At 37.5% G+C, this 57,671-nt stretch carries 48 protein-coding genes and 1 pseudogene (2 of these 49 cut by a window edge); 7 read left to right on the forward strand and 42 right to left on the reverse strand.

Features of this window, described 5'->3' with window-relative positions:
* A protein-coding gene (locus C1724_RS21615) for an acyl-CoA dehydrogenase family protein (RefSeq protein ID WP_180994405.1) crosses the window boundary here: on the forward strand, window positions 1-948 show its 3' portion. 195 nt of this gene lie to the left of the window's left edge; only the last 948 of its 1,143 coding nucleotides appear in the window; its start codon lies beyond the left edge, outside the window; the stop codon is at window positions 946-948.
* Window positions 949-960: 12 nt separating this feature from the next.
* Window positions 961-1,809 (forward strand): phosphate/phosphite/phosphonate ABC transporter substrate-binding protein, encoded by an 849-nt coding sequence (locus C1724_RS21620; protein ID WP_102348865.1) that lies wholly within the window; start codon window positions 961-963, stop codon window positions 1,807-1,809.
* 646 nt (window positions 1,810-2,455) lie between these two features.
* Here the strand turns inward: C1724_RS21620 and C1724_RS21625 are convergent.
* Complete coding sequence (locus tag C1724_RS21625; RefSeq protein ID WP_102348866.1) at window positions 2,456-4,120, reverse strand: PAS domain-containing sensor histidine kinase; 1,665 nt, start codon at window positions 4,118-4,120, stop codon at window positions 2,456-2,458.
* Window positions 4,121-4,373: 253 nt separating this feature from the next.
* Window positions 4,374-5,588 (reverse strand): DUF6920 family protein, encoded by a 1,215-nt coding sequence (locus C1724_RS21630; protein WP_102348867.1) that lies wholly within the window; start codon window positions 5,586-5,588, stop codon window positions 4,374-4,376.
* 190 nt (window positions 5,589-5,778) lie between these two features.
* Here C1724_RS21630 and C1724_RS21635 point away from each other — a divergent pair, with 190 nt between their 5' ends.
* Window positions 5,779-6,204: a DUF2935 domain-containing protein gene (locus C1724_RS21635; protein ID WP_102348868.1), complete on the forward strand. Its 426-nt coding sequence runs from the start codon at window positions 5,779-5,781 to the stop codon at window positions 6,202-6,204.
* 30 nt (window positions 6,205-6,234) lie between these two features.
* Here the strand turns inward: C1724_RS21635 and C1724_RS21640 are convergent, their stop codons facing one another.
* The 7 genes from C1724_RS21640 to C1724_RS21670 form a co-directional block, all read right to left on the reverse strand.
* Window positions 6,235-6,807, reverse strand: coding sequence for a UbiX family flavin prenyltransferase (locus C1724_RS21640; protein ID WP_102348869.1), 573 nt, complete (start codon window positions 6,805-6,807; stop codon window positions 6,235-6,237).
* A 390-nt stretch (window positions 6,808-7,197) separates the two neighbouring features.
* The gene (locus C1724_RS21645) at window positions 7,198-7,377 is read right to left on the reverse strand and encodes a hypothetical protein (protein ID WP_102348870.1); all 180 of its coding nucleotides are present in this window, start codon (window positions 7,375-7,377) and stop codon (window positions 7,198-7,200) included.
* A gap of 28 nt (window positions 7,378-7,405) precedes the next feature.
* Window positions 7,406-8,809 (reverse strand): UbiD family decarboxylase, encoded by a 1,404-nt coding sequence (locus C1724_RS21650; RefSeq protein WP_102348871.1) that lies wholly within the window; start codon window positions 8,807-8,809, stop codon window positions 7,406-7,408.
* 66 nt (window positions 8,810-8,875) lie between these two features.
* Window positions 8,876-10,603, reverse strand: coding sequence for a thiamine pyrophosphate-requiring protein (locus C1724_RS21655; RefSeq protein WP_258000493.1), 1,728 nt, complete (start codon window positions 10,601-10,603; stop codon window positions 8,876-8,878).
* Window positions 10,604-10,619: 16 nt separating this feature from the next.
* A complete protein-coding gene (locus C1724_RS21660; protein ID WP_102348873.1) occupies window positions 10,620-12,056 on the reverse strand; it encodes an aldehyde dehydrogenase family protein in 1,437 nt (478 codons plus the stop codon).
* 30 nt (window positions 12,057-12,086) lie between these two features.
* Complete coding sequence (locus C1724_RS21665; protein ID WP_102348874.1) at window positions 12,087-12,983, reverse strand: TRAP transporter large permease subunit; 897 nt, start codon at window positions 12,981-12,983, stop codon at window positions 12,087-12,089.
* A gap of 14 nt (window positions 12,984-12,997) precedes the next feature.
* Window positions 12,998-13,768 (reverse strand): TAXI family TRAP transporter solute-binding subunit, encoded by a 771-nt coding sequence (locus C1724_RS21670; protein WP_102348875.1) that lies wholly within the window; start codon window positions 13,766-13,768, stop codon window positions 12,998-13,000.
* A 433-nt stretch (window positions 13,769-14,201) separates the two neighbouring features.
* Here C1724_RS21670 and C1724_RS21675 point away from each other — a divergent pair, with 433 nt between their 5' ends.
* Together C1724_RS21675 and C1724_RS21680 are read left to right on the forward strand one after the other, a co-directional pair.
* The gene (locus C1724_RS21675; protein ID WP_180994406.1) at window positions 14,202-14,975 is read left to right on the forward strand and encodes an IclR family transcriptional regulator; all 774 of its coding nucleotides are present in this window, start codon (window positions 14,202-14,204) and stop codon (window positions 14,973-14,975) included.
* 145 nt (window positions 14,976-15,120) lie between these two features.
* The gene (locus C1724_RS21680; RefSeq protein WP_102348877.1) at window positions 15,121-16,326 is read left to right on the forward strand and encodes an MFS transporter; all 1,206 of its coding nucleotides are present in this window, start codon (window positions 15,121-15,123) and stop codon (window positions 16,324-16,326) included.
* Window positions 16,327-16,560: 234 nt separating this feature from the next.
* On the opposite strand, the gene fdhA is transcribed toward C1724_RS21680, so the two are convergent.
* The 7 genes from fdhA to C1724_RS21720 all read right to left on the reverse strand — a co-directional run bounded on the left by fdhA (window position 16,561) and on the right by C1724_RS21720 (window position 23,966).
* The gene (gene fdhA / locus C1724_RS21685) at window positions 16,561-17,778 is read right to left on the reverse strand and encodes a formaldehyde dehydrogenase, glutathione-independent (RefSeq protein ID WP_102348878.1); all 1,218 of its coding nucleotides are present in this window, start codon (window positions 17,776-17,778) and stop codon (window positions 16,561-16,563) included.
* A gap of 274 nt (window positions 17,779-18,052) precedes the next feature.
* On the reverse strand, window positions 18,053-18,520 hold the full coding sequence (gene grdA / locus C1724_RS21690; protein ID WP_102348879.1) for a glycine/sarcosine/betaine reductase complex selenoprotein A: 468 nt from the start codon (window positions 18,518-18,520) through the stop codon (window positions 18,053-18,055).
* 50 nt (window positions 18,521-18,570) lie between these two features.
* Complete coding sequence (locus C1724_RS21695) at window positions 18,571-18,885, reverse strand: thioredoxin family protein (protein WP_102348880.1); 315 nt, start codon at window positions 18,883-18,885, stop codon at window positions 18,571-18,573.
* Between the two features lie 3 nt (window positions 18,886-18,888).
* Window positions 18,889-20,334 (reverse strand): glycine/sarcosine/betaine reductase complex component C subunit beta, encoded by a 1,446-nt coding sequence (grdC, locus tag C1724_RS21700; RefSeq protein WP_102348881.1) that lies wholly within the window; start codon window positions 20,332-20,334, stop codon window positions 18,889-18,891.
* Between the two features lies 1 nt (window position 20,335).
* Window positions 20,336-21,292 carry a thioredoxin-disulfide reductase gene (gene trxB, locus C1724_RS21705; RefSeq protein ID WP_102348882.1) on the reverse strand — a complete coding sequence of 319 codons (957 nt, stop codon included), beginning with the start codon at window positions 21,290-21,292 and terminating at the stop codon, window positions 20,336-20,338.
* A 34-nt stretch (window positions 21,293-21,326) separates the two neighbouring features.
* On the reverse strand, window positions 21,327-22,661 hold the full coding sequence (locus C1724_RS21715) for a glycine/betaine/sarcosine/D-proline family reductase selenoprotein B (RefSeq protein WP_258000494.1): 1,335 nt from the start codon (window positions 22,659-22,661) through the stop codon (window positions 21,327-21,329).
* A 24-nt stretch (window positions 22,662-22,685) separates the two neighbouring features.
* On the reverse strand, window positions 22,686-23,966 hold the full coding sequence (locus C1724_RS21720; protein WP_102348885.1) for a glycine/sarcosine/betaine reductase component B subunit: 1,281 nt from the start codon (window positions 23,964-23,966) through the stop codon (window positions 22,686-22,688).
* Window positions 23,967-24,118: 152 nt separating this feature from the next.
* On the opposite strand from C1724_RS21720, the gene C1724_RS21725 reads away from it, so the two are divergent.
* The gene (locus C1724_RS21725) at window positions 24,119-24,997 is read left to right on the forward strand and encodes a LysR family transcriptional regulator (RefSeq protein ID WP_102348886.1); all 879 of its coding nucleotides are present in this window, start codon (window positions 24,119-24,121) and stop codon (window positions 24,995-24,997) included.
* Window positions 24,998-25,065: 68 nt separating this feature from the next.
* Here C1724_RS21725 and C1724_RS21730 read toward each other — a convergent pair whose 3' ends face one another.
* From C1724_RS21730 to C1724_RS21835, 21 genes are all read right to left on the reverse strand, one after another.
* Complete coding sequence (locus C1724_RS21730) at window positions 25,066-26,046, reverse strand: 2-hydroxyacid dehydrogenase (protein WP_102348887.1); 981 nt, start codon at window positions 26,044-26,046, stop codon at window positions 25,066-25,068.
* A 48-nt stretch (window positions 26,047-26,094) separates the two neighbouring features.
* On the reverse strand, window positions 26,095-26,469 hold the full coding sequence (locus C1724_RS21735) for a Rieske (2Fe-2S) protein (RefSeq protein ID WP_102348888.1): 375 nt from the start codon (window positions 26,467-26,469) through the stop codon (window positions 26,095-26,097).
* A 48-nt stretch (window positions 26,470-26,517) separates the two neighbouring features.
* Window positions 26,518-27,684: a glycerate kinase gene (locus C1724_RS21740; RefSeq protein WP_102348889.1), complete on the reverse strand. Its 1,167-nt coding sequence runs from the start codon at window positions 27,682-27,684 to the stop codon at window positions 26,518-26,520.
* Between the two features lie 275 nt (window positions 27,685-27,959).
* Window positions 27,960-29,939, reverse strand: a complete 1,980-nt coding sequence (locus C1724_RS21745; RefSeq protein WP_102348890.1) for a TRAP transporter permease — start codon at window positions 29,937-29,939, stop codon at window positions 27,960-27,962.
* A gap of 31 nt (window positions 29,940-29,970) precedes the next feature.
* Window positions 29,971-31,104, reverse strand: coding sequence for a TAXI family TRAP transporter solute-binding subunit (locus C1724_RS21750; RefSeq protein ID WP_102348891.1), 1,134 nt, complete (start codon window positions 31,102-31,104; stop codon window positions 29,971-29,973).
* A gap of 124 nt (window positions 31,105-31,228) precedes the next feature.
* Window positions 31,229-32,542, reverse strand: coding sequence for a glycine/betaine/sarcosine/D-proline family reductase selenoprotein B (locus C1724_RS21760; RefSeq protein ID WP_258000495.1), 1,314 nt, complete (start codon window positions 32,540-32,542; stop codon window positions 31,229-31,231).
* A 33-nt stretch (window positions 32,543-32,575) separates the two neighbouring features.
* The gene (locus C1724_RS21765; RefSeq protein WP_102348894.1) at window positions 32,576-33,856 is read right to left on the reverse strand and encodes a glycine/sarcosine/betaine reductase component B subunit; all 1,281 of its coding nucleotides are present in this window, start codon (window positions 33,854-33,856) and stop codon (window positions 32,576-32,578) included.
* 17 nt (window positions 33,857-33,873) lie between these two features.
* Window positions 33,874-34,977 carry an amidohydrolase family protein gene (locus C1724_RS21770; protein WP_102348895.1) on the reverse strand — a complete coding sequence of 368 codons (1,104 nt, stop codon included), beginning with the start codon at window positions 34,975-34,977 and terminating at the stop codon, window positions 33,874-33,876.
* 28 nt (window positions 34,978-35,005) lie between these two features.
* The gene (locus tag C1724_RS21775; protein ID WP_102348896.1) at window positions 35,006-35,389 is read right to left on the reverse strand and encodes a VOC family protein; all 384 of its coding nucleotides are present in this window, start codon (window positions 35,387-35,389) and stop codon (window positions 35,006-35,008) included.
* Window positions 35,390-35,691: 302 nt separating this feature from the next.
* Window positions 35,692-36,843 carry a CdaR family transcriptional regulator gene (locus C1724_RS21780; protein ID WP_102348897.1) on the reverse strand — a complete coding sequence of 384 codons (1,152 nt, stop codon included), beginning with the start codon at window positions 36,841-36,843 and terminating at the stop codon, window positions 35,692-35,694.
* A gap of 401 nt (window positions 36,844-37,244) precedes the next feature.
* The gene (locus C1724_RS21785) at window positions 37,245-37,478 is read right to left on the reverse strand and encodes a hypothetical protein (protein WP_258000505.1); all 234 of its coding nucleotides are present in this window, start codon (window positions 37,476-37,478) and stop codon (window positions 37,245-37,247) included.
* 91 nt (window positions 37,479-37,569) lie between these two features.
* Window positions 37,570-38,667 (reverse strand): zinc-dependent alcohol dehydrogenase, encoded by a 1,098-nt coding sequence (locus C1724_RS21790; RefSeq protein WP_102348899.1) that lies wholly within the window; start codon window positions 38,665-38,667, stop codon window positions 37,570-37,572.
* A gap of 99 nt (window positions 38,668-38,766) precedes the next feature.
* Window positions 38,767-40,104: a Rieske 2Fe-2S domain-containing protein gene (locus C1724_RS21795; protein ID WP_102348900.1), complete on the reverse strand. Its 1,338-nt coding sequence runs from the start codon at window positions 40,102-40,104 to the stop codon at window positions 38,767-38,769.
* Window positions 40,105-40,129: 25 nt separating this feature from the next.
* On the reverse strand, window positions 40,130-41,029 hold the full coding sequence (locus C1724_RS21800) for a LysR family transcriptional regulator (protein WP_102348901.1): 900 nt from the start codon (window positions 41,027-41,029) through the stop codon (window positions 40,130-40,132).
* Between the two features lie 175 nt (window positions 41,030-41,204).
* A complete protein-coding gene (locus C1724_RS21805; RefSeq protein ID WP_258000496.1) occupies window positions 41,205-42,968 on the reverse strand; it encodes a thiamine pyrophosphate-requiring protein in 1,764 nt (587 codons plus the stop codon).
* Between the two features lie 83 nt (window positions 42,969-43,051).
* A complete protein-coding gene (locus tag C1724_RS21810; protein ID WP_102348902.1) occupies window positions 43,052-44,146 on the reverse strand; it encodes a TAXI family TRAP transporter solute-binding subunit in 1,095 nt (364 codons plus the stop codon).
* Window positions 44,147-44,176: 30 nt separating this feature from the next.
* Window positions 44,177-45,622, reverse strand: a complete 1,446-nt coding sequence (locus C1724_RS21815; protein ID WP_258000506.1) for an aldehyde dehydrogenase family protein — start codon at window positions 45,620-45,622, stop codon at window positions 44,177-44,179.
* Window positions 45,623-45,704: 82 nt separating this feature from the next.
* A complete protein-coding gene (locus C1724_RS21820) occupies window positions 45,705-47,600 on the reverse strand; it encodes a TRAP transporter permease (protein ID WP_102348903.1) in 1,896 nt (631 codons plus the stop codon).
* 574 nt (window positions 47,601-48,174) lie between these two features.
* Entirely contained in the window at window positions 48,175-49,212 is a 1,038-nt protein-coding gene (locus C1724_RS21825) for a TAXI family TRAP transporter solute-binding subunit (RefSeq protein ID WP_102348904.1), read from the reverse strand.
* A 255-nt stretch (window positions 49,213-49,467) separates the two neighbouring features.
* Window positions 49,468-49,971: an aromatic-ring-hydroxylating dioxygenase subunit beta gene (locus C1724_RS21830; RefSeq protein ID WP_102348905.1), complete on the reverse strand. Its 504-nt coding sequence runs from the start codon at window positions 49,969-49,971 to the stop codon at window positions 49,468-49,470.
* 1 nt (window position 49,972) lies between these two features.
* Window positions 49,973-51,259 (reverse strand): aromatic ring-hydroxylating oxygenase subunit alpha, encoded by a 1,287-nt coding sequence (locus C1724_RS21835; RefSeq protein WP_102348906.1) that lies wholly within the window; start codon window positions 51,257-51,259, stop codon window positions 49,973-49,975.
* Between the two features lie 131 nt (window positions 51,260-51,390).
* Here C1724_RS21835 and C1724_RS21840 point away from each other — a divergent pair, with 131 nt between their 5' ends.
* Window positions 51,391-52,320, forward strand: a complete 930-nt coding sequence (locus tag C1724_RS21840) for a LysR family transcriptional regulator (RefSeq protein ID WP_102348907.1) — start codon at window positions 51,391-51,393, stop codon at window positions 52,318-52,320.
* Window positions 52,321-52,388: 68 nt separating this feature from the next.
* On the opposite strand, the gene C1724_RS21845 is transcribed toward C1724_RS21840, so the two are convergent.
* The 5 genes and pseudogenes from C1724_RS21845 to C1724_RS21860 form a co-directional block, all read right to left on the reverse strand.
* The gene (locus C1724_RS21845) at window positions 52,389-53,510 is read right to left on the reverse strand and encodes a cupin domain-containing protein (protein ID WP_102348908.1); all 1,122 of its coding nucleotides are present in this window, start codon (window positions 53,508-53,510) and stop codon (window positions 52,389-52,391) included.
* Between the two features lie 8 nt (window positions 53,511-53,518).
* The gene (locus C1724_RS26225) at window positions 53,519-54,013 is read right to left on the reverse strand and encodes a DinB family protein (protein ID WP_374703482.1); all 495 of its coding nucleotides are present in this window, start codon (window positions 54,011-54,013) and stop codon (window positions 53,519-53,521) included.
* Window positions 54,011-54,931, reverse strand: a pseudogene (locus C1724_RS26230) (fumarylacetoacetate hydrolase family protein); the annotation flags it as partial. The pseudogene C1724_RS26230 and the gene C1724_RS26225, both read right to left, overlap by 3 nt.
* A 106-nt stretch (window positions 54,932-55,037) precedes the next feature.
* On the reverse strand, window positions 55,038-56,519 hold the full coding sequence (locus tag C1724_RS21855; RefSeq protein WP_180994407.1) for a UbiD family decarboxylase: 1,482 nt from the start codon (window positions 56,517-56,519) through the stop codon (window positions 55,038-55,040).
* Between the two features lie 35 nt (window positions 56,520-56,554).
* Window positions 56,555-57,671, reverse strand: the 3' portion of a protein-coding gene (locus tag C1724_RS21860; RefSeq protein ID WP_102348911.1) for a TRAP transporter permease. Its footprint extends 818 nt past the window's final position; 1,117 of the gene's 1,935 nt are visible here — the last part of the coding sequence; the start codon falls outside the window, past its right edge; it ends in the stop codon at window positions 56,555-56,557.

The following is a 57,671-nucleotide window of genomic DNA, read 5'->3' on the forward strand; positions in this document are numbered from 1 at the left end:
TTGGTAGCTGTTGTTGAAGTAATTGGAGAAAGCTGCGGCTCTACTGCTATGTGTTATTTAATGCATTCATGTGCAACCTATGTAATTGCATCCAATCCAACAACTGAAGAATTGAAAGATTACTTAAAAGCGATTGCAAAAGGTGAAAAGATTGGTACATTAGCCTTTAGTGAAACGGGCACTGGTGCACATTTTTACAAACCTGAAATTACTGCATCTTTCCACGGAGAGCACCTTCTACTTAATGGTAGAAAAAGCTTTGTGACCAACGGCGACGAAACAGACTTTCTCATTGTCATCACAAATGCTTCAAGTGAAGAACTTGGCTTAGATATGGTTGTTGTCGATAGTAAGTCAGCTGGTGTCCGTTTCGATGGGTCTTGGGAAGGCATTGGATTACGCGGAAACAACAGTATCGAATGCGAATTATCAGGTGTTAAGGTTCCAATAACACATATTGTTGGAAAAGAAGGCGATGGATTTGGGTTGATTTTTAGCGCAGTTGCTCCTTCATTTGTGCTAGGTTCCTCTGGGGCTACTACTGGTTTAGCGCGTGGCGCATATAAAGCTGCTTTAAATCATGCAACGAATCGAAAGTATGCTAGTGGCCAAAGCTTAGCTGATATTACTGCCATCCAATATTATCTAGCTGAGATGTTTGGTCATGTTGAAACAGCCTCTACTTTTGTTCATGATGCAGCAAAGAAAGCTGATGCTGGCGAGGAAACAGCCATGCTTTCTGTAATGCAGGCTAAAATAGTAGCTTGTGAAAATGCTAATCTTGTAACGAATAAAGCGATGCAGGTTTGCGGCGGCAAAGGCTATAGTAAGGCACTTCCAGTTGAGCGTTATTTACGAGATGCACGTGCAGGATCTGTAATGGCACCGACTGTTGAAATATTAAAAGAATGGATTGGGAAGTCAGTTGCTGGCATTCCCCTATTTTAAGGAGGAGTATAGATGACTACAAAAAGAAATCTACGTATAGGTGCTGTAGCCTATGATCCAAAGGTTATCCCGATTTGGGATATTATTCGTGATTACTATCAAAAGAATGATTTCCCTATCGATTATGTTTTATTTTCAAATTATGAAGCGCAAGTTGAGGCTTTGCTAGGAGGATTCGTTGATATTGCATGGAATACAAATGTTGCTTATTTAAAAGTGCAACAAGCAGTTGAAGGAAAGGCAAAAGTATTAGGTATGCGCGATACGGATATTGATTTTACAACAAGATTTATCGCCCGAGTCGATAAGGGTATTCAATCATTAGAAGATTTAAAGGGTAAAAGATTTGCATTAGGAAGTGCAGACTCTGCTCAGGCTGCCATTCTTCCCTACCATTTCTTAAAAACAAATGGGATTAATCCCGAGAACGACGTGGAACTTATCCGCTTTAATCTTGATGTTGGAAAACATGGTGATACAGGTACAAGTGAATACGAGGTATTACGTGCATTACAAACGGGTGTTGCAGATGCTGGTGCAATTGGCGAAAACTCTTGGATTCGCATGCTTGAACAAGGTCTTGTCGGTAATAGTGAAATTCAGTGCATTTGGACTTCACCTGGCTATTCGCATTGTAATTTTACTGTTCTCCCTGATTTTGATGATAATCTTGCACAACAATTTACAGCTTTATTATTTGCAATGGACCCTAACCAACCTGATATTAAAGAAATGATGGAAATGGAAGGTCTTAATGAATGGGTACGTGCTGAAGGAAAAGGCTTAGATGGCTATAAAGTTCTTCAGGCCGCTATGAATGACCAAGGTATTAAACGAGAGGATTTATCACATACAAGATAGAAAAAGGCACCGTCTGATAAAAAGTGGAGAAAACCGATTTGGTTTTCTCCACTTTCTTCTGTTCTTTGGCGAATAGAGGATTATATGCCCGCTAATTTTAACGTCATAGTTGTTAGCGGACATTGAATTCCTTATTTCCTCCAAATCCGCCGTTTCGATAGTTTTGCCGGACATTTGATTCGTTATTTCGATTAAATTACTCAAATATAGAGGGCATTTGGTTAAATAGGGGATTCCTTGTCCGGTAAACTCCTGAAACCGCCCATTTTTTGGCGAATAGAGGATTATATGTCCGCTAATCTAAGTGCCATAGTTGTTAGCGGACATTGAATTCCTTATTTCCTCCAAAACGGCGTTTACAAAGTGTCACCGGACATATGATCCGTTATTTTCAACAAATCCCTCATTTATAGTAGCCATTTGCCTAAATAAAGGATTCCTTGTCCGGTAAACTCCTGAAACTGCCCATATTTTGGCGAATAGAGGATTATATGTCCGCTAAATAGGAGGCGCAAAGTGTTATGCGGCCAGCTAATATTAGGTGCCATTTAATAAGCGGACATAAAATGCCTTATTTGTAGATCCTACTTACGCCAAAACACCAAGGAAACTCCAGACTTCCCCTATTCTTATACCTTTCCAAGCTCTATTCTTCCGGACCATTAATAGGTAAACTAATTTCAATAGTTGTACCTTTATTAAGCTGACTCGACATATTCATTGTACCGCCATGACTTTCTATAATTCTAAAGCTAACCATTAAACCTAGTCCGGTACCATCTTCTTTAGTAGTGAAAAAAGGTTCCCCTAGTTTAGGAATTTGCTCTTCAGCTATCCCTACCCCTTCATCAATAATAACTATTTTTACTATGCCTACATTAATTATTTGAACTTTTACAGTTATTTTCCCACCATTTGGCATCGCTTCAATCGCATTTTTTAAGAGATTAATAAATACTTGCTTTAATTGATTTTCTTCACACTTTATGTGTGGTATATTTTTATCCATTTCCAAATGAAACTGTATATTATTTATAATTGCTTGGGATTCAAGTAATGCGATAATATTTTGTAATATCTGATTTACATCTTTAAAGCCATATTTTATTGCTTGCGGCTTTGAAAGAATAAGAAATTCACTAACAATCAGGTTAATACGATCTAACTCAGCTAACATAATATCAACATATTTACTATCGAGATCTCCTTTAAAAAGTTGAATAAAACCTTTTAGAGTTGTTAAGGGATTACGAATTTCATGTGCCACTCCTGCAGCTAATTGCCCTACGGCTGATAGTTTATCAGATCTTCTTATCATTTCCTCTGCTAATTTAGATTCAGTGATATCTTTTACAATTTCATAGATTCCAATTAGTTGATTATCAGTAATAATTGGGACCATTTTTATACTAACCAATCTATTGCTACCATCTTTATGGATCATTGATACAGTAAATTCTTGATGTTTTCCTTCATCTACACTACTAAAAACATTTTTAAAATACTCCCTGTGCATGTTTATATCTTTAGGCAGTATTAAAGAATCCCATTCCATCTTGATAAGATTTTCAACTGTATAACCACTTAATTTTTCTGCAGCTTGATTTGCATCTACTAATTTCCCGTCTAAATTAAATGTAAAGATGGCGTCTGAATTATGCACAAACAAAGACTTAAACCGCTGTTCAGTTTCTTCTAACCGTTTTTCTAAAAGTTTGCGATTTTGTTCTTGACTATAACTAAGTAATTCTTCAACCTTTTTACGTTGATCAATATCAATGTCAATTCCATTAACTTTTATTATATTTCCAACGGAATCTAGGATAGGTTTTATACGTTTTTGAATCCACTTAAGTTCTCCATTTTTCAGTTGAATTCGGTACTCCCCTATTGCCGGATTTCCTTTTATTAATTCCTCATTTATTTTATTTACAATCTTAATATCTTCAGGATAAGCAATTTCTCTCCATAAATTAATATTTTTATTAAATTCGTCTGGAGAATACCCATATAAATCTTTGACTTTTGCAGACATCAACAGGTTGTTGGAACGCAGGTCATAGGAATAGATAACAGCATCCACACTTTCAAATAGCTCGAGTATTTCTTCGTCTTTTTTCTTCATTTCCTGTGCGTAATATCTTGCCTTATCTATATATAACCCAATCCACCATATTGGGAAAGCAAAGATTGCCGATAGAATCCATTCCATCAGTGGCAAATATCCTAGCGTTAAATATACATTTACTTTAAAAATCGCTGAGAAAATAATATATAATGAAAGGCATATTATTCTTCCTGTATACTTCATTTCTATAACTCCTTAATCAATTGTTGCATTTTCCATTGTTCTATCAATAATACGAGATTTTTAGAAAACTAAACACATAAGCAACATAAAACATATTACCATAGACCTAATTATTTTTGTTAGAATAACATCAATTTCTGGTTACAATTAATGTTATTTGTTATGGGACAACACAGATTTACATATAAATAGTAAAAACCGTACCTCATATGGTACGATTTTTACTATTATGCTATACGTAATGGAATTGGTATTAACTAAATACCACTTCCTCTATTTTGAGTTTATACCATGTAAATTTCTCTTCTCCTAACATCCACGAAATATCGATTTCAGTCGGTATTTTTATTTCATTAATAACAGCAGTCGCTTTTACTTCTCCAATACATTCAAGCCGTTGCGCATCCTTTTCGCAATCCTTGTATCTTAGTGCACTGCATTTTAATAGATCCCCACTTTTATCAAAATAGAAAGTGGCCGAACCTGTAATACCTTGATAACTCAATGTAGCAGTTGCTGAAAGCTCATCCTTTATTTTCCATGTAACATTTGGATGTGCCGCTAAAGATGGATACCATGGCATTTCTAGCAAAAATCTTTGTAAGGATGATTCATTGATTTTATCATTATTTTCTTTTTTAGCAGCCGTAACTAACGCAGCTAGTTTTACCTTAATCTCAGCCTTTCCATTGATAAAAAGATCTCTACCGAAAACACTTAAATAAGGTCTTATCGGCATGTTCACCTTCCAAAGAAAAGCAGGACGATCTAATGATACATATTGTTGCGCTACTGCATTGTACCAATTTTTTTGTTCAGGTTTTAACTTAATTAATCCTCGTTGCTTGAGATACACATGCTGAATAGATTTATTACCAACCATTCCAATATTGTTTAACCATTTTTGGACGATTAGTGGCAATGAACCAATCATTTGTTCCGAAACTATCGTATTTTCATTTTTGAACGGTCGAAATCGGACTAGTTCTATTTCTTTATTGGTATTCTTACTAAAATTCAGGGTAGCCATTTCGATTATAATGGGAGCTAAAATCATGAGGTTGAGGAGGGTGCCGAATTTTGCATCTTGCCATGAAAGAAAGATGAGTATTTGAGAAATCAAAATTGCAATGAAAGCTGGTATCCACCACCGACCTTTATTTGTTGCAATTAAATAAACAACTGCAAAAAAGATCAATGATGTAAACATCCAAAGAAACCCTACAGGTTTTGTGATAGTTTGCCTAAATGATTCGACCTCAAATATGTGATATGCATGAACAAAGCCCATTAGATGTATGAGACCATGTACGCCTATTACTGTCATCAAGAAAGGAATCTTCCCAGTTCGATCAGGACCTAACAACCGAAATACATCAAAATGCTTGTCTCCCTGATGTTCCGGCTTTGCTTTTTTAAGATAAGTAGGTAGACTGTTGCGTCCAGAAGAGAGAACCGATTTACCCATTTGTATCTCCTCCTATACTTCTTATACCTTTAACCTATCACTTTTCCTTTGTTAAATCTGTATATTTTTCGTGAATATTTTAATTATTTATTTGCTGACTTGCGGACGATTAATTCTTAACACGCTTTTGCATATGTAAAAAATTGTCCCATATATTGATAAAGATAAAGATTTAGGAGGGGGATCTCGCATGCAGTATTATTATGGACAGCATATGCCATTACGTATTTTAGATGAAGCAGAATTTTGGAAACATCAAGAAGAAGAACATACTGTGGTAATAAGAGAACTTGTCAGTAATCTAGAGACTGAATATGTAAGCGCACTAAAAGAATGGGAAAAAGCACTGAGCGCTACACGCCAGCAAGTATTACAGTATATTCAAACCGTTGTAAGATCTGGCTATTATATTCCCCATGCTTTGCAGCACCAAGTTTTACAATTAGTTTCATTTTGGCTGCAGCAAAGTTTAGATTTCATAGAATTATGCCGCCAAATCAAAAACCAAAGTCAAGCGGTAAGCGCGAACCCAACCGCCAAAGTGGTTTTAGATCATATTATTCGTGAATCAGAGTACTTTATCGGAATAGCACAGGCATTGTTATATAATAAATAAACCTCTCTTACTAGGAGAGGTTTTTTGTGTCTAAACCGGCTTTTTATCTTTCCATCTTGTCGTTAATGAATTATCGATATCAAATTGATCAAGTGTTCTCGCCACAATATGGTCAACAATATCATCAATAGATTTAGGATGATTATAAAACGCTGGCACAGGAGGAAAAATCGTAACTCCCATTCTTGATAACGCTAACATGTTTTCTAAATGAATGTCATTCAAAGGTGATTCACGAGTTAACAGCACAAGCTTTTTTCTTTCTTTTAGGATTACATCTGCAGCTCTGCCTAAAAGGCCTTCTGACATTCCAGCGCGAATTGTCGCAAGCGTTTTCATACTACACGGCGCGACTACCATGCCGTCTACACGAAACGACCCACTAGAAATCGAAGCAGCTTGGTTCATTGACCCATGAACAACCGATGCTAATTCCTTTACTTGTTCGACACTATAATCAGTTTCTAAACCAATCGTTGTTTCTGCCCATTTCGTCATAACTAAATGGGTTTCCACATCATATGTGCGAAGGGCTTCTAACATTCTAATTCCAAATATTGCTCCAGATGCACCTGAGATTCCTACTATGATTCTTTTCTTCATCATATACCCTCCTTTAATTTAAAACATAAGCTTGATAAAGCACTCAGTTGTTCAACTTTATTGGATACCTGGACATAAGACCGTTATTTGTGTCAAGTGGATGTTTTAAAGCATTTTACGGACATATGTTCCTCTGTTTGAATAATTCTAGCAAACTATTTATTGACTTTAATTATATAGTGAATTCACCGCCCGGTAAACCCTTCACTCGTGGCCTTTTTAAAAGAATAATAGATCGATTGCGGAAAAATATTCTCCACTCCCAAAAAACACCGTTACTGCACACGGCCAAGTGATCCACCAAAGCCTTTAAAACGCCTTTTTACTTCTATATACCTATAATAAAGAAAAGAGGCACTGGACCTCTTCTCTTAATCAAAATATAGAAATCTACTTCTGATTTTCTAGCTTTTTTTGTACGCCATCTTCCGCTTTGAATTCCGTTTCACAATAAGGACAAATTAGATCCAAATCAGAATGTAGCATTTCATATTCAGCATAAAAACTGCCAGAACATTTTACACAATCAACCCATAATATCTTATTGCTTAAATAACCGCCTGCTCCCATTTTTATTGCTCCCTTCATATTCTCATAATTACTTAGTTGTAACAGTACTATTTGAACCAATATAATCTTTGAGTTTAACACGTTCCATAACCTCTGGTGGAACTCTGAAACGTGTTGGCGATGGATGCGCCGTTTGTTTCGTTGCATCTGTAATGACCTTCCAACCAGCACCTTCATTATAAAACGTATTTCGTCCACGAACCTTTTGAATATCTCGATCAGGATTTACATAATTTAATGCAGCCCAGCGTACATCCAACTCATTGAATGGATCAATATCATGATCTACAACTGTAATATATTGCAGCATCGAATCAAATCCAATTGCCGCCATTGCGATATTAAATGGTTCATCTTCTGTTCTTTTCTTAATTGAAATATGACATTCTAAGCGGCAGCATCCGGAAAATGGCATTTTTACACCAACGATATTTCCAAATTGTTTTTGCAGCATATTATAAATGCCGCCTTCTTTTGGAATACCACCTAACAACCAATGCTCTGCATGACCGGAAAAGACAGTTTGAAGTACTGCATTTTCTTTTTTAGTAATTGCCGTAATATTCATTAACTGGCGAATACATTGCGGCTGATAATCCCGAGTTACTTCTCCGAATGGATCGACAACTGTTTTTGCACCTGGTTCGATGACACCCTCGATTAAAATTTCAGCATCTGCCGGTACTAAGAAATCATGGCCCCACGTTTCACTTGGAACAAGACGAACTGGCTCTTGCAGAAAAGCTCCAATTGTTGCATAGTCGTCATTTCCAAATGGAACGCGAGCTGCTGCACCTAACGTAAACGCTGGATGGTGACCAATAATACTTACAACCGGCGCTGCTAGCCCACGATCTTCATATTTTTGAAGTATTCTGCCGAGATGTGGTGAATGGATAGAAACACCGGCTTTATTAGGTCCTTTTGGGAAAACCTTTGTAAATGAAACATCATAAAAGCCTTCATCAGGATCCTTCATAACAAGCATCATCGTTAAAACCGGACTTAAATCCATTTCATAATGTCTAACGATCGGTAGTTCTTTTATATCAATGTCAGTTCCCGTTTTAATATCAAATTTAACAGGTGCCTCATTTTCTGAAACTATTACAGGCTTAATTTTCTCTTGCTCCCGTTTGGCAAACTCTAGGCTTACAGCCATTCCGCCTTTCGTTGCATCTCCACCAAGTTGTTGTCCGATTCGCTCTCTTGTTCCAAATATATTAGACACAACCGTCATATTCGTTTTTTGATCATGATTGTTAACAACATCTTGAAACCAGGGGATTCTTGGATCTCCTTCTTGATCCATTTGCTCAAGCAATGCTGTCACCTCAAAACGGTGAGGGACTACACTACGGTTCACTTCAACTAATTCAGATGATCCGCTTGCTCTTAACTCTTCTAAATAACCTTTTAAATTTTTAGCCAAACTGACTCTCTCCTCTCTATTTAGCCACTTCTATAAAAACTCTTAGATTTAAAGTCTATGATTCACTTAATCCTTTTGGTTTGATATTGGTGAAAGCTTTACATCGATAACGGCTGATTGACCTGATCGAACAGCAGCCAATCCTTTTTGCAGTGCATCCAGTAACAATTTAGGATCTGAAACTTGAATCGCACATGCACCACCGGCTGCCTCGGCAATTTTGGATAAATCAGCAGGTTGCTCGAAATTCACCCAAAAACGGTCATCACGGTTTGCAATACCATCCGGATAGATTTTTAAGGCATTTTGCTTCGTTGCGTTCCAACCTTGATTATTAAAAATGACTGTTAAAATAGGAGCATTGTATCTGCGTGCCATCCAATAAACAGTTGACGGAACACTAAATAAATAGGAACCATCACCGATTAAATTCACGACTGTTTTATCAGGCTGTGCTAGCTTAGCACCAATGGCACCTCCGCCGCTCCAGCCTAAAGATGTACCGCCATTTACAAACAACGTTCCAGGTATTTCTCGTTCTAAATGCTGTGTTACAGTCGCCGAGTTTGTAAGCGCCTCGTTTAACACGATCGTCTCATTATCAATTGCTTCATTAAGACAAAATGCTAACCACTCTGACGTAATCACTCCATCTTCTGGACAAGTAATGCTCGTCTTCCCTTCTTGTTGCTGTTTTTTTAATTGTTCTAAAGTATTTCTTCTATCAATATGAACGGTTTTATTTAAATCAATAGTTTTTGCATAGTCATTCATTAGCACCAATGATTGATAGGAATCCACTTCATAAAATTTTTGTGCCGGTATATTCCATAAAGGAATATCTTGTTTAATTGGATCTACATCGATTACAAAAACTTTAGCTTGTTCATTTAACTGACTTTGACCAGGCAACCAAGGTGCGTCTGAATCAATAACCAAAATAACATCTGCTTTTGATAGTAACTTTCCTGCTTGAAAGCCTTGATGTAACGGATGTGTGCTTGGGAAATTCATGTAAGCTGCACTTGGCTCAATAACTGGTATAGTTAACTTTTCACAAAGCTGAATCAACAATTCCACACTTTCTTCATTTCTGCCAAGATATGAAGTTATAATTAATGGATTGGTAGCTTCTGCAAGAGCATCGACAATTTCCTGAACATTCATCAATGACAATGAGCCTTTTTCAAACGGCTGCCAATTTTTTGAATGATCTTGAGATGGTTGGACCTCTTCTGCTAATACTTCTCTCGTTCCGGTTAAATAAACAGGACCCTTTGGCTCACTGTTTGCGAGCTGATTGGCGCGGTAGACTAGATCTTTTACATTTTTTCCAGTTCTAATATCATATTCCCATTTAACATAGGAACGTACGATACCTCTTTGGTCATATACATTTTGCAAATAATTTATATGTGCGTTTCTACTTCCAGGAAGTTCTCCATACATAGTTGAAGGTGTTTCACCTGAAAAAATAAAAACAGGAATTCTCGACCTCGCTACATTGTGAAGGCTGCCGCCAAGATTTTGTGTTCCAACATCCGTATGAACAAATACACCCTGCATCTCACCGCTTGCTAAAAAATAGCCTTGAGCAGCGCTTAGCGCTACATATTCGTGAGGACAAATAATGGCTTCCGGCAGTGGGTTATTATCTGCTTTCGCTCTAGCTAAAGCCTCTATAATCGATGGGTGATCACTACCCAGATTACAGAATAAATAAGATACACCTACTTCCTGGAGAGCCTGCAGCAAATCGTCGCCCGTATTATATGTAGTTATTGGTTTATCCAATAAAATCCCCTCACTTCTATCTTTTGTGATAATTAATAGCATGATAGCTTGTATATTCTTCTAAAACAGCTTCAGAGTTTTCTCTACCGATGCCACTTTGTTTTACGCCACCAAACGGCATATGTTTACTACCAAGCGGAGATTGACCAACACCATTTATGAACGTCAACCCTACTTCTAATTCTCTACTGATCTTTAGTGCCCGTTCAAAATCTTTCGACCAAACTGATGAACCAAGTCCATACTCCGTATTGTTTGCCATTTCAATCACATCTTCTTCTGTTTCATATGGAACTAACGGAATAATGGGACCAAATTGTTCTGATGTTACGAGTTCATGATCGGCCGGAAGATCTCTTACAATTATCGGATGTAGATAATAGCCATTATTCCAATTTTCAGGCTCTACTTTTTCTCCGAGTTCAGTTACGGTAACGCCACTTTCCTTGAGCCTTTCGATCATTCCTTTTATAAATTCATATTGCTGTTTATTGTTTAAAGGACCAAACGTCGTCTCTTCATTTAACTGATGGCCGATTTTGAATTGTGATGTTAGAATGACCATTTTTTCATAAACTTCATTATATAAATTTTTTGGAATATAAATTCTTTTTACCGCAAAGCAATATTGGCCTGAACGGCGAAATACACCAGATACAAGTTGGGGAACAACTTCGTCAACATCGACATCATCTAAAAGAATCGCTGGATCATTACCCCCTAATTCAAACTGAACCGCTTTTAACGAATCAGCTGCTGCTTTCATAACATGCTTTGCAGTTGGCCCACCACCAGTAAATGAGATCTTTCTCACTAAAGGATGTGTCGTTAAAGCTGCACCCACACGACCATCCCCATGGATTACATTAATAACTCCTGGCGGAAATAATGTCGCAATTTTTTGAAGTGCTACCGAGACTCCCATCGGCGCAAAGGGAGACGGCTTAAAGACGATTGTATTTCCACAAACCAACGCTGGCGCTAACTTTTGCATCGTTAAGACCATCGGTGCATTCCATGGTACAATTGCTGCAATCACACCTAATGGCTTTCTTTCCACACTTACCCAGCTATTGCCATCCTCAATTTGTTTAGGTTGAAAAAAGGGTTCAGCAAACCCAGCTATATTGCGAAGAGCAGCAGCTGCAATGACCATTTCACCTTTTGTTGTATTAAGCAGCATACCGTTTTCGCTTGAAACAATTTTAGCAAGGCTGTTGCTTTCTTTTTCCAACATGTCAGCAGCTTGGTTTAGAAGAGCAATTCTTTTTTCAACTGTTGATTTTTTCCATGATCTAAACGCTTTTTGTGCAGCTTGGACTGCTTGATTAACATGATCCACCGTTCCTTGAGCAACCTCGCCTACTACAACATCCAAACGTCCCGGATCTTTTACTTCCTGATAAAGGTCAGATTTTACTTCTTTATTATCAATAAATAAGTTGACTTTCATTGAATGAACACCCCAATTCTATGCTATGAATTATGCTGTTAAAGCTGTAGCTTTTGCTTTTCTATAAAACTGCCATTCACTAAAAATAAATAAGACAGTTCCTAATAGAGCGGCATTATTAACAATCCAGCTATATTCCCAAACTGAATATGGTAAGAATAAACAAAAGGCTAAAACTACAGCTACTATTCTCTTAAAAGCATTCAAGCGTTGGAATAAAAAGCCTTCAACCGCCATTGAAAGTAGATAACAAGCAATTAAAGCTGTCACGATCGTAAGAGCTGTTGACTGCCATGATGCAGCACTTTCAGAACTTAGCAGTAATTCTGGTGCATATACAAATAAAAACGGTACAATATAAGCAACTAAACCTAGCTGCATTGCTTTAAATCCAATTTTATGTGGATTTGCCTGGGCAATCGGTGCTGCTGCAAAACATGACATCGCAACAGGTGGCGTGAAATTAGATACAATCGCAAAGAAATATACAAATAAATGTGCAGCTAATGGTGTTACACCTAGTTCAACAAGAGTCGGTGCAACTAAAACTGCAACCAAGGCATATGCAGCAACAGATGGCATTCCCATGCCTAAGATGACTGAGAAAATTGCGCTCATTATTAATAAGATTAATAAACCACTTTCTGCTAATGTTGATAAAATAAAACCAATATTAAAACCTAAGCCTGTAATACCAGTTACACCTACAACAATTCCTGCTGCTCCTAAAACCAAACCAATTTCAAGCATCATTTTGCCTGTATCAACAAATAACGCAGGTATAAGTTTAAAGAATTTTTTAAGTATTTCTTTTTGAAAGCATAAAAAGATAATGGCAACTAGTGATGCATAAAGACCTGAAGCTTGAGGTGTTGAACCTTTAATGAACAAGAAATAAATAAGTGCTGCAAATGGAGGGATAACCATCCACCCGCTCGCGATTACCTTTTTGGTACCTCGTTAATTTGATCTGGTGAATAATTATCTAGGAAATGTAAAGCATGTAAGCCGACAGCATTATGTGCTTCCTGAATAACCGGTGAAGAAGGTACTAAAGCGAAAGCTGCTTCAACACGGTTATCTTGTAGTGATTCGATTCCTGCTGTAATCGTTGGCGTAGGAACTTTAGTTACATCATCCCATGTAACACCATTCGCAACTAAAGTCGCTTCCATAATTGCCTTACCGATATAAGAACCTGGAAAGTCTGATGTTACTTTTTTACCCTTTAATTCCGCAACTGTTTTAATTCCAGAATCCTGACGAACTACTGCTCCACTGGCTGAAATATAATTCCCTCTAACAACTAAGCGAAGGTCTTTTAATGGTTCTTTGAAATCATTTTCACCTCTAAATGCCCAAACAAACTCTGGACCATTTCCAACACCAATACTAACGTCGCCTTTTCCTACTAATGGTGCAAATGCATTAACGCCAGCATGTGGTTGAACAGATGCTTGTACATCTGAGTTCGTGCTAATCACACTAACTAAACCATTACCAAGGGCATTGAACGCTGACCCTACAGGGTTTGTTGCTATGTTGATTCTATCTTGCTTAGCCTTTTTTTCTTCATTTGGTGCACCAGCTTCATTACTTGTCTGTTCCTCCGACGCCTTACTCTCTGTAGCTGCATTATCACTTGAACTACAAGCTGACACAAGTACAATTAAAAATAATACCATCAAAAAAATTGATAATCTTCTTACCATTCATAACTCCCCTTTTAAATAAAATTTTATAGAAACAAAGATTTTCACCACTAATGGCTAAATCTATGTTTTTTCCAATAAATAATGTTTAGTAGTGTTAAAGTTTGTTGTCTTTTGAAGAGACTTATGTACTACCTTGACTTTCTCACCCCCCCATAAAGAATGCGCTTTCATTAAGTGTTAGCCAGCAGGAAAACTAGTTAATCTTATAGCTCTAGCATCACCTACTCACAGAGTGAGTTGGTGAACTCTTTTTTGAATTTCTAAATAGACATTATCAAATTTTAATAATTAAGTCAATATTATAACTGTTTATATTTTTCAGAAAATAAAAAATGTTCAGCTTTGGTAGTAGCTATTCTCGAAATTTGTTTGTATAATTTGTTATAAACTATCAACGATTGTTAAAATAACTTAAAAAGGAGACATGTTTATGCGGGACGTTAACATCGGTTCCATTCGTTCTATTGATCGCGCTATTGATATTTTACAAGCATTTTCAATTGAAGACCCATCGCTATCAATCGATAGAATTGTAAAGAAAACTAAAATACCAAACTCTACCGTCTATCGAATTTTATGTACTTTGGAACGTCGAGGATTGGTACAATTTGATGAATCTTCGGCTACATATAAACCCGGGCTCAGATTAATGGAGTTTGGTGTACTTTTATCCTCAGTTCTTGATATACGAAAAGAAGCTGAAGAAATTCTTATTGATTTACATCTGAAAACAAACCAAACCATACTCATGGCCATTAAGGAAGGAGATGAATTATTACATATTTACAAAAAAGAAAACTATCAGGGGTTAAAAGTCTCAACAACAGTTGGGCAGCGACGACCATACAACTTTGGAGCGATGGGTCCTGTTTTACTTGCTTTTCAGCCAGAGGAAGAAATAGAGCGAATCTTAAAGATTCCTATCCCACGATATACGCCTAATACAATAACAGATATTAACAAGATCCGAGAACGACTAAACCAAATAAAAAACGATAAATTTTATATCTCATCTAATGAAACAAATTTAGGAGTTACTGGAATTGGAGCACCTGTGTTTGGAATGGGCGGAGAAATTGAAGCCACTATTGGTATTGTCGGTCCGCAAATTCAAGTAGATGATAAACTAGAAGAGTTTACTGCGCTCATTTTAGATGCAGCAAAGCAAATTTCTGCTAAAATTGGTTTCCGGGGTACTTTTTAAATATAATTTGAGGTTGATAGATAACAAGTAGTTATTATTTTATCAATAGCTACTTGCTTTTTCTTTTTTAAAATAAGTTTTAAGATTGTACCAACAACTTAATTCTAATCTATTTCATGGACGTAATAAGGAGGTCTTTTTAGAAATGTCTAAAAACAAAAAAATACTGTTCGGGGTTTCGATAGCAGCATTTTTAGCACCATTTACTCAAACCATTTATACCCCAAATTTGCTAGAAATCGAGGCTTACTTTGGAGTAAATACTTTTCTCATTAACTTAACTATTTCTATATTCACTTTTATTTTAGCTACTAGCCAATTTGTGTCCGGGCCATTAGCTGATACCCGCGGACGGAAAACAGTATTAATTCCAGGACTTATTCTCTTCGCAGCTGGTTCGATTCTATGTTTAGTTACTACAAATTACTATATCTTTTTAATTGGAAGAGCTATTCAGGCAATTGGAATTAGCACAGGTTCAGTTGTTGCTGCAGCCGTTATTGGCGATATATACTCTCCTCAAGACCGGGGCCGTGCAATGAGTATCTACCAAACAATGGTGTTCCTAGGCCCTGTTCTAGGTCCTGTAGTTGGAAGTTTTATTTCTGGGTACTACCACTGGCAATGGTCCTTTATCGTATTAACAATAGCTGCTATACTTGTTTTAGTGTACAACCGAATGATTTTGCATGAAACATTGCCTAAAGACAAGGTTCCTCAAAGAATTACATACCATACATTTAAGAAAATAATCTTCAATGAAGCTGCATTTTCGATTATGTTACTAGGCTTTATTCAATTTTACGGATATTATATATATTTAGTCTTTTTACCGTCATTGCTAGATTCATTATATCAAATACCAGTCGAATCCAAGGGTTTATTTTTTCTACCCTTAACTGCGGGACTAGTTATAGGTTCAATATCGGGTAGCAAGCTTCAACAAAGGTATACTCGTAAAAGTATACTTATTTCATCATCCTACCTTATTGGTATATTTGTGTTTGGATTCTGGGTTTGCATGTTAGTAAAAATCTTATCTTTACCTATTCTTGTAATCTTTTTGTTGTCATATGGAATCATTTTAGGAATTAGTTTACCTGCGCAAACAACGGTTTTGATTAATTTATTTCAAGGTGAAAAAGGCACTTCAATTGGGGTTTATAATTTTGTACGTTTTACAGGAGCCGCTGTCGGACCATTAGTAGGGGCAATATTACATAATATTGGCGGCGATCTCGTTCTTTACTTTTCTTTATTTGTCTTTCTTATAATAGCTGCTATTGTCATTCATATGAAAATGTATGACCCTTATCAAGTAAGTGAACAAGCTGTTCAAAGTGTAAAATAAAGGTAATGGTATATGAAGTTTGATATTAGCTTAAGCTTTTGCAATAACTATCTTGCATTTTGGTAACGCTAGAACGCCCTAGCGTTACTTTTTTTGGATGATCTTCAATTTTCAACCTCGATGATTGCATTACCTTCTTTGACTTACGCTCCACACTATACTCCCTACACATTCTTAATTTGAAGCCAAAAAAGCCTCCCAATGCTATTTACAAAGAGAGACTTTTAAACTCTATTAAATTCTCACACTACCATGTGGATCAATAACAAACTTTTTCGATGCTCCTTGGTCGAATTCAGCATATGCTGCTGGCGCTTGATCAAGCGTGATACGTGTAGCATTTACAGCTTTCGCAATTTGCGCACGACCGCTTAAAATCGCCTGCATTAAGTCACGATGATACTTCATAACAGGTGTTTGGCCTGTTACAAATGTATGAGCCTTAGCCCAACCTAAACCAAGACGTACTTTTAATGTACCGATTTTTGCATCTTCATCAACTGCGCCTGGGTCTCCTGTTACATAAAGGCCAGGAATTCCAAGGCGTCCACCAGCACGTGTAATATCCATAATCGAATTCAGTACAGTTGCAGGCGCCTCGCCAGCATTTGCGCCATGTGCGCTTGCTTCAAAACCTACGCAGTCAACGGCACAATCCACTTCAGGCACACCTAAAATTTGCTCTATTTGCTCACCTAAGTTTGAATGCTCACGCAGGTTAACTGTTTCACATCCAAAGCTCCTAGCTTGTGCCAAGCGTTCACTATTTAAATCACCAACGATTACCACAGCCGCTCCTAACAATTGTGCTGAATGTGCTGCTGCTAGGCCAACTGGACCTGCACCCGCAATATATACAGTTGAGCCTGGCTTAACGCCCGCACTAACGGCACCATGATAGCCTGTTGGGAAAATATCAGAAAGCATCGTTAAATCCATAATTTTTTCCATCGCTTGCTCTTTATCAGGGAATTTCAATAACTGGAAGTCTGCATAAGGAACCATCACATACTCGGATTGGCCGCCAACCCATCCGCCCATATCCACATAACCATAGGCTGAACCAGGACGATCAGGATTTACGTTTTCACAAATATGTGTATTTTGTTCTTTACAACTACGGCAACGGCCACACGCAATATTAAATGGTACAGAAACTAAGTCACCTTTTTTAATAAACTCTACATCACGGCCAACTTCAATAACTTCACCTGTAATTTCGTGTCCTAGTACTAAGCCGCTTGGTGCAGTTGTTCTTCCGCGAACCATATGTTGGTCACTGCCACATATGTTTGTTGTAACAACTTTTAAAATAACACCATGATCACATTTACGTCCAACATTTAACGGGTTTACCCCTGGACCGTCTCTTAAAATTAAATCCGGATAAGCGATATCCTCAATTGTTACTTTACCTGCACCTTGATATACAACTGCACGATTTCCTGCCATATTGTCACTCTCCTTTTTTGATCAAGCAAACTTAAGCGTTTACAAGTTTAATAGCAATAACAACAATACAACTGTTGTTTAACTATTCTTTACTTTGTAAATTATCAGTATAATGATAGCAGATTGGAAATTTTGTACAAGCCGATAATTGCGCTATAGTAAACAGCTTGTACATTTTTTTAGATTTTTTTCAAATATTTCACCACGGATACACCGTCAACATTCCAATAAAAAGTCCTTCGATTATGAAGGACTTTCTATTGATCAACAGCAATTATGAGTTAATATACTTTTCTCTTGCCTCACTCATAATCTTGCAAATACCATCTTTATCCAAAGATAATTCCATTAATCCTACTTGCTCTTGGTATACATCCTCTGGAATAGCAGCCTTAATCTGATCTTCTAATATGTGATATACACCCAAATTTAATGCTACTCCTGCTAATGGACCTGCATACGTAGGGTCACCTGCTGTTACAGTTTCAGCATAAATATCTGCACTATCCTCGTCTGGAGAACCTAGGATTACGATTACATTTTCATTGCCATACTTTTCAGCTGCAATTTTTAATTGTTCTTGGACCACCTGGTCCATTGCGCCAGCGGCAGTTCAGACAAAGCACTCTGTTGCTGTATAAACAATTTCCGCTTCTGCTGCTTTTACACATTCTGCAATTGCTTCTGCTGGTACGCCATCTCTTTCACCTAATACAAATACTTTTTTACCTTTCAATTCCATTACAAATCATCCTTTCAAACTATTATTTATTTTCTATATAAATATTATTTTTATAGACTTTCACTTACTAAGTTTTCAATATCCTCTTTTGTTAGTTGTCCACCAGATATTCTTTTTACTTCTTCGCCATTTTTAAATAAAAGAAACGCTGGTAATCCCATTACTTTGTTATTAATACATACTCGTCGATTTTCAGCGCTGTTCACTTTTACAAACTTTACTTGCGTATGTTTTTCAGCTAGCTCTTCAACATCAGGCATTAAATTTAAACATGGCTGACATTTCGGGCCCCAAAAATCAACAATTACCGGTTGTTCGGATTGTAATACCTCAGATTCGAAATTTTCTTTATTTACTTCAATCATTTATTATGCCTCCCTATCATTTTTTTCTATTAAAAACGACATTCCATCAGAAAGTGTTGTCATTTTCCCTAAGAATAGACTTCCTTTACCAACAAACATCGCGTTTCTAATTTCACCATTCATAATCATATCTCTGGCATGGCCTAAAAATGGAATAGCAGATGCAATATGGCCCTGAGTTGGCGAAAACCCTAACATTCCGTACTTATCTTCGAATGTATTCATGTCCGCCCGATCCATCTCACCATTAAATACTGCCATAGCAGCGATCGTGCGATAATTTCCTTTTGGAACATTTCCATTGCCATTTGGCTCAGTTACATCAGGGTTATGCAATTCTACAGCGTATTTATCTATATCTAGAATGCCTTTATTTACTTTCTTCAATGGATTCACAATCAAAGCTTCATAGATTGCTTGAGCAGACGACCCTGCAGAGATATTATGCTTTCCTGCTGCATCTAAGCGAATTTTAGGGCTCTTACCGTCGTCGGTACCAACTAGTATAGCAATAGCCCCCAATTGATCTTCTGTGATCGGCATTCCTTTTGAAAGGTTACCAGCATATTTCATGCCTAGCTTTGCTAAACAGCCACCACCAATGATTAAAACATTTTCGTATAGACCGGCTTGAACTAAGCTGGCAGCTATATTTACAGCATGTGCAGGTGCACAACAAAATGCTTTTACGTCTGAACCAGATGCATTTACACAGCCAGCATGTGCAGCAATCGATTTTGCCATGTTACCGCCGCCACGCTGATAGCGGTCACCTACCGCTTCTTCATCACAGCCTATCACATAATCTATTTGATCAGGAGAAACATCAAATGAGTTTAATACACGTCTCATCGCCACTATGCCTGATGCTTTATTACTTAAATTCTCTAATAAAATGTGCGCATTCAAGAAATGATCTTCATTATGACCATCCACAATGCAGCCAATTAGTCTATCTTTTTCAATATATAAAGGAAGTGCACCTTGTTCGATTTTCTGGTTAATTTCCTCCATATTCGAACTTTTCTCTAGTTTAGCCAAGTCGTCAGGATTGATTAATGGATGATTTTTTAAGCTAACGACTACTTCTTCTTGTACGAATCTATCGTCTAAAAAAAGTAAATCATACTGATCAGCGATTTTTAAAAAGCCGTAGAATTCTACTTCAGGCATGACTTCACCCATCGAACTAAAGCGCTTTGCTTCTGCAACTTTTTTATCAGTCCATGGTCTTTCATACTCTTTTAATAACTCCGGACGCATGTTACCAATAAATACTTGATTAGGAGGATATGCAACTGCATCATCAAAACTACGTAAATTGGCTAAAATCTTATCAAGTAATTGATCATCCTTTTCCACTTCTCGCATAGGCTTTGATCCATATCTGACAAAGCTTGGCGTATGGGTAATCACAAAGGATGCACCTTTTATAACAGGAGTATTCATTCTATACCTCCATTTTCGTTTCTTTTAGTTTTTCTTCAAGATCCTCTACATACATTTGTGCGGAAATGGCTGCAATACTTCCATCACCTGTTGCTGTAATAATTTGGCGCAGCATTTTTTCATTTACATCGCCTGCGGAAAAAATACCGCTTACAGCTGTTCGCATTTTTTCATCAACTTCAATGTAGCCGTTATCATTTGTAATTCCTAAGTCTTTCACACAATCACTAATTGGATCCATACCAACATATATAAAGACACCGTTACATGAAACTGTTGATTCATTACCAGAGTTCGTCTCTTTTATGCGTACCCCAGAAACCATTCCATCGCCGAGAATTTCTTCCACTGTATGATTCCAGATAAATTCAATTTTCTCATTTTCAAATGCCCGTTTTTGAATAAGTGGTTGGGCACGGAGCTTATCACGACGATGGATAATTGTAACCTTGGATGCAAATCTTGTTAAAAAGATCGCTTCCTCAACGGCTGAATCACCACCACCTACAACGACAAGCTCAAGATCTTCAAAAAAAGCGCCGTCACATACTGCACAATACGATACCCCAACGCCTGAAAGTTCTTCCTCACCTGTGACTCCTAATTTACGATGCTCGGCACCTGTTGCGATGATGATAGATTTTGTTAAATATTCAACTCCGTCGACAATCACAGACTTATATGGATACCCATCTTTCACTTTATCGATAGTACCGCGTAAATATTCTGCACCGAACTTTTTTGAGTGTTCGAACATTTTTTCTGAAAGTTCTGGACCTACAATTGACTCATACCCAGGGTAATTTTCAATATCCTCTGTATTCGCCATTTGGCCGCCAGGAATTCCTTTCTCGATCATTAACGTTTCCATATTGGCTCGCGATGTGTAGACGGCTGCTGTCATCCCAGCAGGGCCAGCACCAGCAATGATCACATCATATATTTTTGAATTCTTCATTTTGTCTCAACCCCTTGAAAAGACTTCACCTTTTTCATACATTAACCTTTGGTGCTAATGTAATATCGAAAACCGTCGGTTCGTTCACATCAGTTTGAACAGCGGCAATTGCACAACTGACAAGTTGTTTTCTTAATTTAAATTCTTCTTCCCTAGTCTTATTTGGATCACCAGTTGGATAAAGGACACTTCGTGATGGTATTACTCTTGTTGCACCCATACCTGTTGCGACATTTACCATCGTACAAATCTGAGCAACTGGAATTCCAGCACGCTCAATTTCTTTTACCATCGCTGCACCGCAGCGAGTACTAGTGCCTCAGGTCGATGTTAAAATTGCAGCTTGTACGCCTGCTTTTTGAAGTTCTTTAGCAATCTCTTGACCAAATAATGCACCATTATCAATCGTTGTTGATACCCCGGCAGTTGAGTATATAGTAGGGTGAACGTTTACCTCGCCCTCATTCTCTAGTTGACGTAACACATCGAGCGGTACAAGTCGATTCGGGTCATCTAATACAAATTGAGTATCGTAGCCAAAATGATTTACTTCAACTACTTCCGGAGTTAGTTCATTCCAAGTTTCCGCATTGATTTTACACCAACGTTTTGAACGCCCAGATGACATTCCCTCAGGATTCCCCTTTAAAATCAAACCCCCATCTGTTACTAGTGCAATCTTAAAGCCTTTTTCAGTAACCGCTGGCGCCGGCTCAATCATATCAAACTCTTGAAACGTTAATTCACTATGCCACTCTTGTCCTTGATATTTTGCTAGTAACATCGAAATTGCTCGCTGTGCAGCGTTTTTGTCAAGAACTTGATTTTCCTTTAGTCCTTTTGGATATAAGAAAGTGCGGTCAGTTTTTGAAAGTGTTCCATTTTCAATGATTTGGGTTAATACTTCACCCATTTTAGGTATGCTTTTTCTCATATCTCGAGCAGATGATCCTGTTCGAAATATCGTTAGTGTTTGCCGATACGCTTCAACAGATGGACTATCAGGTGCAAGACCCGTTATCACAGGTATATTTAAGCGATTTTGCGTTTCTAAACATATTGCTGTGCATGCTTCGCCATAGCGACCTGCTGCAAAAGCTGGTCCTGCTAGTAGACCGTCAGGCTGATATTGATCGATAAATCCGATGATTTGCTCAAGCGCGTTTGGTTCCTCTACAAAATGATTATCGCCGCAAACAACTGTAGCGACTATTTTTACTTTCCCTTTTGATGCTTGTTCTAAAAGGAGACCAGGTCCAATCGGGCCATCTACTACATATGGTCCAATTCCTGCCTTTTCTTCTCCTCCTATGCCAGCAAAAAACTGATTAAGATAATGAACAATTCTTACTGGTTTCGTTTCAGTCAATTTAACTTCACCTCAGGCTTCCTTTTAAATTTCAACCTGTGCAACACGTGATGCACCTAATTGATTGATTGCACCACTTACATCTCTATAGCGAGCCCGTATAGGCAAATGTGCCGGTTGGGCTTTATCATGCGGATTATCGGTAAACGGACCTAGTAACGTTCCACCAATGATAATTTCTTGTTCAGGCAAATCAATGACGTCATCTTGCATACCAGCGGAAGCCAAGGCATTCGCTGCTAATGAATACGTACTAAGTGAATCCTTAACGGTTCCGTCTCCTAAATAGGACCAAATAATCCCTGATGTTAGTACACCTCGTTTTTCAAGTGATTCAACCGTCATCATTAAATCAGATTCAGGTATACCACCGCCTACTTTTGATACGACTGCTAAGTCTGCTTTTAAAATCGAGTGTACTAAGTTTGTTGCCATTAGTACTGAAAGCTCTCGTCGTTCCCGTGTAATATGTGAAACACAAGGTACTACACCGACAAAGTTTACGTCTTTCCCGTGGCGACTATATAAATCCAAAATTACTGAATTGTTTTGAAAAGAAAGTGTATCAATCCCTAAGTTCCAATAAGGTGAAATAACTGCACCATCTAGGAATTCATTAGGATGAAGTATCGTCGGCATTAAACCGCCTACATCATCACCATATAATATTGGTTCTCCTGGTACAGCTTTTTGGTGAGATGCAATCATGCATACATAAGCTACCCTTGGCAACTCCTTTGGCTGTGGTTCAAGTGAATAATTAGTTTCACTATCCGGTTCTGACTTTGCTGCGGCCTTTGCAAGGTAAGTTCCTACCCGCAGCCCGATTCTTTTTAAATAACCGTTATATGCAGATGATGGTAAACTATCATTCTTTGGTTCTATCACTACTGCGATATGAAAAAGTTCAGCGTGAGGTGTTATTGTACCCCCAGGACCTGACATATCAAGAACTTTATGATATTTATCATATTCACTTGATACCGATAGGACTGCGAAATTTTCTAATGAAGCAGTTACCCCATCCCCAACGGATTGTACAGGACCAAGAATTCCAGGATAGTCAACAGCTCCTTCTCCTAACCTAGCTCGTGCTGGGAATATGTCAAAGATATTGATAATTCTTGTTTTAGTCCCTGGCGACACAAGAGCAATATCTTTTATGTTAACGTCTTTTAATTCACCACTTTTTTCTAAATGGGCTAATAATTCGTCTCGATTCACGACTAATTGTCCATCAATATAGTGAGTAGATTCTCCCCAAGAAACAGAATGAACTGGATAATGATTTATGTTTAATTGCATCTTAACCCCCCTCTACAATTGTGTACGCTTTCAATATTGAATGTTTAGAATATTCTATACCATTTACTTTACATAAAAATATTGATTAATACAAACGATGTTAGATATAGTATTAATAGATGTCATCGATAAATCAAGATAGGAGTAACTAAATGGAAATCCACCAACTAGAATATGTAATTGCATTATCGAAATACATGAAATTCTCACTAGCTGCTGACGAAATATCAGTTTCACAATCTACTTTATCCGATCAAATCAAAAAGCTAGAAAATGAGCTGGGGGTACAACTTTTTATTCGTTCAACACGGAAGGTTCAATTAACATCTGCCGGTGAAGACTTTTTGGCATACGCAAAACGGATCATCTCTGAAATTGAAAATGCGCGTAGCTGTATGTTTGAGTATTCGAACCTTATGAAAGGTAAAATTAAGATTGGTGCTCTGTCAACCATTACATACTTAGGAATTACTTCGGTGATCGCAAACTTTCAGAAAGATTACCCAGGCTTTGAAATGGAAATTTTCGAGGAGAACAGTGACACGCTATTAAAGAAATTATCAACTTCAGAAATCGACGTTGCATTTATAAGCTACCCGTATATAGCCAATTTTGAATTTGATTTTTATCCGCTTATTAATGATCGGTTAGTTTTATTAGTATCAAGCACACATCCACTTGCAGAGCGAAAAGAAGTATCAATAGAAGAACTGTCCAAAGAAAAGTTTTTAATGATCCAGTCTAGCACAGGGCTACAAAACTCTTTAGTGCAACTGTGCCGTGATGCAGGGTTCGAGCCAAATATTATCTTAAAAAGCAGTCATGTGGAAACGATTAAAGGTTTAATTGAAGAAGGAATAGGAATTACGTTATTCGCAAATCGAATTGCCGCATCGATTTCAAATGAAAAGACAGCGATCATTGAACTAAAAGAACCTGTTAAAAGGGTTACAGGTTTAGCCCTTTCTAAAAATAATCGATTGTTGTCAACGAAAACTTTTAAAGACTATGTTCTAGGCCGCAAAATCTAAAAAACCGGATAACACGATAAACGCCTACTACGCAAATTTAGCAGGCGTTTTTCAGTGACTATACATATTTATGATTTTATAACCATTGGGTTTATCGTATTTTTCGGAGCTATTCCCTTTAAACCATCCATTAATTGATCTGCCGCAAGGTATGCCATCGCTGTTCTAGTTTGCATGCTCGCACTTCCGATATGAGGTAAAGTGACAACATTTGGAAGTGTCAATAAAGGGTGATCAGTTGGCACTGGTTCTTGTTGAAAAACGTCAAGTCCAGCAGCCCATATTTGTCCCTCTTTTAGCGACTCATATAATGCAACCTCATTGACCACCTCACCACGGGATGTATTAATCAAGATGGCGGTGTTTTTCATTAATGATAATTCCTTAGCGTCGATTAAATGTTTAGTTTCACTCGTAAAAGGTGTTAGTAAAACGACAAAATCAGATTCCTGAAGCAGCTGGTCCTTTTCGACATATTGAACTCCAAGTTCTTTTTCCGCCTCAAGCTTACGACTGCGATTATAATATAAAACATTCATATTAAATCCTTTGGCCCTTCTCGCAACAGCTTGACCAATACTTCCTAGTCCAATAATGCCTAAGGTTGAGCCATGTATATCCTGCCCTGAAAGCAAAAGCGGTGACCATGTTTTCCACTTCCCGTTTCGCAAAAAATCAGACGCTTCTATTAATCTTCTAGAAGTAGCCATAAGCAATGCAAATGTAAGATCTGCAGTTGTTTCAGTTAAAACTCCTGGCGTATTTGTAACAATGATCCTTCTATCTGTAGCAGCTTGAATATCAATATTATTATAACCAACCGCCATCGTACTGATTACCTTTAAGTTACTAGCTTTATCCATTAAGTTCGCGTCAATTGTATCAGTTAGCAGACAATAAAGCCCATCAACATCCTCAATTTCTTTTTCTAACACATCATAAGGAACTGGCACATCCTCCTCTTCCCACATCGATACATAGAATTGCTCAGATAATTTGTTAACTATTTCAGCTGGAATTTTCCTTGTAATATATATCTTTTGTTTCATCTTTTTAAATCATCTCCTATGCTATGTAACAACTATGTTTCATAGTCTTTATTTCTTTCTCCCTTGAATATAAACATAGTTATCGTCCATTTCTAATTCTACGCCTCTTAATTTTACGCTCTCGTCCGCTAAATGAACACCTGTTTTCAAGTCAAATTCCCAGCCATGCCATGGACAACGCAGAATCTGACCTTCTAGCCCGAGCTTATACTCGTATACGTCTGAATTCAACCGTGTTCCACAGACATCTCCTGCGCATACCGGCGCTGCAAAATGAGGACAGTAATTTCTCCAAGCAAAAAATTCACCGTTAACATGAAAAACGCCGATCTCATGTCCATCAATAGTGACGATCTTCTTTCCTGCTTCAATTAACTCCTGTTTACTGGCAACAACATGTCTATCCACTTTTTGTTCACTCATTGCATTCTACCCCCTAATCAAACTATTAACCCAAGTAATTAAAATAAATCATCTTGATACTGAACCTTCTAAAATCTTCTTATCTTTCTCATCAAGACCTTTTAGCAATCTAGCTAAATTGTATGCTTTCTTAAATAACAAATCCTCTGCATGTTCCATACAATGTTGGAGCGATATGGGTCCATTTGCAATAGAATCACAGCTAATAAAATATTGATATAACTCTTCATATCCTTTACCTAAACTGCCTGATAATAAAAGAGCTTTTACATTATTAACTTCGGCAATTTTGCCAATATATCCTGGCACTTTACCAAAAAGTGTTTGAAAATCGCTTTGTCCCTCACCTGTTATGACCCAATTTGCAGCCTTTATTTTATCTACTAATTTAGTAGACTCAGCCATTAGTTTCGCACCTGAGGTAATTTCGGCACCAAGCAGTAAAAATGCAAAGCCTAAACCACCTGCAGCACCTGCACCTTTATTAAATTGATAGGTTTTATTAAGGTGGTTTTCAATAAGCGTTGCATATTTTGATAGGGCTCGATCTAGCTTTTCTACCATATCTGGTGTTGCCCCTTTTTGTGGCCCGAACACTGCCGTTGCTCCATTATCTCCGCATAAAGGATTATCTACATCGCTTGCTATTTGAATTTTACATTCCTTTATGTCCGGTTGAATAGTTGAAAAGTCTACATGCTCAATTTGCGAAACAGACCTACCAATTGGTAATACCGGCTGCTTATTCTTATCTAGGAATGATACTCCAAGAGCTTGAAGCATTCCTAATCCTCCATCATTTGTAGCACTTCCTCCAAGTCCAATAATGAAATCACGATAACCTTTTTCACAACATGCCTTAATAACTTCACCTATTCCATAGGTAGTTGTTTCAAGTGGATTTTGCTGATCAACAGCGACCATTGGTAACCCTGCTATTTTAGCTATTTCAATCACAATCGTTTTATTGTCACCAAGAATTCCAAACTCGACCCCAACTTTTTTCTGTAGGGGACCGGTTACTTCTAAATGTAATCGCTTACCACCCGTCACAAACAAAAGTGTATCTAATGTGCCCTCACCACCGTCAGCCATTGGGACAACATCTAGATTAGCATCTGGAATTACTTCTATAAAAGCATTTTTTATAATATTTCCTGCTTGTAAAGCAGATAAACTTCCTTTGAAAGAGTCTGGAGCTATTAATATATTCAAAATAATCCATCCTTTGCCTGAAGAATCCTACTACTTATAATTTTACAGAAATTATTAATATTTACATTGGATTTAATAATGAAATCTCCTGGCTTTCACGTACAATTTTTTGTGCAAATAACTAAACGTTGTTTATTTCAATATAATTTGCAACATCTAACCCATACTCAGTTCCTTGAGGAGTTTATCGACAATCACGAAGACAATATAAATATTGAACATTACTTTCAATCGTAAAAAAGAGGTGATAGAATTCACCTCTTTTTTACGTCTGTTTAAATACTATGTTGAAGAGATTCGGATTCATTAATAATTGGTTTTTTACTATTTTTATATGATAACATGACCATAATAACAGCTATAACAAAACCAACTATATTAATTCCTAATGTTATATTGACCCCTGTTACAGGATACAATAATGCTCCACCTGAAGCTAGGATTAGAATGCGGGCAGGCCATCCCTGATGACTGAAAATGTACCCAACAAGACCTGCACCAATTACAAATGTTCCTACAATTGCTGTAAGAACTGATATTATGATTTCACTAGCTTCACCTTGCATAATCATGCTCGGGTTATAAACAAAGATAAACGGCACGATATAAGCTAGTGTTCCAAGTCTTGCTGCGGTAATCCCAGTTCTGATTGGGTTTGTTTGCGCTATAAACGCACCTGCGAACGCTGCCAAAGCAATCGGCGGGGTAAAGTTTGATAATATTGCAAAATAGAATATAAATAAATGTGCAGCTAACGGATTAAGCCCAAAATCAACTAATGCAGGACCAACTAAAACAGCAACGAGAGCATAAGCTGCTACAGATGGCATTCCCATACCTAAGAATAGAGACCCAATGGCGGCTGCGCACAATAACAGAAATAGGCTGTGTTCACCGATTAATGTCAATGTATAACCAATACTGAACCCTAAACCTGAAACGTTCATAATTCCAACTACCATACCCGCAATCCCTAATGCACTACCTACATCAAGTAACATACGCCCATTTTCCTCAACAATTTGCCAAAGTTTTTTAAGAAAATCTTTTCTATTTTCTTTAACTAGAGCAAATATCGGAATACCAATTAATCCAGTATAGATTGCGGAAGTTGCCGGTGCAAGATTCATTACAAACAATGTGTAGATTAGCACGAAAAGTACAGTTAGTACCGGCCATGCTTGTTGCATCGTTTGTTTTTTTGTTGGCATTTCATCGTTGCTTAACTTTCTTAAACCTTTTTTTCCAGCCTCTAAGTCTACTTGAACAAACACAGCTACGTAGAATAATAAAGCTGGAATGATTGCTGCAATCGCTACCTCTTGGTATGGAATACCTAAACGTTCCGCGATAATAAATGCAGCAATACCCATTACTGGTGGTGTGATTTGCCCACCAGATGATGCAACCGCTTCAATTGCAGCTGCTAAACGCGGATGATAACCGCTGCGAACCATTAATGGAATCGTTACACTTCCTGTTAGAAAAACGTTTGACATAGGGGCACCACTGACAGTACCTACAAGGCTTGAACCTACAACTGCTGCTTTTGCAGGACCCCCTCGTGTTTTACCAAAGGCAAGTAAGGCAATATTTGTTAAACCGTCACCGCCGCCAAACTTCAGTAACACCTGACCGAAAAACACAAATGCAAAACCGAAAGTAGCAGCTAATCCTAACATATTTAATGTACTACTATTATCAAGATATAAATAAGTAATAAGTTGCCCCCATGATAGTTCAGCACCTGCAATTGCACCAGGTAGTAATGAACCATAAGCACCGTATAAAATGAATACCGCAGCAATAATAACTAAACTTAAACCTATTAAGCGGCGACCTGATTCTAAAATAAGGAGAATTGCAATTGCTCCGTAAATTACACGCTCATTTGTGACTTGACCTAATGTTAGTAATATATCAGCATAATTCATCGCAATAAAAATCCCAGAAGGTATTGATGCAATAGCTAATATAGCATCATACCAGGGCAAGCGATCCCTAGGGGACCGCTTTGTTGCTGGTACGGTGAGGAATGTATTAAATAGGAACAAACTCATGAATAAACCTATCCATTGTTCGGCATATATCGGTATACCTAATCGGATATGCACTTTTAAAATGAACATCATTCCAAGTACTAAAAGTAAAACGGATACTGCGATTTGAAACCAACGTGCTACACCGGTTAGCGTTCGATGCCGTTGCGATTTATCTTCTGGTTTTTTTATTTTCTTATCTTCTGCCATATCCATAACCGCCTCCCTTGATGTCAATAGTTAAACTCTATTGTGGAGTGTATTCAGCAAGCTTTTCGTGTTCGTCAGTCCATACACCCATTTCCTTATAGAACTTAATTGCACCTTCATGGTATGGAGCTCCTGGATTCGGACGCGGCATTACTTCAGGGCTTAAATCATTTGTATAAGAAATTAAACCATGCATTTCTTCGTAATTTTCCCAAATAGACTTTAAAACTGTGTAGACAGTATCTGCTGAAACATCAGCAGATGCTACTAATGTCATGTCATAGCGAATATGAACTGTATCTTCTTCTAAAACACCTACACCAGCAGGAACGACAGAAAACGATGCACCTGGTAAATATTTTTCAAGAAGTGCTTGCTTTTCAGCAGGTGCTTTACCGTCTGCTGAAATATCTTCTGGTTTTAAATCACCAAATGGAAGTACACGAAGACCGCCAATTGCAGAACCCACTTCTTGTGCCTTAGCTGAGTCTGGTGAACCAGCATATGCCCCGGCAACCATATTTTCTTGGATTGCATCTAAAGAAGCCTGGAATTCTGGTACTGGAACTGGTTTTACATCATCATAAGTTAAGCCCACAGATTCTAATTCTGCTCGTAAAATAAGATCGATTAAGAAGTTCCCACCAAAGCCACTTGCTACTGGTTGACCTTTTAACTCGCTAATACTTGTAATACCACTGTCACGTCTTACAGTCCAACCTGTACTATTCATCGGCATACCACCAAATACAGTACGAATGTTTTCAATTGGCTTTTCATAACCTGGACCACCGTTATAAGCGAACGCAATATCTACATTATTAATTAAACCAAATTCAAGATTTCCACTATTTAAATCATTAATCCACGCTTGTGGACCAGCAGTTGGTCGAACATTACCACGAATTGGTGTATTATCAGAAATAATTTTTGCTAAACCAGAACCAACAGTATGATAACCACTACCAGCACTATGTGTACCAATTGCTACAGAATCATCAATTTCACCTGTTGCATTTTCACCAGAACTACCTTCTGTTGATTCTGTTTTTTCTTCAGAACCTGCTTTTGAATCTGTTTGTGCTTGCTCTGAACCACTGCCCCCACATGCTGCTAAAAGCATGATAGTTAACAAACAAATCAGCGATAAAATCCCTAAACGTTTTTTCAAATTAACTCCTCCTAATCCTTATTTACTATTTTTTATTCTATAAAACTTAAAAACTATATAATATTTCACGATACTATTAAAACGTTTTCAAAAATTGCAAGTTACTTCAACGTTTTAGATATTATCATGCATATTCAAATATTGTTGCAGCCCCGATTTCAGCCTGAATCGATTTAAGAGCTTGTATCACAATTTCTTTCCTAAATCTCAGTTCCTCTTCTAGCGAAAGTTTTGGATTACCCGTAGGATACAGAACACTTGCAGAAGGTATAACCCGGTTTGACCCAACCTCTAACGCAACGTTTGTGATCGTACAAATATGTGCTACAGGAATATTTGCTCTTTCCAATTCTTTTACCATCGCTGCACCGCAGCGTGTACTTGTGCCTCATGTTGAGGTTAGAATGGCAGCTTGAATACCCGCATTTCTTAATTCGATAGCTATCTCCCGACCAAATCCTGCTGCATCCTCTATTGCCGTTGCAACTCCAGCAGTAGAATAAATGTAAGGATGTAATTCAATCTGACCTTCTTTCTCCAATTCTCTAACCACATCCAGAGGGATGAGACGATTCGGATCTGCTGCTACTAATCTAGTATCATAGCCGCCGTGATTAACATCTACTAAGTCTTCCGATAATTTAGACCAAGATGTAGCATCAATTTGGCACCATTTCTTAGAGCGGACAGCCGACATTCGCTCTGGATTGCCTTTTTGAACGAGGCCACCATCGGTTACTAATGCTAACTTTATTACTTTTGAACGAATAGGCTCGGCTGGAGGAACTTGTTCATGCTTCACCATCGGAACTTCCGTTTTCCATGATTCCCGATAGTATTTAGATAAAGCCATTTGAACAGCCCGTTTTGCAGCATGTTCGTCCCAAACGATATTTTTTTTCAAGCCGCTAGAAACTAAATAATCTACCTCTTCTTTTGAAAGAGATTCTCCACATACTTTCTTATATAAAATACTTCCCATGCGCGGCATACTTTTTTTCATATCAACAGCTGAATTTCCCGTTTTAACAATCCATAATTGTTGACGGTAGCGTTCAACCGCAGGGCTAGCAGGATCAAGGCCGGTTATGACTGGAATAGAAAGTTCCTCTTTTACCGCGGAGCTAACAGACGTACAGGCCTCACCATATCGTCCTGCTGCAAAAGCTGGACCAGCTATGAAACCCTCAGCTTTGTATGGCCGAATTAATTCGAGTATTTTTATTAGAGCGGAAGGTTCTTCTACGAAATAATTATCACCGCATATAACCGTACCTATTACTTTTATGGATCCATTAGACGATTGCTCTAATAAACGTCCAGGTCCCACAGCACCTTCAACTGTATATGGTGCGATCCCAGCTTTATCTTCTCCACCTATACCTCCAAAAAACTGGTTAAGATAATGAACTACTCGTACTGGTTTGGTTTCTATCATTCATTCACGCTCCTTTCTATGATTCTGTAGGATCTAAACTTCAATCATTCCTACCTTCGAAGCTCCTAATTGACTAATAGCCCCACAAATATGGCGATAATGTACTAGAATAGGCTCATGTGCATCATGATAGTTTCCACTTTGTTCACTTATAAGATGATCGACGTTCGTTCCACCAACAACAATTTCCTGTCCTGGCAGCTCAACCGTTTCATCGAAAATACCTGCCGATGCTAAGGCATTAGCCGCATCTGAATGGGCTGACAACGAATCTTTGATTGTACCATTTCCCATCGTAGACCAAATAACTGAAGATGTACTAACTCCGTTTTCTTCAAGTAATTCGATAGCAGCCATCAAATCAGATTCCGGTATTCCGCCACCTAACTTTGTTAAGACAGCTATGTCCGAATTTAATATTTCATGAACAAGATTTGAAATCATCGTTGCCGTTCGGGCTCTCTTTTCACGCGTTATATGTGCAACACAAATGACAACTCCAGTGAAGTTAATATCTTTACCATGTCGATCGTATAGCTCCAACAAAACAGGATTATTTATAAATGTATACGTATCTATACCTAAGTTCCAAAATGGAGCAATTACCGCGCCGTCCAATACCTCATTGGGATGTAAAATTGTCGGTAGCAGCCCTGAAACATCATCACCATACAAGATCGGTTCGCCTGTCTCTGATTTTTGATGCGATGCAATCATAAAAACATAAGCAGCATTGGGTAATTTATAGTCACCCGTTTCCAGAGAATAGGTTTTTGTTATTGGACATTGTTGAGAAGTTGCAGCAGTTCTAGCTAAATAACTTCCTATTCGTAATCCTATTTTTTTTAGCGCTAGATAGTAAACTGCTTGACTTATTTCTTTTTTTGGCTCTGCTCGGAATGCTACATGAAAAAATTCAGAATATGGTGTTAACGTAGCACCAATTCCAGCCATATCTAACAGCTTATTGTCACGCTCTTCAATTGATGAAATAGCAAGCACAGCGAAATTTTCTAATGCAGCAGAATCACCATCACCAACTGTTTGGGCTGGCCCAAGCACTCCAGGATAGTTGACTGAATTCTCACCTAACCGGGCCTGAGCAGGTAACACATCAAATATATTAACTACCCGCGTATTTGTACCTGGAAGAACTAACTCAATATCTGTTATTACAACCTGATCGAGGTCGCCTTTTTGACTTAATTCCTTCATTAGATCATCATAATTAATTGAAAGCGTACCAAACTGATAGTTAGTCGTTTCTCCCCAGTCTATCGATGTAACAGGATATTGATATTGCTTGAGTTTCATAGATTTCCCCCTACTCCTTAGACAGTGGTATTTTCACTTACTTTCTGATTAAGACCGTAAAGATCAATGGCGTTTTTAGCCTTTATTTTATCGCGCATTTCCCTTGGCAAATGATTTAACACCATACCAGGATGATCGAAATCCCAATGAGGATAGTCAGATGAAAACATAATAATATCTTCTGCATCACACATTTCAAAAATCTGCCTTAAGTGAAGAGGATTCTCAGGTTCTTCAATTGGCTGTGTTGTTAATCGAATGTGCTTTTTAATATATTCTGATGGCTTTTTCTTTAACCATGGCACCGTATCACGCAACGCCTTATAATTTTTATCCATGCGCCACATTAAATGCGGCAACCAACTTATTCCTCCTTCAATTGCTACAACAGTTAGGTTAGGGAATTTTTCAAAAACACCTTCACATACAAAGCTATTTACCTGTGCCATAAAATTAGTTGGAAGCAGGTTATGGTATTCAAAATATCGAGTTGGGAATCCGGATGGTGTCGGAGCTCCAGTGAGTGTGCTACCTTCCATACCTGGATGTAAGCCTACAGGCAATCCGTTTCGTTCGGCTGCTTCATAAATAGGATGATAAAATCTTTGACCATATAACTTCGGTGAGGCACTAGCCATCATCACCTGAATCATATCAGGATGCTTAGCCATTCTTTCAATTTCCTTCACAGCCGCTTCAGGATCACTCGGATTTATTAAAATACTACCTTTATATTTAGGGCTAACGCTTAACCATTGTTCTACCATGTGGTCATTATGTGCTGAAATTACTCCATTTGCATAATCAGGGTCATAGTGGACACAAAGTCCTAAAGTAAGTGTTGAATGTGTTAGGATTGCATAGTCGATATTGTATTTGTCCACATGGTGTTCTAGTAGAAAATGAGGGTCACTACCCGGGTTTCCACCACTTGGTGTATAGGCATCTTTTCTTCGTTGCCCAATTTGACTATAGTAGCCACTTACATTCTCACCAGTATCTAGCCATTGCTTATGCCAAACTTTTGGTAAGTAAGGAAGTAGTTCTGCACGACTTCCCAATGAATTATGTACATCTGTATCAATTAATTTTGGTGTATTATCAGGTGTTGTATTTGACATTCTATTCCACTCCTTTTTTCACAACCGGTTATTTAGGATAATTTGAAACTTCTACCAAATTATTATCAGGGTCACGGAAATAAATGGATTCTAGCTGTCCTAATGCTCCAGCTCTCATAATTGGTCCTTCTTCTATTTCAACACCTTTAGCTTTAACATGTTGTATTACTTCTTCAATAGGAGTTGATGCGATTAAACAAATATCCGCAGAGCCAGGTGTAGGATTTTGCGCCCTTATCGGTACTTCACTGCCAAGTTCATGGAGATTGATCCGTTGCTGCCCAAAAGCCATCGTCTTCCACTTCCCACCATATACTTGAACTTCCATACCTAAAACATTGCTGTAAAAGTCTACTGTTCTCTCAACATCTTTAACTGTTAAAACGATATGGTCAATTCGGTCGATTATCATTGTACTCCTCCTTACCAACTTAATATAAAGTTACAAAAAAATAATTATGAAGATTCAGTTAATTAATCAAAAGTTTCTCCTGCTCACACAATACTAAAAAGAAATGAAAACGTTTACTTAATAAGTTATTAAAACTTCTCACTTTATTGGATGTTCGTTTTATGTGCTCATTTTTGGAAAATTTTAAATAATATAATTAATACTATTTAACTACATTTAGCATCCAAAATCATTGTAATTAACAACAAAATATTGTCTTTTTTTTATTATTATTTAGTGCATATTACCAAAAATAGGCTGATTTATTTTTCTAAATTATTTAGAATCGTTAGAATTAATAAGATTGTTGAATCTTTAACTGACTTTGGGTTAAGCTGTGTTAATTGTGTAATACATTCTAAGCGATATGTTAATGTATTACGGTGTATGTGTAACTGTTTGGCGGTTGTAGCTAAATTATGATCATTTTCAAAAAGAACTTCTAATGTCTTAATTAGATCTGAAGGTAACTTATCAACAGGATATTGTGTTAAAAGTTCTTCCCTTATTCCAGATGGAAGCTGGTCAATAATCCTAATTAAGCCCCATTCTTTAATATGACTAATAGCAGCATGTTTTTCAAACTTATTCATTAAGGTTATACTTTGTCTCGCCTCCATATAGGAGCGACGAAATCCTTCTATATCTTTATATCTATTACCAATTCCTATATGAGTTAAGAAGGCGTCTTTATATTTGTCATTTAACAATCGATGTACTTTCTCAGCAATTTCCAACTCTACCTCAATTGTTTCTAAAGACAACCCAATAAACACTAAACTATCTTCGATTAAAGTAAGAAGTGTATTTTCTGGCAGCATATCCTTAATTCTTTGCAGCATTGCTGTTTTCTGTTCATTTTTCTTAATAAAATCATCTAAGTTGGAGGAACATTCTAAATCCTTTAATTCTATTAAAAGCACACTGCAGTCCTTTGTTAAATCTATATGTAAAAAGTGATTGGCATGTCTTCTAAGTCTTTTTTCATCTAATGTATCAGGACTAATAAGCTCCATTACCCATGAGTACAAAAGCTGCTGTTTAAATTGTGTTTGCTTTTGCATATATTCTTGTTGCAGCATTAGCTCTACAGTTATCTTTGTCATTTGAGTTAATTGCATCAACTCATGAGGATCCCCTGTTATCCCTACCACACCAAGAATGTCACCCAAAAATTCTATTGGCAAATTAACGCCTGCTTTTGTACCGGAAAATAGTTTTGTATCTTCGTTATATATGATTAAAGGTTGTTTCGACTGAAGAATCTTTAAAGCTCCTTCATGAATACTGTCTATTCGATTTTCATCAGTGCTGGCAACGATAATGCCACGATCATCCATGATATTAATATTGTAATTCATCATGGTCATAAGTTTTTGAACGATCGGGATTGCAATATCATGGTTAATTTTCATAGCATCAACTCCTACTGTAAATACACAGTTTCTACCATACAAACCGTGAAAAACTTGTTAAAATCCCTCGTTTTGAAGAGAATTTTATCGTAAAAACGAATTTGATATTACATATACTATAATAATAATTCTGAAAAGTCAAAACTATTTGAATTGATTTATTGAAAATTTAGTAGATTAGTATATTATTACTACATAAGTATTGGAAAATAAGCCTATTAACATTAGAAAAACACCTCACTTGCCGTTAATGGCAAAAGGTGATGTATCTAAAGGCTTGCTTTTCTTATACTTTATTCCTTTAGCGAAGTTAAACTTTCTTAAAGCATAAAAAAAGTCTATCCCAGCGTTAAGCTTAATGCTTTATCACTAGAGATAGACTTTTTATACTTTTCATAAAATTACCATACCTGTAAAATATCTGCTTTATCAACTGCATCCCACACACTTACAACTTCAAATCCAGCTTTTTTCCACCTTTCATCACTTGTACATTCCCTTAACACAACTAAAACATTTACATTATATTCTGTTAATTTTTTTGCATGCTCGAAGCCTTGATCATCATAACCAAGAATAGCAATAGTTTTTCCGCTAAAATAAGACAGCATTTCATCTAAACTATCAGACTTCATCACTTCGATCGCCTCCTTCGTTGTTGAAAAACAATCTCTTTCTTGAGTCTATTTTTTGTTATTTCCTGCAGGTGCTACTAGTTACGTTACATTACTTCCATGGATCTACACTAACATGAATTGCTCCACTTACACCTTCTCCGCCGACCGTTTTCAATGCTAAATCAACCTCATTTAAACCAAAATCATGTGTACACATTTCATGTAATGGATACTTTTCTGATGCAATCAGAGCAATTGCACGCTCGACTGATTCGTAGCTATGACCACGAACACCTTTCATTGTGATACACTTAGACATTAATTTATCGCTAAAAAACCCTGGAATTTCCTGATGTTTCTTTCCGCCGATAATAATCGTACCTCTTATTTTTACTACTTCCATTGCTAACGTTACTGTTGCAGGACCACCAGCAGCTACATCAATAACAAGATCAACCATTTCACCGTTCGTAATCTCGGAGACTTTATCGACAAGATCATCTTTTTGAACATCAATTGTATAATCGGCACCGAATTTTTTGGCAACTTCAAATCGGTCCTTATCTGCTGTCAAGCCACTAACAATAATTGTATCGGCACCTGCTTGTTTCGCGGCGAGCACGCAGCTTAGTCCTTGTTGTCCTGGACCTTGAATTAATACGGTTTTCCCAGGCCCTGCACCGCCCTCATTAATTGTCCACTCAATGCCATTACCTAATGGCAAGGCTAGTGCTGCTTGATTAGCTGGAACATGGTCTGGTACCTTATGAAAAACTGAATTGGGATGTAAATATAAATATTGGCTATAACCGCCCCAAAGTGAAGGCTGTTCTGAAGTCCCTGTAAAACCAAATCGAATTCCGCCATTCCATTTATCTGTAGCCGAACATAAACGAAATTCACCCGTTCTGCAGCGGCGACAATGACCACATGGCAAATATTCCTCTAACGCTACGCGGTCACCTTCTTTTACACCCCAGCGCTCTTGAGCATACTTACCAACCTTTTCTATATAACCAACAACTTCATGTCCTAATATACGCGGCCCCTCATCCTTTTTATAATCCGGCCAATCACTACCGCATACACCTGATATTTCAACCTTGAGCAATCCTGCATCGTCTGGGATATCAGGAATATTGAAAGCTTGTACTTCTGTTTGTTTATGACCAACCTGTACAGCGGCCATGACCTTTTGGCTATTCATACCTTACCTCCTAAAATAAACTCTGTTTTTCCAACTTACTTGCATACGATAATGAAAGCGGGAAAACAATTCCCGCTTTCAATCATATCTACTAGTTTTCTAAGCTTTACTCTGCTGACTTGTTACTGCATTACTTGATTTTTCTTTCTCATGAACAAAGTCGCCATCAACTGTTGTTAAAACATCTTTTGCTCCAATTTGGAATGGAATGCCCTCAGGTAATACAACTGATGCAGATCGTACATTATGAGTTTCTGGCTCAAGAGCAGGAGGTGTACCACCCGCCTGTAAGGTTTTCACCGCATTTAGTAAGATTCGTCGTGCAGCAATAATCGCAGCATCACTGGAGCCCAAACGCTCTTGAGATCTATCAGCAATGGCACCTTGTGTTTCTTGTACTGCACTATCCTGTGCACCAATTCCAAGGATGCCTGTATAAGATTTTCCACTTGCTTGAAGTTCACGATCTATTAAATAATCATTATCTTTATTTTGTTTTGGTCTTAATGTACCAGGAATCAGCTCCATATGGATACCTCTTCCTTGTTTTAAGACGTCAATTTCATGCTCTGTTAAAGGTCGTGTAGGATTCCAGTTAATATTCCATGTATAAACATTTTCATCATCCATTGGAACCCATGCATGCGCACCTCTAGGAGCGTTTTCAAATGGAGGAATCATCGTATACCATGGCATTAAAAACTGTGTAATTCTCCAGTAAAGATTGCCTTCTTCAGCGTGACGTTTAGCACCAACCATCATGCCATAATCTGTTTTCTCCACCTCAAATTTCGGTGCAGTATCTGAAGTAAGATAATTTGGTATTTTACTAGCTGCGTTATTTTTAAGTCCAATAAATCCTTGACCACCGCCGCCACGGTGAAGGAATGAAATGTGACTTGAATCTAGACCACCTTCAAGAGCTTGGAGATAATTACATTCTTGAATACGTCTTGACTTATACGTATGTTCAGAAGGTACCAGTCCCCACTCTAGTTCTGGCAGTTTTGGCATATGTTCCTTTGGTCCCATATACGTCCAAATTACACCGCCAAATTCTTCACATGGATATGACTTGATATTGACCTTATCTTTAAAGTTACTAGTAGCAGGTTCAGATGGCATATCTACACAATTCCCATTAATGTCAAACTTCCAGCCGTGGTAAACACAGCGAATTCCACATTCTTCATTTCTACCAAAATATAAAGATACTTTTCGGTGTGGACAATACTCATCTACAAGACCTACTTTTCCATCCGTACTGCGAAACGCTAGCAGTTCTTCTCCTAATAATTTAATTTTAACTGGCGGGCAATCTGGCTTAGGTAATTCCTCCGATAGCATGGCTGGAATCCAATACCGTCTAAATAGTTGCCCCATTGGTGTATCTGGACCTACTCGTGTCAATAATTCATTGTCTTCACGTGATAACATCTTATTTCCTCCTTATATTTGAACTCTAGCCGAGTTTTTTATTTCCAATTTTTCGTTTCAATACTTCTCTAAACAAATTTATAACTTTATACGAGCCCTTCTCCTCTTGAAAAATCATTGACATATTCTCGATAATTTGTGGTAAATCCTTCACATTCACCTTTTTCAATTGTCCTTTTTCTAGTTCTTTCTCCACACTAATAGTTGGCAGGATACAAATAAAAGGTGAGCAGCTGACCATTTGTTTCGTCGCCTCAATCTGATTCAGCTCCATCACAACATTAGGTGAGGAACCATACATAGAATAGATCCTTTTAATGGTCTTCCATGCATCAGAATTTTGTTGATACGTGACCATTGGCGCCTTAAGCATTTCTTCCATATCAATTGTTCTCGATGCGAAAGGATGATCTGGACTACAAATTAAACTCAACGAACACTCCGCTATGTGATACTCCATAACCCCCTTTTTCTTTACTTCAGAAGAAACGAGACCGATATCCACCTGATTTTTCGATAACATATTTGCAATTCCTACTGTATTTCCGGTAACAACTTTAATTTCTACACCTGGATATTTCTTTAAAATATCACCTAGTATAGATGGCAGAATATACACAGACCAAAGTGCAGTTGCCCCGATCGTAATCTTTCCTTCTAAAGTATCATTTAAGCTATTTAATTTTTCCTTTGCTTCACTTTGAATCTCTAACAACTGTAGTCCAAAAGGTAAAAACGCCTCACCTTCCTTCGTGAGTTGGAGATTACGTCTTTTTCTATCAAAAAGTGTCTTCCCCAATTCAGTCTCTAATGTTTGTATACGTGCTGTTACTGAAGGCTGACTTAAATGCAAAATATGTGAAGCTTGAGCAAAGCTCATTTCTCTAGCAACAGTGACAAATGTTAGTACGTTTTTTAAGTCCACTGGCTTTCACCTAGCTTAATTGTTTAGATTTAATATTCTTAATTTTATGTTAATTCAAAATAGTCTATTTGTAAAATAGAAGTTTCCTATAGAATCAACAAAAAAAATAGTGTTAATTAGAAATTTTCTATTAAAGAATTCGTAACTTTCTATCTAAAAACATTTAACTTAACCTTTAATAGTGATGCAAAGAAATCGGCTTTAAATGAACATCAATTACTGCTGATTGGCCTCTTTTAACTGCAGCAAGACCACGTATTAATGCTGCTTTTAATTGGGATGGTTCCGTTACTGTTTCACCGTAAGCCCCCCCACCTTCACTAATTTTCGCGTAGTTAGATGGCTCTTCAAAATTGACCCAATAGGTATCATTTTGACTTGCAATACCATTTGGGTGAAGACGAAGGACATTTTGTTTTGTCGCATTCCAACCATGATTGTTATAAATAACGGTCATAAATGGAGCTTGATATCTTTTAGCAATCCAGTGAACAGATGATGGTACACTGAATAAAAACCCGCCATCTCCTGCTAAAGCAACGACAGTATTGTTTTCCGCAGCTAATTTAACCCCAATTGCTGCTCCTCCATGCCAGCCTAAACTTGTACCACCATTACCATAATAAGTTCCTGGTTTAGTCCGCGGCAGGTGCTTTAATACATTTAACGAATTTGTAATCGTTTCATTTAATACAATCGTATCTTCTTCAATAACTTCTCTGAGACATGCTGAAAGAAATTGTGGAGATATTGCATTATCAGCAATGCTATTCTCCTCATTCTTGACCCAGCTCAAGCGAAGATTGTTATGCCTTTCTTTATATTTTGATAGGCGTGCTGCTGCTTTTTGATTGGCTGGTTGATTCCGTAAAAACTCATTCAGTTGTTTTAAGACAACATACGAATCTGCTTGATAAAATTTCTCAGATGGTACATACCATAACGGAATCTTTTCTTTTAAAGGATCAGGATCTATATAATATACTTTACTTGTACTATTAGGCTGGCCCTTAGAAGGTACCCATGGTACATCACTGTCAATGACAATAATTAAGTCCGCTTCCTGCAGAATTCCATCTGTTTGGTAACCTTGATGCAGTGGTGAGTCTGAAGGAAAGTTCATATAATTAGGATCAATTTCAATGACAGGAATGACTAGTTTCTCGGCAAACTGAACCAATTCACTAACAGCTTTTTGTTCACGCCCTACATTTGATGTAATAATTAAAGGATTTTCTGCTTGATTAATATCATCAATAAGTTGGGCGATGGATTCTTTCGTAAGACCATGCTTTTCAATAGGGTCCCAACCCTTTGTTGAAATGGCCGGCTTGCTAATTTCCTCTTCTAGTACCTCTCTTGCCCCCATTAGATAGACAGGACCCTGTGGAGAGCTTTTTGACAACTGCAGAGCACGGTATATCAAATGTTGAATGTTTTTTCCTGTGCGAATTTCATATTCCCATTTTACATATGGTCGGACAATACCACGTTGATCATAAATATCCTGTAAAAAATTAATAGGTGTATTTCTAGTCCCCATTAATTCGCCCTCGACTGTGTATGGCGTATCACCGGCAAAAATCAATACTGGAATTCTTCCTCTAAATACGTTGTGAACTGCTCCACCTAAATTTTGTGTCCCCACATCTAAATGGACAAACACTGCTTGCGGTTTCCCAGTTACTTGAGCAAATCCATGTGCTGCTGATAAGGCAACATACTCATGTGGACATATAATCACCTTTGGCAATTGTTTGTTTTCTAATGATGCCTTTGCCATTGCTTCTATAAATGTAGGGTGATCACTGCCTAAATTTGAAAATATGTAGGAAACCCCGGCATTTTGAAGTGCCTCTAGCATGGCTTCAGCAGCTGTACAGCTACTTTCAAGACCATGTAACCTATCATCTGCCACCGTAATTGATTTTTCTGACAAATTAACAACCTCCTTTATTCCGGTAAGTCAATAATAAATAGGTTGTGACGAGCATACTGTTCAAGCCCGTCACATCCATGTATTTATTTCTTTAATGAATCTTGAACAGCCTGTAATTCATCATTCCATGCACCGACTTCTTTAAAATATTGAATACTGCCGTCATGGAATGGAATACTCGGATTATCAAGAGTAGCTTCTAATGTCCACTCCTCAGCAGCTTTGTTCATCTGAGCAAATTCTTCATGATTATCGAATAACGCTTTTGTAAGTTCATAAGCTGTTTCATTAGGCACATCCCCACCGGCAACAAGATACGTATTAAAATAGAATGCATTTATATCTTGATCCTGATTTGTATAAGTACCAGCTGGAATCACACCTGGAATAATAGCTGACGGTAAAATCTCTGCCATCTCTTTAAGCTTTTCATCACTGATTTCTAAAAACTTCACCTTTCCGGATGCTGTTAATTCATTTAAGAGCGGACTACCTAAACTAGCAGGATATAAAGCAGCATCTGCGCTACCAACAGCTAACGCCTCATCTGTTTCAGTTGTATTGGCAGTTGAAACTAGTTTCATCGTACTAGTATCCAGACCATAGGCCTCAAACATTGCGTTTGCAATCAACTCTAGCTCTGGTAATGGTGGACGACTAGCGATAATAGTTTTTCCTTCTAAATCTTCCGGACTATCAATTCCCGCATCTGTACGAACAAGAATTTGTCTGAAGCTAGCTTGACCTTGAGCAACTAAGCTTACATTAACAGGTTCAGTATAAGGGGCTGCGCCATTATACGCATTTTGGGCTGCAAATGCATTGGCAACTCCTAACTCAATTTTTTTATCATGAATCGCAAACATATTCGGATCCGAACCACCCACAGGTTCCACCGTCGAATTAATATCTGTATACTTTTCGAAAATTTCGGAAGCAGCGATAGCCAAACCATAAAATACGCTTCCTGAACTAGAGGTACCTATGCGGACAGCGGATAGTCCTTCTCCACCACCACTAGTTTCTCCTTCACTAGTTTCACTTGAACTGCTTTCTGGAGTAGAACCTGATCCAGATGTGGATGAAGTTTCACTACCGCCTGAACTACAACCAACAATTAACAACAAACAGGCAACTACCATTGCTAAAAAACCTAAACTTTTCTTCTTGATCTTCATGCAAACGCCTCCCTTTACTATAATTACTTTTTATTTATGAAAGTTAATGCCATGGTACTCGATATACTCTTCCATCCCTATCTCGGTTCGCTCTCTTCCCAATCCACTTTGTTTCACTCCGCCAAACGGAATATATTTTTTACCTAGCTGCGATTGACCGTGCCCATTAATATAGGTAAGACCTGCTTCAATTTCTCTAGATATTTGTAATGCGCGTTCAAAATCATTGGACCAAACCGAAGAGCTTAAGCCAAATTCAGTTTGATTGGCCATTTTTATCACCTGTTCCACTGTATCGTATGGAACTACAGGTACGATCGGGCCAAACTGCTCACAGGTAACTAACTCATGAGTGGGATCTACATCTTTTACAACCATAGGCAATAAATAATACCCATTATTCCATTCCCCAGGTTCCACCTTACTGCCTAATTCTTGAACAATAGCCTGGCTTTGCTTTGTTTTTTCTATTAATTGTTTAATAAATTTATACTGTGATTCATTATTCACTGGACCAAACGTTGAACGGTTATCCAAACCATGACCTACTTTATATTCATCAACAAACTGACACAATGTATCATAAAAAGAATGATAAATAGTCTTAGGCACATATACCCGTTTGATTGCAAAGCATACTTGGCCTGATCGGCGAAACGCCCCTTTAATTAGTTTCGGGATCATCTCTGCAGGATTCACATCATCAAGGATGATCGCTGGATCATTGCCACCCAATTCTAAACTCACGTTTTTAATTGTTGACGCCGCATCTTTCATTACTTCTTGACCTGCTGCAGTGCCGCCAGTAAACGCAACCTTTCTGATCAGTGGGTGTTTCGGAATAGCTGCGCCAACTTCACTACCACTTCCAAGTACAATATTAATAACACCTGGTGGGAAAATAGAAGCTGCTATTTTTAACGCTTGGGTTACTGCAACAGGTGCATTACTTGATGGCTTAACAACAATGGTATTGCCAGTCAATAATGCAGGTGCCACCTTGGAAAATGTTAAGGCCATTGGGGCATTCCATGGGACAATAGCTCCGACTACACCTACCGGCCGTTTTTCTAGGCTAACCCAACTGTTTTCATCTTCGTATACTCTTGCTTTAAAAAAATCTTTAACTATTAAACAATGATTACGAATAGTCGCAATTGCATTTGAAACATCTTCTAATGTAATTTCAAGCAGCATCCCTTGTTCACGTACAAGGGTAGTTGCTAAATTCAGCTTTTCTTTTTCGATTCTGTCAGCTGCCTCTATCATTAATTCAATTCGCTCTTCAACACTTGATTTTCTATAGCTCTCAAATGCTGAATATGCAGCTTGTACTGCCATATCGACATGTTCCTTTGTACCTATAGAAACTCGTGCTACCATATCACTAATTCGGCCTGGGTCACGTATCTCGATATTTTGCTCTGTTGATATCTCTTGATTGTTTATCAACTGATTTACATATTGGATCTCCACTTTTGCCAATTAACTAGCCCCCATTTACAGAAAGATTCTATTAAATATATATAGCTGTTGATATTCTTTAAAGCTATTCACTTTATGATTTCGTACTTAATTCAGGTTGTACTGCTTGTTTCTTTTCGCTAAAAAATTGCCATGCTGCGATAATCGCTGCCAAAAATAAACCAGTTAACATTAGTTTGATTCCTGGCAATATGAGAAACCAACCTGCTATAAGCACTACTATTCTTTGAACCACATTCATTGGCGCAAATGAATACCCTAATACCCCCATTGCTACAAGCATACTGCCAATTACAGCTGTAATGATTGAAATTACAATATCAGTCGTTTCTCCAACAAGTAGTAAACCTGGATTGAAGACAAACGCAAATGGGATTAAGAATGCAGCAATTCCAACCTTCATCGCTTCCCAACCGGTTTCCCATACATTACTTCCACTTATACCAATCGCCACATACACCGCGATACAAACAGGTGGTGTAATAAATGAAGCTAATCCCCAATATACAACAAACAAGTGTGAAGTAAGTTCAGGAACACCTAGATTAATTAGTGCTGGGGCCATTAATGTTGCTAATGTAATATAAGCAGGGATGGCATCTAATCCCATTCCTAAAATTAAACTACAAATGCCGACTAGCAATAATGTTAATATTAAGTCCTCACCTGAAATTGCTAATACAAACCTCGAGATTTTAATTCCCAGCCCGCTTAACTCTAACGCTCCAATTAATATCCCTACTGATGCTGTAATAGCAACAACTGTTACCCATCTAAATGTTGCATCTTTAAAAGCCAACATCATTTTTTTCGGTGTTAACCAAAAATCTTTATTCTTTGAAAAGAAACTTACAACAATCATGGATGGGAAAGAATATATTCCTGCGATCGCAGGTGGAAGTCCTTTAATAATGAGAAAATAGATCAATACTAATAACGGAACTGTATAAAACCAACCCTCTTTAAGTACCTTCATGATTTTAGGTAGCTGTGACAAAGGAAGAGGTTTGATCCCAGTCTTTAATGCTTGTAAATGCACGGCAATAAATGCTATTAAAAAATACAGTAACGCAGGAACTAATGCTGCAAGAGCGATTTCAGCATAAGGAATTTGTAACCATTCAGCCATTACAAAGGCAATGGCTCCCATTACTGGCGGCAAAATTTGTCCTCCTGTTGAAGCTACAGCTTCAACTGCACCTGCAAATTTAGCACTGTAACCTGTACTCTTCATTAGAGGTATTGTAAATGCACCAGTTGTCGCGACATTACTTGAAGGTGATCCCGAAATAGAACCAAATAATGCACTAGAAAGTACAGCAGCTTTGGCAGGACCGCCTCTTGACCAACCAGTCAACGCAAGAGCCAAGTCCATAAACCACTTACCAGCACCAGCTCTTTCCATTAAAGCTCCAAACACTAGAAATATGATTAGAACTGTAGATGCCACCCCTAGTGGCAGACCAAAAATCCCATGTGTACCAACATACGAGCTATATAAAAGTCTGTCCAAAGGATAGCCTTGCCCATTTAAAATACCAGGTAGGTATTTTTGGAAAATTGTTATCAATACTAATACGACAATAATTAATGGAAATACTAGTCCCGTTTTGCGACGTGCAGCCTCTAGCAATGGTATTGCAAGCATTAAGGCAAGTACGACTCCGATTGTATCCAATGAACCATACATGGCATAACGGAGCATTTTTTCATAGAAGAAAGCCACATAACCAAGACTTAATAAAGAGGATGCAAGTAAAATATAATCATACCAAGGGATCTTATCTTGATTTTGCTTTTTAGAGCGCATGAATAAAAATATTAGTGTTAAACCTGCTGCTAAAGTAATAGCTCTGTGTGATTGACTTGGCACAAAAATTCCGAGCCAAGTTAACAAATTTCCTGCGACGATGATATGATACAGTACAATAATTGTTGTCACCCATAATATAATTTTTGAATTTTTCATTTTTCCTCCCCTTTTTCTTTATAAAATAAATCATAAAATTTTATAGCATTTTATAAATTTTTTTTAATCTCACTAAACCACTTTGATTTAGCCCGTAAACGCTTTCAAACGTAGTAGATTAAAGATTAGCTTAATGAATTAACGGTTGGAAGTACTTTTTAGAAGTATTAGTAGTAGACGTATGCAAAGATAGATATTGATGAGTACTTACAGGCTTATATAGTTGAATTATGGTGATTTATAAAATACACTTAGAAACTTGCTACTATAGTATTCCAAACTATTATTCTTAAAATAAAAGTTTCCCATTTGATAAGTAGAAGTACTAGTTATTTATAAATTCATAATTTTCACTATATTCACTATGTTTACTATTTTAACTAAGAAAAATTGATTTGTAAAATAGATAATTTTTATCAATACCCGTTTTTTCTATCTTAAAATTAGGAAAAAGCTATTAATAAAGTGCAACTGCGTTCAGAAAGGTATCACATTCAGAACTATCAAAGCAAAAAAAAGTCGAAGGCATTTGAACACTATCTCAAATAACCTTCGACGTTCTCTTAATATAAACTTATTCCCAAGCACCAATTTCCTTATAATACTTGATTGTTCCAGGATGTACCTCACCTTCAAGGAATTCAGCTAACTCCTTGCTTATTGGTTCTGCAACTTTTCCAATAGGATGAGATTTTGCAAGTTCTTCAGTACTTTCCATACCTATTTTTGTAATATCATAAACAACATCTTCAGGTAAATCAGGACTAAAATAGATGTATTGATCAACTACCGCACAGGTAGAATCTTCTGCTTGATTATCATACGTACCTGCAGCTACAACTCTCGTTGTAAACACTGGGTTGGCTTTCATTTTTTCAGGATCAACATTTATTAATTGAACCGGCTCACGAACTGCTACTTCAGACACAACAGGTGCTGGCAGGGTTCCTAAAATAAGTGTAGCATCAATGGCACCATCTGCTAAAGCTGTCATTGCCTCTCCCCAACCTAAATACGATATTGTAACATCAGACTCTTTAACACCATGTAATTCAAGAATGGATATAGCTGTACTATTTCCGGCTGAACCCGATGAACCGATTGAAATACGCTTGCCTTTTAAATCCTCAATCTTTTTGATCCCCGATTTTTCTAGCGCTACAAACTGGATTGTTGACGGAGCAACCTTCCACCCAAGCATTCCATTTGGCACCTTATCAAAGCCACCCTGCATGCGTTGAGCATTATAATATGCGTCACCACCACCAATTGCCATTTCCATTTTTCCTTCATCCATTACTTTTAAATTAGCAATAGTACCACCTGTTTCCTCAGCATCAAATTGGCTATATGTTAGTTTTTGTGACAATAGGGCTGTAAGACCTGTCCCATATGCAAAAATGGAAGAACCAGACGCGGCAGTTCCCATCGTAATAAACTTAGGCGCTTCTGTTTCACCTGAAGCTGTATTACTATCAGCGTTAGTGCTACTACTACTTTCATTACCACCACTAGTTGATGACTGTTCAGCATTACCTCCACAGCCTGCTAGAAAAAGAATAAACAGACAGGAAAGCATTATCGTTTTTATGAACCAAGATTTTTTTTCCATTTTACAATCCTCCTTGCAAATTTATTATTATTTTTTGGAAAACGTTTTCAAAATGCATCGATTTCGCATTTATTAATTAAAAACTAGCATTCTCTCAGTTAAACACTGTGAATATAGTAGAAAAACAGCAAAAAAAACATACATACTTAAGCAACGAGTAAGTAAATAGCAGGCGGATGACAGCTTTGCACCTCATCCTAACCTACTATTATTATCTACTTTTTTATTAAATCAATTACAGTTGGCGACCTTTAATTATAACAGGATACTTACATTACCTAGTGCACCTAATTCTTCCCAAGATAGAATTGCACTTCTTTCGGCTATTTTCAACCCATCCTGTTCTACCTTTAATTTGTATTTATACGTCCCAACATATTCCCTGAAAGGAGTATTTCTTCTAAATCGATAAACAACAAAATTAGCTTCTGCCTGAACATAATCGCCAGAACGTCCTGTAATGCGAACATTACTAATAAACCGTTTTGTTTTAGAACGCGGATTTTCTGCATGCGCATGACGGCTCAATAGTCTTCTCACACGATTTTTAATACGGTCATAATTATCTGCGATAAGAAATAACGTATCCTTAGGGTCACCGTCAGGTACATCATTAGATGGAACATAATAATGAGCATCATCTGTTAATAATTTCTGCCATTCTTCAAGAGACCAATCATCTAGTAATGCAGCTTCATCATAGAGAAACTCTTCAATTTCAGCCCGAGTTACTTCTCTATTAACAACCTGTGTTTCCATATTATTTAACCTCCTCAAGTTGGACTTTTCCTGTCATTATTTCGTTCCATCTTCTCCAGAAAGTACGGAGGTGGATTTCATCTGTATTTAACTGCTCGCCTTCTTTGTTCATTCCTCTTGAAACATCAGACCAGCCAAGTTCTTGCCATGCTTTATAGCCCTCTTGCGCAACCTCCAATGCCTCAGTATCATCTGGAGTTGCAAATCCTCCTGGTCCATAGAATGTTAAGAAACTATCTAAACGACGAGCTCTTGCACTTTCTGATTCACCTTCGACACCTAGTGCCCATGCTGTTACTCTCATATTGTCATGTGATTTAGGGAAAAATGTTCGTACAGTAATAGATGAACCATCGTTGATTACAAGATTTGGGAAAATAACTAGATTACGATTGGTTTGAGCTATTCTTCTTGCACGCTCTTCCCCTAATCGGTCTACTAACTCTTTGCGAATCTCATTAATTTCTTCCTTTGCCTCTTCTCCATAAATTGGCATCCAGTTCGCAACAGGACGTCCGCGGTATGTTTCATTGTCTATAACCGCATGGCCATTTCCTAGAGATTTACCAATTCCATGTGCTGGCATTAATAAACCTTTCGGCAAATGAACATCTACACCTGACTTTTTTAAATACTCGAGATAGGTAATATGTGTAGGAACAACATGATAATCGTCAAAACTATTTTCTACGAGAAGTTTCCAATTTGCTCGCATATCATACTCTTGAGTTCCTTGAATAATTTCCATTTCCGTTGGTGCTGTATCAGCTATTAGATCTAAGTACTCTTTTGCTCCAGCCAAATAATCATATAAAGACTCAGCGTTTTTATCAAAATTCACAAAATAAAATCCGCGATACTCCTCAAGTCTTGGAACATGTCGAAGCCCCATATGATCTTTGCTAAAATTAGGACCATATGCATCTTCACCAGGTAATGAATTTAACTTTCCATCGTTAGTGAATGTCCATGCATGATAAAAACAACGGAAGGTTTTTGAACTTCCTTTATGTTCACGACAGACGGTTGCGCCTCGGTGAGAACAGGTATTTAGAAAAGCATTCACTTTTCCCGTCATATCTCTAGCAAAAATAACAGGGCGACCAGCTACTTCTCTTGTTACGAAATCATTTGGCTTTTTCACTTCTGACACATGACCTACATAAATCCAGCATTTATTAAATATTTTTTCAAATTCTTCCTCAAGTATTTTAGGATCGACGAACACTTTTCTATTAACTTTAAATATCTTGGCCTCATTATCATCTATAATATATTGCTCGTTCATTTTTATCCTCCTTATTTCTAATTGTTTGGAAAATTCATAATTTAATTATAACTACATATGAAATCCCTTTCAAATTAAATCATTTAATGGTATCCTATTAATAAATTTTATAGTCTCAAAGTGGGGGTACCATGGAGCTAAAACAAATCGAAGCGTTTTTGATGATTGTAGAAAAAGGAAGTTTCTCTGCAGCTGCCAATGAATTATTTATTACACAGCCAACAATAAGTGTACGTGTACAGCAATTAGAACAAGAATTAAATACAACGCTGTTCAAACGAATTAATGGCCAAAAAATAGTCTTAACCGATGACGGTGAGAAGATTCTTCCATATTTTAAGGAAGCGATGGAACAAATAACAGCTGGCGCTAAGATTGTTGGTAAAAAAATATATGAAGAAAAAACAATTAAAATTTCATGCCCAAATCACATGGGAGCGGAAATACTTCCCGAATTATTAAACGTCTTATATACGCACTTTCCTGAAACGGATTTTCCTGTTACCATCGAAGTTACAAAAGATATCTTAGCAAAAGCGAAACAGAATGATATTGATGTAGCTCTCGTCTATCTTCCTAAAGAAGGACAGGATATAATCATGGATAATAAAGATTACATAACAGTTCCTGTTTGCCAATCTAAAACAATTCTTGTATCGTCCCCAGATTATCATCTAGCTAAGGAAAAGGTAATCTCAATTGACATGCTTAAAGACGAGCGTATATTTATTTATGATCGCAAGTTTATTACAACAAGAATCATTGAAGACTATATTAAAGAACAAGGATTAGCATCTTATGAGCCTATTGAAATCAATAATTTAGGTTGGATCAAAATGATGGTTCGAAAAGGGCTTGGTATTTCATTTCTTCAAAAAATTACTGTAAAAGATGAAATTGCTATGAAGAATTTAGTTGAACTTCCCTTAAAGCAGGAAATCCCCCCGACTCCAATTTATTTAATAATGAAAGCTAATTTAAATAGTGAAATGCAAAAGACGATTATTCAAGTAACAAAAAAGCTATTTGATGTATATTCTACTCATTCTATTAACTTGTAAATCTAGTTATCAATTTACTAAATAAAATACCACTGTCATTGACAGTGGTATTTTTATTCGTTCAAAGTCTAATCAGGTAGAAGAGGTTCAAATTCACTAGTTATAGTTTGGTAACCATTATTTTCAGAATATGCTTCCTCTCTTTGTAAGCCAAGCAACTCCATGATAGGTAAGTCACTAGCAGAGAAAAGGTACGCATCCTCATTTGATGTGACAGCGTGTTCGTGCCATGCCCAGTTTGGCACAACAAAGTAATCACCTTTAGACCAGCTGAATTTTTCACCATTGATAATTGTATAGCCTGCGCCTTTATATACTTGGTAAATAGTAGCACTTGTATGTCTGTGGGCTTTAGATCTGTAACCATTAGGTAACTTTTGCATCCAGGCAGCAATATTCGGATTTGCGTTTTTACCTGTAGAAGGATTTATATACTCTACTGCATAGCCATCAAAAGGATCAGGATCATATTTACTTAAACCCGAAAGTGCCTTCTCAGTTTGTGCCCACTTAAATGTTGAAAGTGGGGCAATTTGTTTGTTTCGATCAGAAATCGGTCTTACCATTCCACCTTCATAGCGATGACTTTTAAAGTTATCTGGAAATGAAGGGGATTCAATTCCCTGATTGTATGGTTCAAAAAATGTTCCGCCGGTACTATAAATAAATGGAATATCTAAACAATCCATCCATATCATCGGACCATCACCAGTATGGCCGTGACCATGCCATAAGCCTTGAGGTGTAACTAAAAAATCGCCTTCATTCATGAACACTCTCTCGCCTTCAACGATGCTAAAAGCTCCTTCACCATTTGTAATAAAACGCAATGCACTCTGGGTATGACGATGTGATGGTGCAATTTCACCTGGTAAGATGAGTTGAACAGCTGCATAAAGAGTTTGCGTTGTCGACCCCCAACCACATGGCTGCCTATTTACCAAACCAGGATTTTGCAAGTATAATGCACGTCTTTCACCACCACGCTCTGGTGTAAAGATATCCTTTGCTTGCATTAGCTTTTGATAAAGCGTTTCCCACTTCCATAAATAGGGTACAGCTTGTGGCTGTGGTTCTTTATGCATAAGTTTCGGAATTGCATCCCACAGTGGTCCTAAATGATATTTTTCTATTTCTTTATTAAAATCTTTGACAATATCGCTATCGAAAAAGGATAATTTTTCAGCCATGCCTTCACCTACTTTCCTAGCTTTTTAGCAATGTTTCTTTCAACCTGTTTAATATGGCCATCTAAATGCTCAACCATAAAATGATCTAACAAAAATGAAAGTGGTTTCACTCCAAATTTAGGATTTCGATGTTCGGTTACAAGCGTTAAATAGCTATCATCTAAATCGATTAATTTATCATGAATAACAGTTTTAAAATCACTTATTTCGGCTAAAGTATCTTCAACCGAATTGTAGCTGGAAGCTGCAACTGCAGCTAGTCTCTCCGGATCATCCAGGCCTCTTCCCCATTTATCATTTGGATTTCTAACCACTCGGAGTAACTCATTTAACCAGTAGCGGTTTATTTCTTCAACATGGCATACGATTTCCGCAATTGACCATTCCTTTTCTGATGGTTTCCAATTCACCATATCAAGCGGTTGTTCACGAACAATTGAAATAAATTGATCTATACGGCTATGTATCGCCGCTATATAGTTTCGAATAAGATCTTTTTGTATTTGTCTTACAGTATTCGTTAATGTGCCAATTCCATCAACTATTATTTCGACCCGATCACCATCCTTTAAGAATAGTTTGGGTTCCCGTGCTACCCCTACCCCTCCTGGCGTGCCCGTACAAATCACATCTCCCGGCTCAAGAGTCATAACGTGTGATATATATTCAACTAAGTATGGCACATCAAACACCAATTGATTTGTATTTGAACGTTGCCGTTCTTCACCGTTTACTCTTAACACAACCTCCAATTCATGCGGTGCCATTAATTCATCTGTTGTTACTAAACACGGCCCCATCGGCGCACTGCCATCTAAGGCTTTTCCCTGTAACCATTGCAACGTTCTAGTTTGGAGATCCCTCGCGGATACATCGTTTACGATTGTGTAGCCTACTACATAATCTAGCGCATTTTCTTTTGTAACTTCTTTTGCACGTCTTCCAATTACAATCGCAAATTCTGCCTCATAATCTAGCTGGTTAGTTATTGAAGATAAAGGTATATCGTCTCCGGGACCAATAACAGCATTGGAAAACTTCGCAAATAATACTGGGTATGTAGGTATCTCACGCCCCATTTCAAGAATATGATCACGATAATTAAGTCCAACACAAATCATTTTTCTTGGTTTTGGTACAGGTGCAGAAATAGTTACATCCTCTATATTTAACACGAACTCGCTTTCCATTCTTTTCTCAATGAACTCTATGGCACGTTTAGCTGCACTTAAACTTTTTTTTCCACCTTCATAAAACTTCATTGGATGTGCTGATACCCTAGCATTTGCAAGTGAAACAGCATTATTTTCACCTAAGGATTCTAGCATGCTTTTATAAGCTTTGTTTAGATCAACGATTTGGCCATTTACTAATGCACCTATCCTTTTGCCTTCACCAGCTTCAAACGTTACAAGTTTCATCTTATTTTTACCCCCAGACTTAAGATTACCCATTCGCTTTAATATAGAAAAACACGTAATTTGCTAAAAGTAGCAAATTACGATGCCTTTTCTACCAAAAAAACTATTACTCTTCATGATAGAAATTTAGTTTAGGTGGCTTTCCAGGTAAACCCAAATCGCCCCAACGATTAGCAATATCATTATAAATCGACTGTCTGATTGCTGTTCGCTTAGCAAATGTTTTGATATGTTTATGGTTTTTACACGCATTTATTAATGCCTTTGAAGCATAAGGCCTTTGCTCTGGAGGATTTTGAGTAGGATCCAACCATGTAGACCAAGTATTTCTTAAAATATCGATATCATCTACCGGATTACTACGTGTTGCCATCGCCCATACTACATCATTAATATTGGTTGGATCGACATCATCATCAACCGCAATAATCCATTTTGCAAAATAGGCGGAAGATGGGGCCTGAGCAGCAATTGAAAGTGCCTGTGATACATGTCCAGGGTACATTTGTTCAATTGAAATCACCGTCATTCCAAAACCTGCTGCGGCTTGTGGAACAGAATACACTCCTTTAATGCCAGGAATGCCTAATTTATCAAATTCATCTAGCAATTTTGCAGATCGCATATAAGCTAGAAATACTTCTTGCTCACAAGCAGGATAATCTGCCATTAATGCTCCAGTGGATATAGGGTCATTTCGAAAATGGATTGCTTCGATCGATATCGTCGGAGCATCCTCTCCAGGTCGACCGTAATAGCCTGTAAATTCTCCAAACGGACCTTCAAATTTAAAATTATCGGGATACACATAGCCCTCAATAATGATTTCAGCATTTGCAGGAATGAGTAAGTCTGTCACTTTCCCTTTTGTGACCTCAATCGGACTTCCAGTAATGCCGCCGGCGATATCATACTCACAATCTCTACGACCTGCTCCCATGGATCCTACAACCATCATCAGCGGATCAATTCCCCATGCTGCTGCGATTGGCATAGGCTTGCCTTGTTTGAAGTACTTCTCCATATGCTGTCGTCCATCTTTTCCAGGAGAAAACATCACACCTACTTCTTTATCGTTGTGAACCATTTGCCGATAGGTTCCAACATTCAAAATTCCTGTTTCAGGATCCCTTGTTATAACAATATCTGCTGTACCAATATAATTGCCGCCATCTAAAGGCCAATGTTTTGGTGCAGGGAAATTATGAACATGGATGTCCTCACCCACCAATGTATTTTCATAGATAGGAGCTTTAGCTTGTTCAACCTCGATTGGTGGAATCCGTTCTTTTAATTTTTCTCTGATTGCATGTATCATTTCCATCTCAGATACATCTGAAGAAATACCTAAAGTAAGTGCAAGACGTTCTTTACTAGATCCTATTAAATTAAAAAGTACGCGGCTATCAGGGTAGCCTTTTACATTTTCAAATAGCAGTGCTGGCGAAGGGGTTTCGTTCGCCACCATATATGTGATGGCTGTCATTTCTTCATTTGGGTCAACTTGCTCGGTTAGCCGCTGTAACAAGTTTTGCTGCTCTACCTTTTCTATCCATTCTCTTAAGTCTTTTGGCGCTTTAATGTTCAAAATCAATAACCTCCACTTAGAAAGTTGTAATTGTTTTACATATTCGTATTTATCTGGATTGAACTATTTCTTCTTGTGATAAGTTGTAAAATCACTAGTACAATCGTTAGGCAAGCTGCCGTTATTAATACATAGGTGTTCGAACCAAAGTATAATAATGCGTTCATAAACACAATAATTCGCAATGGCATATTAAGTGTAGTTAAGGCAAATCCTTGAAGAGAAACAGCTATTAGGAGACCTGATATTATAATCTTAAGGGTAACTAGTAATACTTGAACAAAAGTGCCTTCCATTAATAATTCTGGATTATAGGCAAATGCAATTGAAATCAAGAACGTGGCTGCACCTAATCGAACCGCTTCAAAACCGGTTTCCCATACATTGGATTTACTAATGCTACACGCCACATAAACAGCCAGACATACTGGTGGTGTAATAAATGATGCCAACCCCCAAAAGACTACATATAAATGTGCCTGCATTGCTGTTAAGCCCAGCGTTACTAAAGCCGGAGCAGTTAAAGTGGCTAGCGTAACATATGCGGAAATAACATCTAGGCCCATTCCTAAAATAAGGCTTACGATTCCAATTAAAATTAATGTTAATATTAAATTACCCATTCCAATATCAACAATAAAGCTTGAGATTTTAACACCTAATCCTGAAAGTTGGAAGGCTCCGATTAACATCCCTACGCTCGCAGTTACAACGGCAATAATGAGCCAGGCAGGAATACATTCAATGAATGACTCCCAAATATTCTTTGGCGTAAGTCGATGTTTAGGATTTTTAGAGAAAAAACTAAAAAGCACTATAAAAGGTAAAGAATACAAGCCAGCGATTTCTGGACTTTGTTGCTGAATAGTAATAAAGTAAAACAGTATTAAAATTGGCGGAAGATAGTACCAGCCTGATAAAAATACAGGTAAAATTTTCGGTAAATCTTTCTTAGGAGTAGATGGAATATTCATTTTCACCGCATTTAAATGTACAGATAAAAAAAGAACAAGATAGTATAATAAAGCTGGAATAACTGCAGCTTTCATAATATCTAAATACGAAACATTCAACCACTCAGCCATAATAAATGCAACCGAACCCATGACAGGAGGGAGTATCATTCCACCCGTTGATGCTACAGCTTCAACA

It is taken from the genome of Bacillus sp. Marseille-P3661, from assembly GCF_900240995.1.
Classification (GTDB): domain Bacteria; phylum Bacillota; class Bacilli; order Bacillales; family Bacillaceae_J; genus OESV01.

Coding starts and splice junctions, on each gene's coding strand:
- C1724_RS21620 (WP_102348865.1), top strand. CDS start 961: ATGACTACAAAAAGAAATCTACGTATAGGTGCTGTAGCCTATGATCCA.
- C1724_RS21625 (WP_102348866.1), bottom strand. CDS start 4,120: ATGAAGTATACAGGAAGAATAATATGCCTTTCATTATATATTATTTTC.
- C1724_RS21630 (WP_102348867.1), bottom strand. CDS start 5,588: ATGGGTAAATCGGTTCTCTCTTCTGGACGCAACAGTCTACCTACTTAT.
- C1724_RS21635 (WP_102348868.1), top strand. CDS start 5,779: ATGCAGTATTATTATGGACAGCATATGCCATTACGTATTTTAGATGAA.
- C1724_RS21640 (WP_102348869.1), bottom strand. CDS start 6,807: ATGAAGAAAAGAATCATAGTAGGAATCTCAGGTGCATCTGGAGCAATA.
- C1724_RS21645 (WP_102348870.1), bottom strand. CDS start 7,377: ATGGGAGCAGGCGGTTATTTAAGCAATAAGATATTATGGGTTGATTGT.
- C1724_RS21660 (WP_102348873.1), bottom strand. CDS start 12,056: ATGAAAGTCAACTTATTTATTGATAATAAAGAAGTAAAATCTGACCTT.
- C1724_RS21665 (WP_102348874.1), bottom strand. CDS start 12,983: ATGGTTATCCCTCCATTTGCAGCACTTATTTATTTCTTGTTCATTAAA.
- C1724_RS21670 (WP_102348875.1), bottom strand. CDS start 13,768: ATGGTAAGAAGATTATCAATTTTTTTGATGGTATTATTTTTAATTGTA.
- C1724_RS21675 (WP_180994406.1), top strand. CDS start 14,202: ATGCGGGACGTTAACATCGGTTCCATTCGTTCTATTGATCGCGCTATT.
- C1724_RS21680 (WP_102348877.1), top strand. CDS start 15,121: ATGTCTAAAAACAAAAAAATACTGTTCGGGGTTTCGATAGCAGCATTT.
- fdhA (WP_102348878.1), bottom strand. CDS start 17,778: ATGGCAGGAAATCGTGCAGTTGTATATCAAGGTGCAGGTAAAGTAACA.
- C1724_RS21695 (WP_102348880.1), bottom strand. CDS start 18,885: ATGATTGAAGTAAATAAAGAAAATTTCGAATCTGAGGTATTACAATCC.
- grdC (WP_102348881.1), bottom strand. CDS start 20,334: ATGAATACTCCTGTTATAAAAGGTGCATCCTTTGTGATTACCCATACG.
- trxB (WP_102348882.1), bottom strand. CDS start 21,292: ATGAAGAATTCAAAAATATATGATGTGATCATTGCTGGTGCTGGCCCT.
- C1724_RS21720 (WP_102348885.1), bottom strand. CDS start 23,966: ATGCAATTAAACATAAATCATTATCCAGTTCATTCTGTTTCTTGGGGA.
- C1724_RS21725 (WP_102348886.1), top strand. CDS start 24,119: ATGGAAATCCACCAACTAGAATATGTAATTGCATTATCGAAATACATG.
- C1724_RS21730 (WP_102348887.1), bottom strand. CDS start 26,046: ATGAAACAAAAGATATATATTACAAGGAAAATTCCAGCTGAAATAGTT.
- C1724_RS21735 (WP_102348888.1), bottom strand. CDS start 26,469: ATGAGTGAACAAAAAGTGGATAGACATGTTGTTGCCAGTAAACAGGAG.
- C1724_RS21745 (WP_102348890.1), bottom strand. CDS start 29,939: ATGGATATGGCAGAAGATAAGAAAATAAAAAAACCAGAAGATAAATCG.
- C1724_RS21765 (WP_102348894.1), bottom strand. CDS start 33,856: ATGAAACTCAAGCAATATCAATATCCTGTTACATCGATAGACTGGGGA.
- C1724_RS21770 (WP_102348895.1), bottom strand. CDS start 34,977: ATGTCAAATACAACACCTGATAATACACCAAAATTAATTGATACAGAT.
- C1724_RS21775 (WP_102348896.1), bottom strand. CDS start 35,389: ATGATAATCGACCGAATTGACCATATCGTTTTAACAGTTAAAGATGTT.
- C1724_RS21780 (WP_102348897.1), bottom strand. CDS start 36,843: ATGAAAATTAACCATGATATTGCAATCCCGATCGTTCAAAAACTTATG.
- C1724_RS21785 (WP_258000505.1), bottom strand. CDS start 37,478: ATGAAGTCTGATAGTTTAGATGAAATGCTGTCTTATTTTAGCGGAAAA.
- C1724_RS21790 (WP_102348899.1), bottom strand. CDS start 38,667: ATGAATAGCCAAAAGGTCATGGCCGCTGTACAGGTTGGTCATAAACAA.
- C1724_RS21795 (WP_102348900.1), bottom strand. CDS start 40,104: ATGTTATCACGTGAAGACAATGAATTATTGACACGAGTAGGTCCAGAT.
- C1724_RS21810 (WP_102348902.1), bottom strand. CDS start 44,146: ATGAAGATCAAGAAGAAAAGTTTAGGTTTTTTAGCAATGGTAGTTGCC.
- C1724_RS21820 (WP_102348903.1), bottom strand. CDS start 47,600: ATGAAAAATTCAAAAATTATATTATGGGTGACAACAATTATTGTACTG.
- C1724_RS21825 (WP_102348904.1), bottom strand. CDS start 49,212: ATGGAAAAAAAATCTTGGTTCATAAAAACGATAATGCTTTCCTGTCTG.
- C1724_RS21830 (WP_102348905.1), bottom strand. CDS start 49,971: ATGGAAACACAGGTTGTTAATAGAGAAGTAACTCGGGCTGAAATTGAA.
- C1724_RS21835 (WP_102348906.1), bottom strand. CDS start 51,259: ATGAACGAGCAATATATTATAGATGATAATGAGGCCAAGATATTTAAA.
- C1724_RS21840 (WP_102348907.1), top strand. CDS start 51,391: ATGGAGCTAAAACAAATCGAAGCGTTTTTGATGATTGTAGAAAAAGGA.
- C1724_RS21845 (WP_102348908.1), bottom strand. CDS start 53,510: ATGGCTGAAAAATTATCCTTTTTCGATAGCGATATTGTCAAAGATTTT.